The sequence below is a fragment of the Amycolatopsis granulosa genome, from assembly GCF_011758745.1.
GTDB lineage: Bacteria > Actinomycetota > Actinomycetes > Mycobacteriales > Pseudonocardiaceae > Amycolatopsis_E > Amycolatopsis_E granulosa.
In genome coordinates, this window is record NZ_JAANOV010000001.1 from 4889608 (window position 1) to 4944639 (window position 55032).

General features: G+C 72.7%; 60 protein-coding genes (2 of these 60 cut by a window edge). 35 read left to right on the forward strand and 25 right to left on the reverse strand.

The features are described 5' to 3' along the window. The 3 genes in view from FHX45_RS23995 to FHX45_RS24005 are tightly spaced (each overlapping or abutting the next) and all read left to right on the forward strand, a layout consistent with a single transcriptional unit that may run on beyond the window. A protein-coding gene (locus tag FHX45_RS23995) for a histidinol-phosphate transaminase (protein ID WP_167106222.1) crosses the window boundary here: on the forward strand, positions 1-274 show its 3' portion. The gene continues 824 nt to the left of window position 1, outside the view; 274 of the gene's 1098 nt are visible here — the last part of the coding sequence; its start codon lies beyond the left edge, outside the window; the stop codon is at positions 272-274. Further along, positions 271-870, forward strand: coding sequence for an imidazoleglycerol-phosphate dehydratase HisB (gene hisB, locus FHX45_RS24000; protein ID WP_094004366.1), 600 nt, complete (start codon positions 271-273; stop codon positions 868-870). Before FHX45_RS23995 ends, hisB begins: the two co-directional genes overlap by 4 nt. Continuing rightward, complete coding sequence (locus FHX45_RS24005) at positions 867-1025, forward strand: hypothetical protein (protein ID WP_167106226.1); 159 nt, start codon at positions 867-869, stop codon at positions 1023-1025. Before hisB ends, FHX45_RS24005 begins: the two co-directional genes overlap by 4 nt. Here the strand turns inward: FHX45_RS24005 and FHX45_RS24010 are convergent. Beyond that, positions 1022-3193 (reverse strand): MMPL family transporter, encoded by a 2172-nt coding sequence (locus tag FHX45_RS24010; RefSeq protein WP_167106229.1) that lies wholly within the window; start codon positions 3191-3193, stop codon positions 1022-1024. The genes FHX45_RS24005 and FHX45_RS24010 overlap by 4 nt on opposite strands. Before the next feature lie 192 nt (positions 3194-3385). Here FHX45_RS24010 and FHX45_RS24015 point away from each other — a divergent pair, with 192 nt between their 5' ends. Continuing rightward, positions 3386-3970 (forward strand): TetR/AcrR family transcriptional regulator, encoded by a 585-nt coding sequence (locus tag FHX45_RS24015; RefSeq protein ID WP_167106232.1) that lies wholly within the window; start codon positions 3386-3388, stop codon positions 3968-3970. A 21-nt stretch (positions 3971-3991) separates the two neighbouring features. Here the strand turns inward: FHX45_RS24015 and FHX45_RS28235 are convergent, their stop codons facing one another. Beyond that, positions 3992-4417, reverse strand: coding sequence for a GNAT family N-acetyltransferase (locus FHX45_RS28235; protein ID WP_167106235.1), 426 nt, complete (start codon positions 4415-4417; stop codon positions 3992-3994). A gap of 283 nt (positions 4418-4700) precedes the next feature. On the opposite strand from FHX45_RS28235, the gene FHX45_RS28765 reads away from it, so the two are divergent. Next, the gene (locus FHX45_RS28765) at positions 4701-5108 is read left to right on the forward strand and encodes a DUF2695 domain-containing protein (RefSeq protein WP_167106238.1); all 408 of its coding nucleotides are present in this window, start codon (positions 4701-4703) and stop codon (positions 5106-5108) included. Here FHX45_RS28765 and soxR read toward each other — a convergent pair. After that, positions 5080-5541, reverse strand: coding sequence for a redox-sensitive transcriptional activator SoxR (gene soxR / locus FHX45_RS24030; RefSeq protein ID WP_167106241.1), 462 nt, complete (start codon positions 5539-5541; stop codon positions 5080-5082). The two genes, FHX45_RS28765 and soxR, sit on opposite strands and share 29 nt — an antisense overlap. A 289-nt stretch (positions 5542-5830) precedes the next feature. Continuing rightward, the gene (locus FHX45_RS24035; RefSeq protein ID WP_208406079.1) at positions 5831-6175 is read right to left on the reverse strand and encodes a hypothetical protein; all 345 of its coding nucleotides are present in this window, start codon (positions 6173-6175) and stop codon (positions 5831-5833) included. Positions 6176-6285: 110 nt separating this feature from the next. Between FHX45_RS24035 and hisH the strand changes: the two genes are divergently transcribed. After that, a complete protein-coding gene (gene hisH / locus FHX45_RS24040; protein ID WP_167106247.1) occupies positions 6286-6915 on the forward strand; it encodes an imidazole glycerol phosphate synthase subunit HisH in 630 nt (209 codons plus the stop codon). 63 nt (positions 6916-6978) lie between these two features. Continuing rightward, positions 6979-7719, forward strand: a complete 741-nt coding sequence (gene priA, locus FHX45_RS24045; RefSeq protein ID WP_167106250.1) for a bifunctional 1-(5-phosphoribosyl)-5-((5-phosphoribosylamino)methylideneamino)imidazole-4-carboxamide isomerase/phosphoribosylanthranilate isomerase PriA — start codon at positions 6979-6981, stop codon at positions 7717-7719. Here the strand turns inward: priA and FHX45_RS24050 are convergent. From FHX45_RS24050 to FHX45_RS24065, 4 genes are read right to left on the reverse strand one after another with little or no spacing between them, the layout of a single operon-like run. Beyond that, positions 7703-8083, reverse strand: a complete 381-nt coding sequence (locus tag FHX45_RS24050; RefSeq protein WP_167106252.1) for a PPOX class F420-dependent oxidoreductase — start codon at positions 8081-8083, stop codon at positions 7703-7705. The genes priA and FHX45_RS24050 overlap by 17 nt on opposite strands. A 19-nt stretch (positions 8084-8102) precedes the next feature. After that, positions 8103-8834: an ABC transporter permease gene (locus FHX45_RS24055; RefSeq protein ID WP_208407938.1), complete on the reverse strand. Its 732-nt coding sequence runs from the start codon at positions 8832-8834 to the stop codon at positions 8103-8105. Further along, complete coding sequence (locus FHX45_RS24060; protein ID WP_341771595.1) at positions 8831-9556, reverse strand: ABC transporter ATP-binding protein; 726 nt, start codon at positions 9554-9556, stop codon at positions 8831-8833. The genes FHX45_RS24055 and FHX45_RS24060 overlap by 4 nt, the downstream gene beginning before the upstream one ends. A 40-nt stretch (positions 9557-9596) precedes the next feature. Next, positions 9597-10427 carry a DMT family protein gene (locus FHX45_RS24065; protein WP_167106258.1) on the reverse strand — a complete coding sequence of 277 codons (831 nt, stop codon included), beginning with the start codon at positions 10425-10427 and terminating at the stop codon, positions 9597-9599. Positions 10428-10470: 43 nt separating this feature from the next. On the opposite strand from FHX45_RS24065, the gene hisF reads away from it, so the two are divergent. Then, positions 10471-11244 carry an imidazole glycerol phosphate synthase subunit HisF gene (gene hisF / locus FHX45_RS24070; RefSeq protein ID WP_167106261.1) on the forward strand — a complete coding sequence of 258 codons (774 nt, stop codon included), beginning with the start codon at positions 10471-10473 and terminating at the stop codon, positions 11242-11244. Then, on the forward strand, positions 11241-11594 hold the full coding sequence (hisI, locus tag FHX45_RS24075) for a phosphoribosyl-AMP cyclohydrolase (RefSeq protein ID WP_167106264.1): 354 nt from the start codon (positions 11241-11243) through the stop codon (positions 11592-11594). The genes hisF and hisI overlap by 4 nt, the downstream gene beginning before the upstream one ends. 288 nt (positions 11595-11882) lie before the next feature. On the opposite strand, the gene FHX45_RS24080 is transcribed toward hisI, so the two are convergent. Both FHX45_RS24080 and FHX45_RS24085 read right to left on the reverse strand, forming a co-directional pair. Next, entirely contained in the window at positions 11883-12335 is a 453-nt protein-coding gene (locus FHX45_RS24080) for a Rossmann-fold NAD(P)-binding domain-containing protein (RefSeq protein ID WP_167106267.1), read from the reverse strand. A gap of 196 nt (positions 12336-12531) precedes the next feature. Beyond that, a complete protein-coding gene (locus FHX45_RS24085) occupies positions 12532-13146 on the reverse strand; it encodes a TetR/AcrR family transcriptional regulator (protein ID WP_167106270.1) in 615 nt (204 codons plus the stop codon). A 94-nt stretch (positions 13147-13240) separates the two neighbouring features. On the opposite strand from FHX45_RS24085, the gene FHX45_RS24090 reads away from it, so the two are divergent. From FHX45_RS24090 to lgt, 10 genes are all read left to right on the forward strand, one after another. Then, the gene (locus FHX45_RS24090) at positions 13241-14803 is read left to right on the forward strand and encodes an anthranilate synthase component I (RefSeq protein WP_167106273.1); all 1563 of its coding nucleotides are present in this window, start codon (positions 13241-13243) and stop codon (positions 14801-14803) included. Then, a complete protein-coding gene (locus FHX45_RS24095) occupies positions 14781-15332 on the forward strand; it encodes a Trp biosynthesis-associated membrane protein (RefSeq protein WP_167106276.1) in 552 nt (183 codons plus the stop codon). The genes FHX45_RS24090 and FHX45_RS24095 overlap by 23 nt, the downstream gene beginning before the upstream one ends. A 145-nt stretch (positions 15333-15477) precedes the next feature. Next, entirely contained in the window at positions 15478-16287 is an 810-nt protein-coding gene (trpC, locus tag FHX45_RS24100; protein ID WP_167106279.1) for an indole-3-glycerol phosphate synthase TrpC, read from the forward strand. Then, positions 16284-17498: a tryptophan synthase subunit beta gene (gene trpB / locus FHX45_RS24105; protein ID WP_424923821.1), complete on the forward strand. Its 1215-nt coding sequence runs from the start codon at positions 16284-16286 to the stop codon at positions 17496-17498. Before trpC ends, trpB begins: the two co-directional genes overlap by 4 nt. Next, a complete protein-coding gene (trpA, locus tag FHX45_RS24110) occupies positions 17495-18283 on the forward strand; it encodes a tryptophan synthase subunit alpha (RefSeq protein WP_341771596.1) in 789 nt (262 codons plus the stop codon). The genes trpB and trpA overlap by 4 nt, the downstream gene beginning before the upstream one ends. Before the next feature lie 51 nt (positions 18284-18334). After that, a complete protein-coding gene (locus FHX45_RS24115) occupies positions 18335-18496 on the forward strand; it encodes a hypothetical protein (RefSeq protein ID WP_167095805.1) in 162 nt (53 codons plus the stop codon). Further along, complete coding sequence (locus tag FHX45_RS24120) at positions 18493-19170, forward strand: MOSC domain-containing protein (protein WP_167106282.1); 678 nt, start codon at positions 18493-18495, stop codon at positions 19168-19170. The genes FHX45_RS24115 and FHX45_RS24120 overlap by 4 nt, the downstream gene beginning before the upstream one ends. A 118-nt stretch (positions 19171-19288) precedes the next feature. Further along, positions 19289-19477 carry a hypothetical protein gene (locus tag FHX45_RS24125; RefSeq protein WP_243870247.1) on the forward strand — a complete coding sequence of 63 codons (189 nt, stop codon included), beginning with the start codon at positions 19289-19291 and terminating at the stop codon, positions 19475-19477. A gap of 23 nt (positions 19478-19500) precedes the next feature. Beyond that, positions 19501-19668 carry a hypothetical protein gene (locus FHX45_RS24130; RefSeq protein ID WP_167106288.1) on the forward strand — a complete coding sequence of 56 codons (168 nt, stop codon included), beginning with the start codon at positions 19501-19503 and terminating at the stop codon, positions 19666-19668. A gap of 37 nt (positions 19669-19705) precedes the next feature. Continuing rightward, complete coding sequence (gene lgt / locus FHX45_RS24135; RefSeq protein WP_341771597.1) at positions 19706-20650, forward strand: prolipoprotein diacylglyceryl transferase; 945 nt, start codon at positions 19706-19708, stop codon at positions 20648-20650. Positions 20651-20691: 41 nt separating this feature from the next. On the opposite strand, the gene FHX45_RS24140 is transcribed toward lgt, so the two are convergent. From FHX45_RS24140 to FHX45_RS24150, 3 genes are read right to left on the reverse strand one after another with little or no spacing between them, the layout of a single operon-like run. Further along, positions 20692-21501, reverse strand: coding sequence for an ATP-binding cassette domain-containing protein (locus tag FHX45_RS24140; protein ID WP_167106291.1), 810 nt, complete (start codon positions 21499-21501; stop codon positions 20692-20694). Next, entirely contained in the window at positions 21498-22526 is a 1029-nt protein-coding gene (locus FHX45_RS24145; RefSeq protein ID WP_167106294.1) for an iron chelate uptake ABC transporter family permease subunit, read from the reverse strand. Before FHX45_RS24145 ends, FHX45_RS24140 begins: the two co-directional genes overlap by 4 nt. Beyond that, complete coding sequence (locus FHX45_RS24150; RefSeq protein ID WP_167106297.1) at positions 22519-23448, reverse strand: helical backbone metal receptor; 930 nt, start codon at positions 23446-23448, stop codon at positions 22519-22521. The genes FHX45_RS24145 and FHX45_RS24150 overlap by 8 nt, the downstream gene beginning before the upstream one ends. A 517-nt stretch (positions 23449-23965) precedes the next feature. Here FHX45_RS24150 and gltB point away from each other — a divergent pair. The 3 genes from gltB (at position 23966) to FHX45_RS24165 (ending at position 31772) form a co-directional block, all read left to right on the forward strand. Next, positions 23966-28552: a glutamate synthase large subunit gene (gltB, locus tag FHX45_RS24155; protein WP_167106300.1), complete on the forward strand. Its 4587-nt coding sequence runs from the start codon at positions 23966-23968 to the stop codon at positions 28550-28552. Continuing rightward, positions 28545-30053: a glutamate synthase subunit beta gene (locus FHX45_RS24160; RefSeq protein ID WP_167106303.1), complete on the forward strand. Its 1509-nt coding sequence runs from the start codon at positions 28545-28547 to the stop codon at positions 30051-30053. The genes gltB and FHX45_RS24160 overlap by 8 nt, the downstream gene beginning before the upstream one ends. 327 nt (positions 30054-30380) lie before the next feature. Then, positions 30381-31772 (forward strand): class II 3-deoxy-7-phosphoheptulonate synthase, encoded by a 1392-nt coding sequence (locus FHX45_RS24165; RefSeq protein WP_167106306.1) that lies wholly within the window; start codon positions 30381-30383, stop codon positions 31770-31772. A gap of 17 nt (positions 31773-31789) precedes the next feature. On the opposite strand, the gene FHX45_RS24170 is transcribed toward FHX45_RS24165, so the two are convergent. The 3 genes from FHX45_RS24170 to pknB form a co-directional block, all read right to left on the reverse strand. Beyond that, positions 31790-32368, reverse strand: coding sequence for a 2'-5' RNA ligase family protein (locus FHX45_RS24170; RefSeq protein ID WP_167106310.1), 579 nt, complete (start codon positions 32366-32368; stop codon positions 31790-31792). A 32-nt stretch (positions 32369-32400) separates the two neighbouring features. Further along, on the reverse strand, positions 32401-33744 hold the full coding sequence (locus FHX45_RS24175) for a wax ester/triacylglycerol synthase family O-acyltransferase (RefSeq protein WP_167106313.1): 1344 nt from the start codon (positions 33742-33744) through the stop codon (positions 32401-32403). Positions 33745-33917: 173 nt separating this feature from the next. Beyond that, positions 33918-35945, reverse strand: a complete 2028-nt coding sequence (pknB, locus tag FHX45_RS24180) for a Stk1 family PASTA domain-containing Ser/Thr kinase (protein ID WP_167106316.1) — start codon at positions 35943-35945, stop codon at positions 33918-33920. Positions 35946-36070: 125 nt separating this feature from the next. Between pknB and FHX45_RS24185 the strand changes: the two genes are divergently transcribed. Beyond that, positions 36071-36439, forward strand: coding sequence for an Rv2175c family DNA-binding protein (locus FHX45_RS24185; RefSeq protein WP_167106319.1), 369 nt, complete (start codon positions 36071-36073; stop codon positions 36437-36439). Between the two features lie 79 nt (positions 36440-36518). Here the strand turns inward: FHX45_RS24185 and FHX45_RS24190 are convergent, their stop codons facing one another. Together FHX45_RS24190 and FHX45_RS24195 are read right to left on the reverse strand one after the other, a co-directional pair. After that, complete coding sequence (locus tag FHX45_RS24190; RefSeq protein WP_167106323.1) at positions 36519-37304, reverse strand: LLM class F420-dependent oxidoreductase; 786 nt, start codon at positions 37302-37304, stop codon at positions 36519-36521. 108 nt (positions 37305-37412) lie between these two features. Continuing rightward, positions 37413-38483 carry a polyprenyl synthetase family protein gene (locus FHX45_RS24195; protein ID WP_167106326.1) on the reverse strand — a complete coding sequence of 357 codons (1071 nt, stop codon included), beginning with the start codon at positions 38481-38483 and terminating at the stop codon, positions 37413-37415. Positions 38484-38563: 80 nt separating this feature from the next. On the opposite strand from FHX45_RS24195, the gene FHX45_RS24200 reads away from it, so the two are divergent. Next, positions 38564-39358, forward strand: coding sequence for a PIG-L family deacetylase (locus FHX45_RS24200; protein WP_167106329.1), 795 nt, complete (start codon positions 38564-38566; stop codon positions 39356-39358). Here the strand turns inward: FHX45_RS24200 and FHX45_RS24205 are convergent. Further along, positions 39355-39795 carry a VOC family protein gene (locus FHX45_RS24205; RefSeq protein ID WP_167106332.1) on the reverse strand — a complete coding sequence of 147 codons (441 nt, stop codon included), beginning with the start codon at positions 39793-39795 and terminating at the stop codon, positions 39355-39357. The two genes, FHX45_RS24200 and FHX45_RS24205, sit on opposite strands and share 4 nt — an antisense overlap. Positions 39796-39805: 10 nt before the next feature. On the opposite strand from FHX45_RS24205, the gene FHX45_RS24210 reads away from it, so the two are divergent. After that, positions 39806-40561 (forward strand): helix-turn-helix domain-containing protein, encoded by a 756-nt coding sequence (locus FHX45_RS24210; protein ID WP_167106335.1) that lies wholly within the window; start codon positions 39806-39808, stop codon positions 40559-40561. On the opposite strand, the gene FHX45_RS24215 is transcribed toward FHX45_RS24210, so the two are convergent. Next, on the reverse strand, positions 40558-41115 hold the full coding sequence (locus FHX45_RS24215) for a helix-turn-helix domain-containing protein (RefSeq protein WP_167106338.1): 558 nt from the start codon (positions 41113-41115) through the stop codon (positions 40558-40560). The two genes, FHX45_RS24210 and FHX45_RS24215, sit on opposite strands and share 4 nt — an antisense overlap. 70 nt (positions 41116-41185) lie before the next feature. Here FHX45_RS24215 and FHX45_RS24220 point away from each other — a divergent pair, with 70 nt between their 5' ends. Together FHX45_RS24220 and FHX45_RS24225 are read left to right on the forward strand one after the other, a co-directional pair. Beyond that, the gene (locus FHX45_RS24220) at positions 41186-41848 is read left to right on the forward strand and encodes an AzlC family ABC transporter permease (RefSeq protein ID WP_167106340.1); all 663 of its coding nucleotides are present in this window, start codon (positions 41186-41188) and stop codon (positions 41846-41848) included. Beyond that, a complete protein-coding gene (locus FHX45_RS24225) occupies positions 41845-42156 on the forward strand; it encodes an AzlD domain-containing protein (protein ID WP_167106342.1) in 312 nt (103 codons plus the stop codon). Before FHX45_RS24220 ends, FHX45_RS24225 begins: the two co-directional genes overlap by 4 nt. A gap of 437 nt (positions 42157-42593) precedes the next feature. Here FHX45_RS24225 and FHX45_RS24230 read toward each other — a convergent pair whose 3' ends face one another. Then, the gene (locus FHX45_RS24230; RefSeq protein WP_167106344.1) at positions 42594-43442 is read right to left on the reverse strand and encodes a LysR substrate-binding domain-containing protein; all 849 of its coding nucleotides are present in this window, start codon (positions 43440-43442) and stop codon (positions 42594-42596) included. A gap of 74 nt (positions 43443-43516) precedes the next feature. On the opposite strand from FHX45_RS24230, the gene FHX45_RS24235 reads away from it, so the two are divergent. From FHX45_RS24235 to FHX45_RS24250, 4 genes are all read left to right on the forward strand, one after another. Next, entirely contained in the window at positions 43517-44533 is a 1017-nt protein-coding gene (locus tag FHX45_RS24235) for a bile acid:sodium symporter family protein (protein ID WP_208406085.1), read from the forward strand. Between the two features lie 59 nt (positions 44534-44592). Beyond that, positions 44593-45477 carry a methylenetetrahydrofolate reductase gene (locus FHX45_RS24240; protein WP_167106347.1) on the forward strand — a complete coding sequence of 295 codons (885 nt, stop codon included), beginning with the start codon at positions 44593-44595 and terminating at the stop codon, positions 45475-45477. A 30-nt stretch (positions 45478-45507) separates the two neighbouring features. Continuing rightward, positions 45508-47169, forward strand: a complete 1662-nt coding sequence (locus FHX45_RS24245) for a DUF885 domain-containing protein (protein ID WP_167106349.1) — start codon at positions 45508-45510, stop codon at positions 47167-47169. A 351-nt stretch (positions 47170-47520) separates the two neighbouring features. Next, positions 47521-48414, forward strand: coding sequence for a DMT family transporter (locus tag FHX45_RS24250; RefSeq protein ID WP_167106351.1), 894 nt, complete (start codon positions 47521-47523; stop codon positions 48412-48414). Here the strand turns inward: FHX45_RS24250 and FHX45_RS24255 are convergent. Together FHX45_RS24255 and FHX45_RS24260 are read right to left on the reverse strand one after the other, a co-directional pair. Next, entirely contained in the window at positions 48399-48968 is a 570-nt protein-coding gene (locus tag FHX45_RS24255; protein ID WP_167106354.1) for a GNAT family N-acetyltransferase, read from the reverse strand. The two genes, FHX45_RS24250 and FHX45_RS24255, sit on opposite strands and share 16 nt — an antisense overlap. Beyond that, on the reverse strand, positions 48965-49465 hold the full coding sequence (locus FHX45_RS24260; RefSeq protein WP_167106357.1) for a YbaK/EbsC family protein: 501 nt from the start codon (positions 49463-49465) through the stop codon (positions 48965-48967). Before FHX45_RS24260 ends, FHX45_RS24255 begins: the two co-directional genes overlap by 4 nt. A gap of 471 nt (positions 49466-49936) precedes the next feature. Between FHX45_RS24260 and FHX45_RS24265 the strand changes: the two genes are divergently transcribed. From FHX45_RS24265 to FHX45_RS24280, 4 genes are all read left to right on the forward strand, one after another. Next, positions 49937-50446, forward strand: coding sequence for an SAV_6107 family HEPN domain-containing protein (locus FHX45_RS24265; RefSeq protein WP_167106360.1), 510 nt, complete (start codon positions 49937-49939; stop codon positions 50444-50446). Beyond that, positions 50446-51210: a maleylpyruvate isomerase N-terminal domain-containing protein gene (locus tag FHX45_RS24270; protein ID WP_167106363.1), complete on the forward strand. Its 765-nt coding sequence runs from the start codon at positions 50446-50448 to the stop codon at positions 51208-51210. The genes FHX45_RS24265 and FHX45_RS24270 overlap by 1 nt, the downstream gene beginning before the upstream one ends. Positions 51211-51252: 42 nt before the next feature. After that, complete coding sequence (locus FHX45_RS24275) at positions 51253-51981, forward strand: VOC family protein (RefSeq protein ID WP_167106366.1); 729 nt, start codon at positions 51253-51255, stop codon at positions 51979-51981. Between the two features lie 139 nt (positions 51982-52120). After that, on the forward strand, positions 52121-53185 hold the full coding sequence (locus FHX45_RS24280; protein WP_167106369.1) for a GNAT family N-acetyltransferase: 1065 nt from the start codon (positions 52121-52123) through the stop codon (positions 53183-53185). A 131-nt stretch (positions 53186-53316) separates the two neighbouring features. Here FHX45_RS24280 and def read toward each other — a convergent pair whose 3' ends face one another. Together def and FHX45_RS24290 are read right to left on the reverse strand one after the other, a co-directional pair. After that, on the reverse strand, positions 53317-53817 hold the full coding sequence (gene def, locus FHX45_RS24285) for a peptide deformylase (protein WP_167106372.1): 501 nt from the start codon (positions 53815-53817) through the stop codon (positions 53317-53319). An 80-nt stretch (positions 53818-53897) separates the two neighbouring features. After that, positions 53898-55032, reverse strand: the final stretch of a protein-coding gene (locus FHX45_RS24290) for an ATP-dependent helicase (protein WP_167106374.1). It continues 3497 nt past the right edge of the window; the window shows 1135 of its 4632 coding nt (coding positions 3498-4632); its start codon lies beyond the right edge, outside the window — the gene reads right to left on this strand; it ends in the stop codon at positions 53898-53900.

A 55032-nucleotide genomic window follows, 5' to 3' on the forward strand; every position in this document is an offset into this window, starting at 1 on the left:
CGCGGACGCGACGCTGGCCACGGTCGCCAAGCTCGCCGCCGAGCGTGAGCGGGTCGCCGAGAGCCTGCTGGGCCTGGGCTTTTCCCCGGTGCCCAGCGACGCCAACTTCATCCTGTTCGGCCGCTTCGCCGACGCGCGGGCGAGCTGGCAGAGCTACGTGGACAACGGGGTGCTGATCCGCGACGTCGGCATCGCGGGTCACCTGCGGGTGACCATCGGCACCCCGGAGGAGAACGACGCCTTCCTGGCGGCGAGCAAGGAGGTTCCGCGGTGAGCCGCGTCGGCAAGGTTTCCCGGACCACCAAGGAGTCCTCGATCACCGTGGTGGTCGACCTGGACGGCACCGGGCAGGTGGAGGTGTCCACCGGGGTGCCGTTCTACGACCACATGCTCAACTCGTTCGGCGTGCACGGGTCGCTCGACCTGAAGATCGACGCGACGGGTGACATCGAGATCGACGCGCACCACACGGTCGAGGACACCGCGATCGTGCTCGGCCAGGCGATCCGCCAGGCGCTGGGCGACAAGTCGGGCATCCGCCGCTTCGGCGACGCGTGGATCCCGATGGACGAGACGCTGGCCCACGCCGCGATCGACGTGTCCGGGCGCCCGTACTGCGTGCACGTGGGCGAGCCCGAGCAGTTCAACACCTTCACCATCGGCGGGAACTACCCGTTCGTGCTGACCCGGCACGTGTTCGACTCGCTGTCGTTCCACGCGCAGATCGCGCTGCACGTGCGGGTCATCCACGGCCGGGACCCGCACCACATCGCGGAGGCCCAGTACAAGGCGGTCGCCCGTGCGCTGCGGGCGGCGACCGAACCCGACCCGCGTGCGGGCGGCATCCCCTCGACGAAGGGTGTGCTGTGAGCAAGGAGGTCGTCGCCGTCCTCCTGCTGGCGCTGGGCGGTTTCCTGGTCGGCGGCGTGTACAGCACGTGGAAGACGGCCAAGGTGCTCGCGGCCGCGTTGCTGGTCGCGGCACTCCTGGCCGTCGGCGGCGCGATCGCCTGGCTGGTGTCCTAGCCCCGCGCCCGTGCCGGCGCACGGTGCTCGTCGAGGTGCCTGGCGAGGCTCTCACCTTCCACGTCGACGTTCGGCAGCACGCGCCGCAGCCACCCGGGCAGCCACCACGCGTGCCTGCCGAGCAGGGACATCACCGCGGGCACGATCGTCATGCGCACCACGAACGCGTCCACCAGCACGCCGAACGCGAGCGCGAAGCCGATCGACTGGATCAGTGACAGCTCCGCCGCGACGAACCCGGCGAACACGCTGATCATGATGAGCGCGGCCGCGACCACCACGCGGGCACCGTGCCGGAACCCGCTCACCACCGCCTCGCGCGCGTCGGCGCCGTGCACGAAGTCCTCGCGCATCCGGGTCACCAGGAACACCTGGTAGTCCATCGCGAGGCCGAACAGCACGCCGATCAGCAGGATCGGCAGCATGCTCATGATCGGCCCGGTCGACTTCACGCCGAGCAGGCCGGTGAGCCAGCCCCACTGGAACACCGCGACCACCGCGCCGAACGTCGCCGCCACCGAGCCGAGGAAGCCCAGGGTCGCCTTCAGCGGCACCACGAGCGACCGGAAGACCAGCATCAGCAGCAGGAACGCGAGCCCGACGATCAGGCCGAGGTAGGGCAGCATCGCGCCGGCCAGCTTCTCCGACACATCGATCTGCAGCGCCGTCTGTCCGGTCACCGACAGCTTCGCCCCCGTGACGCCGGAGAGGCGATGGGACTGCTCTCGGATGTTCGCGACGAGCTGTTCGGTCTCCGTGCTGCCCGGCCCGCTCTTCGGGATCACCGTGACCAGCGCCGTGTCGCCGCCGGCGTTGAACTGCGGCTGGGTCACCCGCGCGACGTCCGGCAGCCGGGAGATCGAGTCGGTGGCTCCGGCCGCGGCCAGGCGCGGGTCGCGGGCGCCGGCGGAGTCGATCACGACGATCAGCGGGCCGTTGGTGCCCTCCCCGAACCCCTTGCTGATCAGGTCGTAGGCCTTGCGCTGGGTCGAGTCGGGCGCGGCGGTGCTGTCGTTGGGCAGCCCGAGTTGCATGCTCAGCGCCGGGATCGCGACGACGAGCAGGCCGAGCACGGCCGTGACCAGCACCGGGACCGGGTGCCGTCCGACGTGCCGGGCCCAGCGCTCGCCCAGGGCGGGCTTGCCGCCCCGCCTCGGGCGGGACCGCTTGCCGAGCACCTTGCGCCCGGCGAAACCGAGCAGCGCGGGCAGCAGGGTGAGCGCGATGAGGACCGCGACGGCCACGGTCGCGGCGGCGGCGATGCCCATCTGCCCGAGGATCGGGATGCCCACGACGGTCAGGCCGACCAGCGCGATGATCACCGTCAGGCCGGCGAACACCACCGCCGAGCCCGCGGTGCCCACCGCCCGCCCGGCGGCCAGTTCCGGCTCGTGCCCCCCGGCCAGTTCGTGCCGGTAGCGGGAGACGATGAACAACGCGTAGTCGATCCCGACGGCGAGGCCGAGCATCAGCGCCAGGATCGGGGTGTTGGAGTTCAGCTCGGCGAAGCCGGACACGGTCAGCACGCCCGCCATGCCCACCCCGACGCCGATCAACGCGGTCAGCAGCGGCAGCCCGGCGGCGACGATCGAGCCGAACGTGATCGCCAGCACGATGGCCGCGACGATGACACCGACGCCTTCGGTGGCCTGGGTCGCGGGCACGCCCTGGATCGCGTCGCCGCCGAACTCGACGGTGAACCCGGCGTGCTCGGCCGGCCCGGCCGCCGAGGTGAGGGCTTCCCGGTCGCTGTCGGTGACGTCCGTGGGTGGGACGCGGTAGCTCATCTGGGCCATCGCCACCCGTTCGGTGACGGTTCCGGCCTGGTAGGGGTCGGCGACCGCGGCGACGCCGGGCGCGGCCTTGAGCCGGCCGACGAGGTCCTCGACCGCCGCGCGCACGTCCGGTTGGGCCAGCGTGCGGCCCGCCGGGGCCTCGATCGCCACGCGTGCCGTCGCGGTACCGGCCGCGGCCTGCGGGAACTTGTCCTTGAGGTGGTCGATGGCCTGCTGGGCCTCGGTGCCCGGGATGGTCACCGAGTTCGACATCTGCCCGGACAGGGTGAGCGCGCCGCCGCCGAGGACGAGCAGGACCGCCGCCCAGACGCTCGCGACGAGCCAGCGCCGGCGGAAGGAGAACCGGGCGAGACGGTAGAGCAGGGTGGCCACGGGCCAGCTCCAATTCAGTCGAGTGACATCCGATCCGGTGGTTCGAAGCTAGCCGATCGGCAAGTCCGCTACAAGCCGATCGGCTAGTGTGTGACTAGCCGCACGGCTAGTGCCCTACGTGTTTGCCGTGTTTGCCGGACCTGTCGCCGGTCGCGTACCCTTCGGTCGCCGAGGAGGAGGTTCACCAGTTCGATGGCAGCCGTGGCCGGACACGAGGACACCCGCACGCGTTTGCTCGCCACGGCGTTGAAGCTGTTCACCGAGCACGGCGTGGAGGGCACGTCGTTGCAGATGATCGCCGACGAGCTCGGCGTCACGAAGGCGGCGGTGTACTACCACTTCAAGACGAAGGACGAGATCACCGAGGCCGTGGTCGAGCCGGGGCTGCGCGAGCTGGAGTCGATCGTGCAGGCCGCGGCGCGCGAGCGCAGGCCGGGCGCGCGGATCGACCACCTGCTGGCCGGGTTCGTCGACGTGGTGGTGCGGCACCGGGCGCTGGTGGCGTTGTTCTCGGGTGATCCGGGGGTGGCGCGGGCGCTGGAGAAGCACTTCTTCGGCAAGGAGAGCTTCATGACCGGCATGATGACGATCCTGAACGGTCCCGAGCCCGACGCGGCGCGCGTGGTGGCCGTGCACGCCGCGCTGGGCGGTATCGCCCTGGCCGGCGGCGCGCCGGAACTGGCCCGCTTCAGCGATGACGTCCTGCGCGAGTCGCTGCTCGACGTGGGACGCAAACTGCTGGGCCGTCCCCGGCGCCGTCCCGCGGTGCCGTCCTGAGCGCGGGGCCTCGCGTCCACCTCAGGTCAGCGGCAGTGTCAGGCAGGCGGCGCTCGTGATGAAGCCGCGCCGCTCGTAGTAGCCGCGGGCGGCCCGCACCGCGACGCTCACCTCCACGGCGCCGGCCGTGCGTGCCCGCTGGATCACCGCGTCCACCAGGAGCCCGCCGATCCCCTGTCCGCGGTGCGCGGTGTCCACCACGAGTTCCAGCAGCTGGCTGACCGGCCCACCGGAATGCAGCGACAGCGCGCGAGCGGCCAGGACGTAGCCGACCACCTCGCCGTCCCGGTCGGCCACCAGGAAGTCCGTGTCGTCGTACGTCGCCGCCGCGATCAGCTGTTCGTAGTTGCGCTCGAAGACCGGCCGGTCGGCACCGCCCTCCGCGGCCTGACCGAGCAGGGTGAAGACGGCGTCGGCATCGGTGACATCGGCTGGCCGGATCCGCACCCGCTCATTGTCGTCAGTCGGGGACGGCGCAGGTACTCCGGAGGCACCGCCCGAGTGAGCCGGACACCGTGCGCGCTCACCTGGAAGGGGTACAGCATCCCCGTCCGGTCGAACGCGAACGGGCGGTTGTCGTGGCCCACCACCGCTGCGCCGGGTTCCGTCCGGGTGAGTGACAGACCGCGCCGGGCCAGAGCTGCGCGCCGGTGCCGAGTTTTTGTCGGCGGGTTTTTCGTCGGCCCTGGCTGGTAGGCAGGACCCACGCACCCGAAGGAGGACGAGGTCCATGCCCGCCGACGCCGCCCTGCTCGACCTGTGGACCGAGCCACAGGAGCGCGAATGCCTGCTCTGCTACGTGACGCGGATGCGCGCCGATTTCGGCTGTGACGGGACGTTGCGCTGGACACGGCGGTGGCGGACCGGCCGCGCCCCGGCGGTCACCTCGCTCGACCGGATCTTCCGGCGGCACCGCACCACGTGCGATTGCGGGGTGCCGTCCGCGTTCGGGGCCGGCCCGGTGCGCCACGGCGACGCCGGCGCGACGCTGCCGCCGCCTTGCTCCGGAGTTCGCCGTGGCTCGGCACGGCCCTGCCCGGCGTGGCAGCGGCCGCCGCCGCGCCACGCGCCGGACGGGAAACGGGCATCCGCCACGGGCTCCGGGCCGGCTACGCCCCGCCCTCGGCGGCGGGCTTGAGCCCGCGTGCCCCGGGGCCGTACTGCGCCATCCGGTCGTCGGTGTTGTAGAGGCCGCACACGCGCAGCGACAGGCACCCGCAGCCGACGCACCCCGTCAGCCGGTCACGCAGCCGCTGGAGGGCGTCGATGCGGGCGTCGAGTTCGTCCTGCCACCCGCGGGACAGCCGGGCCCAGTCGGCCTTCGTCGGCGCGTGGTCGCGGGGCAGGGTCAACAGCGCGTCGTGGATCTCCTCGAGGCTGAGGCCCACCCGCTGCGCGGCGCGGATGAACGCGATGCGGCGCAGCACCGACCGCGGATAGCGGCGCTGGTTCCCCGCCGAGCGCTCGGAGGAGATCAGGCCCCGGTCCTCGTAGAATCGCAGGGCGGTGTGCGGCACGCCGCTGCGCTCGGCGACCTGGCCGATGGTCAGGTGGTCGGCAAGCTTGGTCACCCGGTCAGCCTATCCCCGACTTCGACCTAAGTCGAGGTTGTCCGTGGTGGCCTGGGCGACACGACCGGGATCCGACCGGCGTCCCGGGAGATGCCCGGGTGCGGCGGGTCCACTGTAGATGCGCGGGGGATGCGCCGGACCGGGGGTACCGGACGCCCGCCGGACGCTCGGGCAGTGGCCGGCCGGCGGCGGGACTGCCGGCGGCGACGGGGTGGACGTGGGCCGTGCGGTGCGGGAACCCGGCGAGCGGCTCCCGGCCGGCGCGCCCGGGGCGCCGGCGTGGGGAGCCTCACTTCTTCCGGCGTGGCGCGTGCTCCGGCAGCAGGCGGCACAGCGCGTCGACGGTGACCTGGAGGTCCTCGGAGGCCGCGGCGGCCTGTTCGAGTTTGCTGTGGATCGTCTGGAACGTCAGCAGCTCCAGGTCGTGCTCCCGCTCGCGCAGCACCGGGCATTCCCGCAGCTCGTCGAGCACGCCGGTGACGGAGGCGGCCAGCCTGTCCAGGCCGTCGAGCAGGTCCCGCACCTCCTGCGCGCCCAGCGCGGCGCTGACCAGCTCGTCCAGCCGCTTGGCCAGCCGGGCGGCCTGCTCGCCGGCCAGCGTCCCGGGCCCCTGAGCTTCGCTCTGCGACGACATGGTCACTCCCTACCGCGGGCGCCCTCCTGGTGCCTTCCCCCTTCTGGCGCACTCAAACGTCGCGGCGCCACCCGGAGCAACCGCGGGCCCGGAACCCCTAGACTGGTCAGGTGGCTCGCGTCGTGATTCTGGACTACGGATCGGGGAACCTGCGCTCCGCCGAGCGCGCCGTGCGGCGCGTCGGTGCCGAGGTCGAGGTGACCGCCGACCCGCATGCGGCGCTCGAAGCCGACGGCCTCGTCGTCCCGGGCGTGGGCGCCTTCGCGGCCTGCATGGCCGGCCTGCTGTCCGTGGGCGGCGAGAAGATCATCGGCAGCCGCCTCGCCGGCGGCCGGCCCGTGCTCGGCATCTGCGTCGGCATGCAGATCCTCTTCGAGCGGGGCGTCGAGCACGGCGTGGAGACCGCGGGCACCGGTGAGTGGCCCGGCACCGTGGAACGCCTGCACGCCGACATCGTCCCCCACATGGGCTGGAACACCGTCCGCGCGCCGGCGGACTCGCAGTTGTTCGCCGGCCTGGACGCCGGCACGCGGTTCTACTTCGTGCACTCCTACGCCGCCCGGCGCTGGGAGCTCGACTCCGGCCTGCCCGGGCAGCAGCCGAAGGTGACGTGGTCGCACCACGGTGCGGACTTCGTCGCGGCCGCCGAGAACGGACCGCTGTGGGCGACGCAGTTCCACCCCGAGAAGTCCGGCGACGCGGGCGCCCACCTGCTGGAGAACTGGCTGCGCACCCTGTGAGGCGGGTCCCCCCGGCCCGTACCCTCCGGCCAGCGCAACCCCGTTGCTCCTTATAGTGGCCGCGTGACGTTCACCCTGCTTCCCGCTGTCGATGTGGCCGATGGCCAGGCCGTGCGTCTCGTCCAGGGCGAGGCCGGCACGGAGACCTCCTACGGCAGCCCGCTGGAGGCGGCCCTGGCCTGGCAGCGCGACGGCGCCGAGTGGATCCACCTGGTCGACCTCGACGCCGCGTTCGGCAAGGGTGACAACAAGGACCTGATCTCCCGCGTGGTCGGCGAGCTGGACGTCCAGGTCGAGCTCTCGGGCGGGATCCGCGACGACGCCTCCCTGGAGGCCGCGCTCGCCACCGGCGCCCGGCGCGTCAACCTGGGCACCGCCGTGCTCGAAGATCCGGAGTGGACCGCCAAGGTGGTCGCCACCTACGGCGACCGCGTCGCGATCGGGCTCGACGTGCGCATCACCGAGCAGGGGCACCGGCTCAAGGGCCGCGGCTGGACCAGTGACGGCGGTGACCTGTGGGAGGTCCTGGAACGCCTGGACCGCGACGGCGCCGCCCGCTACGTGGTCACCGACGTCAGCAAGGACGGCACTCTCCAGGGCCCCAACCTCGACCTGCTCGCCGAGGTCGCCGCCCGCACCGACGCACCGGTGATCGCCTCCGGCGGGGTGTCCAGTGTGGACGACCTGCGAGCGCTGGCCGGCCTGGCGCCCGACGGGGTCGAGGGCGCCATCATCGGCAAGGCCCTCTACGCCGGGGCGTTCACCCTGCCGGAAGCCCTCGCCGCGGTCAGCCCGCGAGCTTGATCGCCAGTCCCACCGTCCGGCGGCGGCCCCGCAGCCTGCTGAAGAACATCGTCACCTGACCGACGATCCCGTACTTGCGGGCGATCACCGTCCGCACCCGTTCGGTGGCCTCGTCGTCCAGGATCCGCGCGCGGCCCCGCACCACCGGGCCGTGTGCCTCGTTCCCGCGGAGGTCGCAGCCCTGCACCGTGACCTCCGGGTTGTTGCGGATCCGCTTGACCTTGCCCGCCGTGCGCTCGCTCCAGATCACGATCTCCCCGGCGTCCCCGGCCGCCCAGACCGGGGTCGGCACCGGGGCGCCGGACTTGCGGAACGTGGTCAGCAGGAGGAACTTCTCGGCGGCGATCCGCTCGAATTCCGACATGCCGCCACGGTAGCGCGGTTCACGGGGTGCGGCGCCGGAGCGTGACCGCGCCGAGCACGAGGGCGAGCAGCACGCAACCGGCCACCACCAGCACGTCCCGCACCGTCGTGGCGTCCAGTGTGGAGGATGTGGTGACGCGGCCCAGCGCCTCGACCGCGTACGACAGCGGCATCACGTGCGAGAGCCAGTTCAGTATCCAGCCCATCTCGTCGCGCGCCGCGAACAGCCCGCACAGCAGGAACTGCGGCAGCACGAACACCGGCATGAACTGGATCGCCTGGAACTCGGTGCGGGCGAACGCGCTGACGAACAGGCCCAGCGCCACGCCCAGCAGCGCGTCGAGCAGTGCGATCAGCAGCAGCACCCACAGCGAGCCCGCGATGACGAGCCCGAGACCCACGCTCACCGCGCACGCGACCCCCACCTGCGCCACCGCGAGCAGCCCGAAGGCCAGTGCGTAGCCGAACAGCAGGTCCAGTTTGCCCAGCGGCGTGGTCATCAGCCGCTCCAGCGTGGTGCTCGTGCGTTCCCGCAGCGTGGCGACCGAGGTGATGAGGAACATCGTCAGGAACGGGAAGACGCCCAGCAGCGCCGGTGCGATCCGGTCGAACTGCGCCGCCGAGTTGAACACGTACCGCAGCAGCAGCATCAGCACCGCGGGAACCGCGACGAGCATGACGACGGTGCGCGGATCGTGCCGCAGCTGGGTCAGCACCCGGCGGGCGGTCGCGCGGGTGATGGCCGGGTTCACGGGATCGCCCCCTCGTGGTGGCGGATGAGGCGCAGGAACGCCTGCTCCAGGTCGGCCGCGCCGGTGCGGGCGCGCAGCGCGGCGGGGGTGCCGTCGGCGAGCAGCGTGCCCTCGCGCATCAGCAGCAGCCGGTCGCATCGTGCGGCCTCGTCCATGACGTGGCTGGACACCAGCAGCGTGGTGCCCCGCCCGGCCAGCCGGCCGAACATCTCCCACAGGCTGTCCCGCAGCACCGGGTCCAGCCCGACCGTCGGCTCGTCCAGCACGAGCAGCTCGGGCTCGCCGAGCAGCGCGACCGCCAGGTTGGCCCGGCTGTGCTCCCCGCCGGAGAGGGTGCCGATGAGCTCGTGCGCGTGCTCGGTCAGGCCCACCTCGGCGATGACCCGGGCCACGTCGGCGTTGGCCACCCGCAGGATCGAGGCGAAGTACCGCAGCGCCTCGGTGACGGTGAGGTCGGTGTAGACGGCCGGGTTCTGCGTCGCGTACCCGATCGTGCGCCGCAGCGCCGGGCTGCCGGCCGGGTGGCCGAGCACCGTGACGGTGCCACCGGCCACGATCTGCACGCCGACGATCGCCCGCATCAGGGTCGTCTTGCCGCAGCCGCTCGGCCCGAGCAACCCGGTGACGGTGCCGCGCGGTACCGCGAACGTCACCCCGCGGACCACCTCGCGGCCGCCGCGAACGACCCGGAGGCCGTCCACGCCGACGGCGTAATTGGTCACGTGTTGAATTCTGCGCCGGCGACGAAGGCCCGGTCAAGCGTCAGGTCGTCGTCTCCGGTGCACTCTCCAGCTCGCCGAACCGGGCCAGCGCGAGCGCCGCCGCGACCGCCAGCACGAAACCGGCCACCGCGGCCGTCCCGAACCCGGCCCGCGTCGAATCGCCCAGCACGAGCACGCCGATCACCGACGGCACCACGGTCTCCCCGACGACCATCAGCGCGGTCGCCGTCGTCACGCTGCCCCGCTGCAGGGCCGAGGCGAAGAACAACATCGCGAGCACCCCCGCGGCGGCCAGGGCGTACGCGGCCGGGTCGGTCAGCACGCTCCCCACGCCGGTCACGGTCAGCACCCGGCCGGCCAGCGCCACGGTGCCGAAGCACAACCCGGAGATCAGCCCTAGTGCCGGTGTGCGGATCCGCTCCGGCGCGTGCCCGGCGCCCCAGCCGGCCACGGCCAGCACCGCGACCACCACGAGCAGGCCCGCGTGGAACGCGGTGCCGACCGGCGCCGAGCCCTCGCTCTGCGCGGAGGCACCGAGCAGCGCCAGCCCGGCGCACACCACGGCGATCGCGGTCCACTCCCGGCGCGCCAGCCGCGCACCGACCGCGAGCGCGGCCACGGCCGTCACGGCGAGGCTCGCGGCCAGCGCGGCCTGCACCACGAACAAGGGCAGCACCCGCAACGCGACCAGCTGTGCCACGAACCCCAGCGCGTCCAGGCCGAGGCCGAGGACGTACCGCCACTGCCGCAGCACGCGCACCAGCAGGCGGGGGTCCACACCGGACCCCCCGTCGTCGACCGCTCGCGCCGCGACGGCCTGGAACACCGAGGCCACGCCGTAGGCCACCGCGCAGAGCAACCCCCACCACACGGCGACCACTCTAGGCCGGTGCGCGGTCATCTACCCTGGTGGCATGGGTGTAGCGGTCAGGGTGATCCCGTGTCTGGACGTCGACGCGGGCCGGGTGGTGAAGGGCGTCAACTTCGCCGACCTCCGGGATGCCGGTGATCCGGTGGAGCTGGCGCGGGCCTACGACGCGGAGGGCGCCGACGAGCTCACCTTCCTCGACGTGACCGCCTCCTCCGGCGACCGAGAGACGACCTTCGACGTGGTCCGCCGCACCGCCGAGCAGGTGTTCATCCCGCTGACCGTCGGCGGCGGGGTGCGGGCCTGCGACGACGTCAACCGCCTGCTGCGCGCCGGTGCGGACAAGGTGAGCATCAACACGGCCGCGATCGCCCGACCCGAGCTGCTGCGCGAGGCGTCCCGCCGGTTCGGTGCCCAGTGCATCGTGCTGTCGGTCGACGCCCGGCGGGTCCCCGAGGGCGCCGAGCCCACGCCGTCCGGCTTCGAGGTCACCACCCACGGTGGTCGCCGCGGCACCGGCATCGACGCGGTCGAGTGGGCCCAGCGCGGCGAGGAGCTCGGGGTGGGGGAGATCCTGCTCAACTCGATGGACGCCGACGGCACCAGAACCGGGTTCGACCTGGAGCTGATCGAGAAGACGCGCAAGGTGGTCACCGTGCCGGTGATCGCCAGTGGTGGCGCGGGCGCGGTCGAGCACTTCCTGCCGGCCGTGCGGGCCGGGGCGGACGCGGTGCTCGCCGCCAGCGTGTTCCACTTCGGACAGTTGAAGATCGGTGCGGTCAAGGACGCCCTGCGCGCCGGCGGGGTGGAGGTCCGGTGAGCCTGGCACCCGAACTCGCCGGGCGCCTCAAGCGCAACGCCGACGGGCTGGTCTGCGCGGTCGTGGTCGACCACGCGACGTCCGACGTGCTGATGGTGGCGTGGATGAACGACGAGGCGCTGGAGCGCACGCTGACCACCCGGCGGGGCACGTACTACTCGCGCAGCAGGCAGGAGCTGTGGGTCAAGGGCGAGACGTCCGGGCACGTGCAGCACGTGCGCGAGGTCCGCCTGGACTGCGACGCCGACACGCTGCTGGTGCGCGTGGACCAGACCGGGCCTGCCTGTCACACCGGCAGCCGGACCTGCTTCGACGGCGAGGAGCGCTTGCTGCTCGCCGACGAGGGCTAGCGCCTGTCTCGAAGCCTGTTCCGCCGCAAGCAGCCGGCCGGTCGGTGGCAGCAGATCCTCAGGCCCGAGCCGGGCACCTTGATGGCGGCGATGACCGTGGGGAACTGCGGCGCGTCCGGCTGCGCGGGTACCCGGACCGAGGTGGTCCGGGCCGGCAAGGCGTACTCCTCCCGCGCGATCCGGCAGCACCTGCGCACCCGCAAGATCCGGTGCGCATCGTTCAGGCTCCACCGCGAAGCGGCAGATGAGACGGCGTCAGGAGTCGCGTGGGGGCAGGAACGAGAACGCTCATGCCACGGCGGTGGCGATCACGTCCAGCGCGGACTGCGGGGCCCGGCCGAGCAGAGCGGCCAGGTCGCCGGCGGTTTCGGCCATGAAACCGGCCGCGATGACGGAGTAGGTGGAGACCACGATCGGGATCTGCCAGCCCGGGACACCGGCGGTGGTGAGCGCCTCGCGGAGCTGGGCCAGTGTGCCGGGCTCGTAGACGACGTCCTGTCCGGTTGCCTCGGCCACCGCGCGGGCGATGTCGGCGCCACTGATGGCGTGCTCGCCGACCAGTTCGTAGATCTTGCCACGGTGGCCGGCGGGCTCGGCCACGATCTTGGCGGTGACCTCCGCCAGGTCCGCACGGGCCACCGCGGCCAACCGTCCCTCCCCCAGCGGGCCCGTGAACCTGCCGGTGGCCGCGGCCTCGGCCGCACCCGGGATGCTCATCTCGGCGTAGATGCCGTTGCGCAAGATCGTCCAGTCCGTACGGCCGGCCAGCGGAGCACCGCCACACCGTGATCGAGTCCCGCGCCCGCTGGGACAGCGGGACCGGAGCGCCTGGTCCCGATGTGGAGAGGCTGGCCGGGTCCGCCGCGCCGGCGCCCGGCGGAGTGGCCGGCGGAGTGGCCGGGGTTCGCTCCAGCAGCGACCTGCCGGCACGGTCTGACTAGTCGATCTCGCCGGTGAGGTAGCGCTGCAGCGTCGGCCCCACGGCCGCCGCCAGCGTGTCGATGCCGGTGGCCGGGAACGGCTCGAACTTCGCCACGTACCGGGCCATGCCCATGCCCACCATCTGCGACGCGCACAGCGCCGCGCGCAGTTCCGGCCGGTCCGGCGACACGTGCCGGACCACGTTCTCCAGGACGTGCCTGATCAGGAAGTCCTTGAGGCTCAGGGCCGCCTGCTCGTGGCCCGCGATGCTGCGGACCAGTGCGGGGAAGGCGCCGCCCTCGGTCGAGTCCCAGGCGGTGAGGAACCGCCGCACGATGCGGTCGCCGAGCTCCTCCACCGGCCCGTCCATCAGATCGGACAGGAGCTGCACCGGGTCGAACGGCAGCTTCAGCACGGCCTGCGCGAACAGGGCCTCCTTGCCGCCGAACCAGTGGTTCACCATGGCCGCGTCGACGCTGGCCCGTGCCGCGATCGCGCGGACGGTGGCACCTTCGTAGCCGCTTTCGCCGAAGACCTCGCGCGCGGCCTCCAGCAGGGCCGCCCGGGTGTCCTGTCCGCCGGGCCGCCGGCCGCGCCGCCGGGCGGGCGTAGGCTGTTCCGCGGTGCTCACCCCGCCATCATGACGCGAACACGGGCAAAATTCAACGTTGCGTGAATTAGCGCCCGGTGCGAAGAGTGTCGGACCCGGGCGGCACAATGGCTGCATGGTCAGTGCGAATCCCACCGACGGCGGCCTCGGTTCGGTGAGCCCCGCACGCGACGAGTTCCGCGCCCTCGCCGAGGGCCGTCGCGTGATCCCGGTGGTCCGGCGCCTGCTCGCCGACGGTGAGACACCCGTCGGGGTCTACCGCAAGCTCGCGGCCGATCGTCCGGGCACGTTCCTGTTCGAGTCGGCCGAGAACGGGCAGTCGTGGTCGCGCTGGTCGTTCATCGGCGTGCGCAGCCCCGCCGCCCTGACCGTGCGCGACGGTCAGGCCGTGTGGGAGGGCACGCCGCCGGTGGGCCTGCCCTCCGGCGGTGACCCGCTGACCGTGCTGCGCGAGACGGTCGCGGCCCTGCACACCGAGCCGCTGCCCGGCATGCCGCCGCTGACCGGCGGGATGGTCGGCTACCTCGGCTACGACGCGGTGCGCTGGCTGGAGAAGCTGCCGGAGCTGGCCGAGAAGGACCTCGACATCCCCGAGCTGACCATGCTGCTGGCCACCGACCTGGCCGCGGTGGACCACCACGAGGGCACGGTCACGCTGATCGCGAACGCGGTCAACTGGGACGACAGCCCGGAGCGGGTCGACGCGGCCTACGACGACGCGCTGCGCCGTCTGGAGGAGATGACCGAGCGGCTGGGCGCCGCCGCACCGGCCACCGCCGCCGTCTTCGAGCGCCCGGTGCCGGAGTTCGAGCGCCGCCGCACCCAGGCCGACTACTACGCGGCGGTGGAGAAGGCGGTCGAGGCGATCAAGGCCGGCGAAGCGTTCCAGGTCGTGCCGTCGCAACGCTTCGAGATCCCCACCCGGGCGGACGCGCTGGACATCTACCGTGTGCTGCGCACCTCGAACCCGAGCCCGTACATGTACCTACTGCGGCTGGACGGGTTCGACATCGTCGGTTCCAGCCCGGAGTCGCTGGTCACCGTGCGCGACGGCCGGGCCACCACGCACCCGATCGCCGGCACCCGCTGGCGCGGCGCGGACCCGGAGGAGGACGCGCAGCTGGCCAAGGACCTGCTGGCCGACGAGAAGGAGCGAGCCGAGCACCTGATGCTGGTCGACCTCGGCCGCAACGACCTCGGCAAGGTGTGCAAGCCGGGCACCGTGCGGGTGGTCGACTTCTTCGCGATCGAGCGTTACAGCCACGTCATGCACATCGTCTCCACGGTCACCGGTGAGCTGGCCGAGGACAAGACCGCGTTCGACGCGGTCGCGGCGTGCTTCCCGGCCGGCACGCTCTCCGGCGCGCCGAAGGTGCGCGCGATGGAGCTGATCGAGGAGCTGGAACCGACGCGCCGCGGCCTTTACGGCGGGGTGGTCGGCTACCTCGACTTCGCCGGTGACGCCGACACCGCGATCGCGATCCGCACCGCCCTGATCCGCGAAGGCGTCGCCTACGTGCAGGCGGGCGGCGGCGTGGTCGCCGACTCGGTGCCCGAGTACGAGGACAACGAATGCCTGAACAAGGCGCGCACGGTGCTCTCCGCGGTCGCGGCCGCGCAGACCATGGCGCCGCCGCGGAAGCTGGACCCCGCCGATGACGTCGCCAGCATCCAGTAGACGTCCACTGTGGATCGTCGCGGTCGCGCTCCTGCTGGCCGCGGCGGCGCTGTGGGGCTCCTCGCGGCTGGTGTGGTCCGCCGAGCTGCGCGACGCCGGCGTGCGTGGGACGGTACTGGACGAGCACACCGGCGCACAGGTCTCCGGCGCGCTGGTCCCGCTCGCCGTGCTCGCGCTGGCCGGGGTCGCCGGGCTGGTCGCCGCGGGCGGCTGGCTGCGGCGCATCCTGGGCGTGGTGGTCGCGCTGGCCGGCGTCGCCGCCGGCTGGATCGCCCTCGACGGCTGGCGTTTCGGCGGTTTCCCCCCGGGCGCGCCCGCGGGGCAGATCTTCGCCGGGCGCGGACTGGCCCTGCTGGCGGGAATTCTGATGCTCGCCGCGGGGTTGATCGCTGGCAAGGGCGCCGGCCGCATGGCGAAGCTGGGTGCCCGTTACCAGGCCCCGGCCGGCCGCAAGAAGGCCGCGAAGGATCCGGACACGGAGCTCTGGGAGGCGCTCTCCGAAGGAGAAGATCCGACGACCGAACGGTAGACCACCGTTTTCGCTACCGGACAAGGCAAGTCCGACCCGGAACCGGTCCGCACAAGTGGGCGGGTTAGCATCTTTTCTGCGGGAAGGGGAAGGTGTTTGTGAGCCAGCTTTCGAGTGAATGTGCGACAACCGGTGAGGTTGCGCCGTGACCGTTCTCGAAGACATCGTCGCCGGCGTCCGGGAAGATCTGGCTGAACGGGAGAGGTCGCTTCCGTTCGAGGAGCTGAAGCGGCTCGCCGCGCAGGCGCCGCCACCGCGGGACGCGCTGTCCGCGTTGCGTGACTCGTCGATCGGCGTCATCGCCGAGGTCAAACGCCGCAGCCCGTCGAAGGGCTCGCTGGCCGACATCCCCGATCCCGCCGCGCTCGCCAAGGACTACGAGGCCGCCGGTGCCCGGGTCATCAGCGTGCTCACCGAGCGGCGCCGGTTCGGCGGTTCGCTGGCCGACCTGGACGCGGTCCGGGCCGCGGTCGACGTGCCGATCCTGCGCAAGGACTTCATCGTCAGCCCCTACCAGGTGCACGAGGCCCGTGCGCACGGCGCCGACCTGGTGCTGCTGATCGTCGCCGCGCTCGAGCAGAACGCGCTGGCGGCCCTGCTCGACCGCGTCGAGTCGCTGGGCATGACCGCCCTGGTCGAGGTGCACAACGCCGAGGAGGCCGACCGTGCGCTCGAGGCCGGGGCCAAGGTCATCGGCATCAACGCCCGCAACCTGCACACCCTCGAGGTCGACCGGGACGTCTTCGGCCGTCTCGCGCCGGGCCTGCCGTTCGAGACGGTGAAGGTCGCCGAGTCCGGCGTCCGCGGCCCCGGTGACCTGATGGCCTACGCCGGTCACGGGGCCGACGCCGTCCTGGTCGGTGAGGGCCTGGTGGCCTCCGGCGACCCGAAGGGCGCCCTGATGAAGCTGGTCACCGCCGGATCCCATCCCGCCTGCCCGAGGCCGAGCCGATGAGCGACGAGCACGACGAGCACGACCCCGACGAGCGTGGGTACTGGGGTCCCTACGGGGGCCGGTTCATGCCCGAGGCCCTGATCGGGGTCGTCGACGAGGTGTCCGCCGAGTACGACAAGGCACGCGTCGACCCGGACTTCCAGGCCCAGCTCAAGCGCCTGCTGCGGGACTACGCCGGACGGCCGTCGCTGCTCACCGAGGCCGAGCGGTTCGCCGAGCACGCCGGCGGGGCACGCATCTTCCTCAAGCGGGAGGACCTCAACCACACCGGCTCGCACAAGATCAACAACGTGCTGGGCCAGGCGCTGCTCACCAAGCGGATGGGCAAGAAGCGGGTCATCGCCGAGACCGGCGCGGGCCAGCACGGCGTGGCCACCGCCACCGCGTGCGCCCTGATGGGCCTGGAGTGCGTGGTCTACATGGGCGAGGTCGACACCGAGCGGCAGGCGCTGAACGTGGCGCGCATGCGCCTGCTCGGTGCCGAGGTCGTCCCGGTGAAGACCGGGTCACGCACGCTCAAGGACGCGATCAACGAGGCGCTGCGTGACTGGGTCGCCAACGCCGACACCACGCACTACCTGTTCGGCACCGCCGCCGGGCCGTACCCGTTCCCGATGATGGTGCGCAACTTCCACAAGGTCATCGGCGAGGAGGCACGTGCGCAGATCCTCGAGCAGACCGGGCGGCTGCCGGACGCGGTCGCGGCCTGCGTCGGCGGCGGCTCCAACGCGATCGGCATCTTCCACGGCTTCATCGACGACCCGGACGTCCGGCTGGTCGGCCTGGAGCCCGGCGGCGAGGGCATCGACGGCGACCGCCACGGCGCGACCCTGACCAAGGGCTCGCCGGGCAACCTGCACGGCGCGATGTCGTACCTGCTGCAGGACGAGGACGGCCAGACGATCGAGTCGCACTCGATCTCGGCCGGTCTGGACTATCCGGGCGTCGGCCCCGAGCACGCGTGGCTCAAGGACAGCGGCCGCGCCGAGTACCGGCCGATCACCGACGCCGAGGCGATGGAGGCGTTCGCCCTGCTCTCGCGCACCGAGGGCATCATCCCGGCGATCGAGTCGGCCCACGCGCTGGCCGGTGCGATCCAGCTCGGCCGTGAGCTCGGCCGGAACGGTCTGGTCGTGGTCAACCTGTCGGGCCGCGGCGACAAGGACATGGACACGGCCGCGCAGTACTTCGGATTGGTGGACCAGTCGTGAGCCTGGCGGAACTGTTCGCCCAGACCCGCGGCGACGGCCGGGCGGCCCTGGTCGGCTACCTGCCCGCCGGCTACCCGACCGTGCCCGGTTCGAAGGATCTGTTCGCGGCCCTGCTCGACGGCGGCGCGGACCTCGTCGAAATCGGCGTGCCGTACTCCGATCCGGTGATGGACGGGCCGACGATCCAGCTCGCCGCGGATGCGGCGCTGAAGAACGGTTTCCGGCTGCGCCACCTGTTCGAGGTGGTCGAGTCGGTGTCGGCTCGTGGTGGCCGCGCGGTCGTGATGACCTACTGGAACCCGGTGCGCCGGTACGGGGTCGAGAAGTTCGCGCGTGACCTCGCCGCCGCGGGTGGCCTCGGGCTCATCACGCCGGACCTGATCCCGGAGGAGGCCGGCGAGTGGACGGCGGCGTCCACGCGGCACGGTCTGGACCGCATCTTCCTGGTCGCGCCGTCGTCGTCGGAGGAGCGGATCGACCTGACGGTCAAGGCGTGCTCCGGGTTCGTCTACGCCGCGGCGGTCATGGGCGTCACGGGTGCCCGCGACCAGGTGAGCAGCGACGGTGCCGAGCTGGTCCGCCGCACCCGGGCGCACACCGATCTGCCGATCGGCGTGGGGCTGGGTGTCCGGTCCCGGGAGCAGGCCGCCGCGATCGCCGGGTACGCCGATGCGGTGATCGTGGGATCGGCGCTGGTGTCGGCCGCGGCCGGCGGCACCGAACCGGTGCACGCGCTGGCCGGTGAGCTCGCCGAGGGTGTGCGGCAGGCCGTCGCTCCGGCGTGAGCCGGCGCCGGACCCGTAGCCGTGGCGCGCGATGATCGGCAGACTGTCGGCATGGCGTACGAACTCGCGCGGGTGAACATCGGGCGGCCGGCTGCCCCGTTCACCTCGCCCCAGCTCACCTCGCCCCAGCGCACGGACGTCGTGGACGGGACGATCCCGCCCGGTGGTGCCGTCGCCGGGCCCGGGCAGGCCGACTGGTTGTGCCGGGCATGACCCTGGGGACGGTGCTGTCGGTCAACCTCGGCTCGAAGCGGGAGCTGCGCGAAGCCGACCTCGGCGTCACCGGGATCGACAAGCGGCCCGTCGCCGGTCCCGTCGCGGTGGCCGCGCCGGGACCGCGCGGCGTCGGTGCCAGCGGGGTCGCCGGCGACGTGGTGTGCGACCTGCGCCACCACGGCGGCGACGACCAGGCGGTGTACGTGTACGCGCGGGAAGACCTGGACGTCTGGGCCGGGGAGCTGGGCCGCGATCTGGCCCCGGGCGTGTTCGGCGAGAACCTGACCACGACGGGACTCGACGTGACCGGTGCGCTGATCGGGGAGCGGTGGCGGGTCGGGGAGTCGCTGCTGCTGGAGGTGACCTCGCCGCGGATTCCGTGCCGGACGTTCGCCGCCTGGCTGGGCGAGCGCGGGTGGGTGAAGACCTTCACCCGGCGGGCGGTGCCGGGGGCCTACTTCCGGGTGCTGGAGCCCGGGTCCGTGCGGCCCGGGGACGTGGTGCGGGTGCTGTCGCGGCCGGACCACGGCGTGACGATCGGCATGACGTTCCGGGCGTTCACCACGGAACCTTCGCTGCTGCCGCGGCTGGCCGGCGTGGACGCCCTCCCGGAATACGACAGGCGCAAGGTCCGCCGCGCAGTGGAGCGGCAGGAAGCGTCCGCGGGCTAGGACCGTCGTGTCCGGGCGGGAGAGTGCCCTCGCGTTTCGAGCGGACCGGGGGACGGCATGCCGCACTGGCCGGTGGGATCCGGGCTACCTGGTGCCCGAGCACGACGATCCATGGACCGTGCAGGACGTTCTCGGGCTGCCCGGCGACCACGGCAGCCGCATCGAGCTGGTCGATGGCGGCCGGTTCGTGAGCCCGGCCGTCCTGTGCGAGCGGGCCGAGGGCGAGTACCGGGAAAGCGCGCGGGACGAGGGTGGTGAGGTCACGTTCGACCGGCCCTTCGCGGCGACCCTCGGCCGCACCCGCTGAGCCCGGCGTGGCAGGCTGGGGGCATGGCCCGGCCTTCTCCGCTCCAGGTGCGCAACCTCGTCGTCGCCGTGCTGGCGGCCCTCGTGGCGATCTGGAACGTCACCCACGGCGGGCAGTGGTGGATCACGGCCCTGTTCGGCGCCGGGTGCGTGCTCGCGCTCGGGTCGGCCGCCCTCAACCGCGCGGGCTGACCCGCACCCCGTCGGCCGGGCACGTTACGGTGACGACGTGAATTCCGCCTCGGCTGTGTTCCTCGCAACGATCCCGAGCCCGGACCGCGGCGTCTGGCACCTGGGGCCGATCCCGATCCGCGCCTACGCCCTCTGCATCATCGCGGGCATCGTCCTCGCCATCTGGTGGGGCGACCGCCGCTGGGTGCAGCGCGGTGGCACGAAGGGCACGGTCGTGGACATCGCCGTGTGGGCCGTGCCGTTCGGGCTGGTCGGCGGCCGTCTCTACCACGTCATCACCGACTCGTGGCGGTACTTCGGCGCGGGCAAGGACCCGATCAAGGCGCTCTACATCTGGGACGGCGGTCTCGGTATCTGGGGCGCGATCGCCCTCGGCGCGGTCGGCGCGTGGATCGGCTGCCGCCGCAAGGGCGTGCCCCTGCCGGCCATGGCGGACGCGATCGCCCCGGGCATCGTCGCCGCGCAGGCCGTCGGGCGGCTCGGCAACTACTTCAACCAGGAACTCTACGGCGGGCACACGACGCTGCCCTGGGGCCTGGAGATCTACCAGCGCTTCGACCCGGCCAACCCCGCCATCCCGGACCAGGGTCCGGGCGGCATCGCGTTCGGGCACATCCCGCTCGCCGACAGCCCGGTGCACCCGACGTTCCTGTACGAGCTGATCTGGAACCTGCTCGTCGCGGCACTGGTCGTGTACGCCGACCGGCGGCTGCGCCTGGGCCACGGCCGCGCGTTCGCCCTGTACGTCGCGGGGTACACGCTGGGCCGCTTCTGGATCGAGCTGATGCGCACCGACGACGCCAGCCACATCCTCGGGCTGCGGGTCAACACCTGGACGTCGATCCTGGTCTTCGCCGGCGCGCTGGTCTACTTCTTCGCCGCCCGGCGCCGTGGGCCGCGTGAGGAGCCGGAGACCTTGCGCAGCAAGGGTGACGAACCGGCCGAGCCGGTGGCGAGCAGCGAGGCCACCGACCGCGAGTAGGGCCGGGCCCGTTCCCGCAGTGGCGTCATCCCGTGCGCCGTCTAGCTGGGCCCGGGCTGGACGAACGGGTCCTCCGGCACGGGCACGGGACGGATCGGCAGCACGGCCAGCCCGCCCCGGCCGGTGGTGTGCACCTCGGCGGACGCGCCGTAGTACTCCGCCAGCGCTTCGGCCGTGAGCACCTGCGCCGGGGATCCGGCGGCGACCGCCCGGCCGCGGTCGAGCAGCAGCAGCTGATCGGCGTACTGGGCGGCGAAGGTCAGGTCGTGCAGCGTCGAGACCACCGTGATGCCGTCCTCACGCCGGAGCCGGTCGATCAGCTCCAGCAGCGCCTGCGCGTGCCCGAGATCCAGGCCGGTGGTGGGCTCGTCGAGCAGCAGCAGGCTCGCCCGCTGCGCCAGCACCCGCGCCAGCACCGCGCGCTGCCGCTCGCCGCCGGAGAGCCTGTCCATCCGGCGGCCGGCCAGCCCGGCCAGGTCCAGGCGCGTCAGCACCTCCTCCACAATGGACAGGTCGGCCCGGCTTTCCCTGGCCAGCAGGCCGAGATGGGGTGTGCGGCCGAGCAGCACGTAGTCGGTGACCGTCAGTCCCGCGGGCACAGCCGGATCCTGCGGCGCATAGCCGACGATCCGGGCGAGTTCCTTGCGCGGCACCGCGTCCCGGCCGCCGATGCGCACTTCCCCTTGTGCCGGAAGGAGCCCGGCGACGGTTTTGAGCACAGTGGACTTCCCGGCGCCGTTCGGGCCGACGATCGCCAGCCATCCGCCCTCCGGCACGTCGACCGAAACGGCGTCCAGCACCGGGCAGCCGCCGTACCCGGACCGCATTCCCCGCAACGACAGTGCGGTCACGACAACCCCCTCCGTGACGAGCGCAGGATCCAGGCGAAGAACGGCGCCCCGGTGAACGCGGTGACCACACCCAGCGGCAGTTCGCCGGGCATGATGGTGCGCGCCAGCTGGTCGGCCAGCACCAGGAACGCCGCCCCGCCGATCAGCGACAGCGGGATCACCACGCGGTAGCTCGCTCCGGCGAGCAGGCGCACCACGTGTGGCACCACGATCCCGACGAACCCGATGAGCCCGCTCACCGACACCGCGGCCGCGGTCGCCAGCGACGCCGCCGCGAGCACGACCAGCCGGATGCGTCCCGGCCGCAGCCCCAGCGAGGCGGCCTCGGCGTCGCCGAGGGCGAGCACGTCGAGCAGCCGCGCCGACAGGCACAGCACGACCGCCGCGACCGCCACGTACGGCACCGCGATCGCGACCTCGCGCCAGCCACTCACCGTGAGCCCGCCGAGCATCCACGTGTAGACCTGCCGGATCGTGTCCGTGTTCAACTGCTGCGCGAACGTCTGCACCGCGGTGAGGAACGACGCGACCGCGACCCCGGCCAGCAGCAGCGTGCTCGTGCCGCGGCCCGCGGACCGGCCGACCAGCCAGCTCAGCCCGACCCCGCCGAGCGCACCGGCGAACGCCGCCAGCGGCAGCGGACCCACCACCCAGCCGGTGACCGCGGGGGCGAGCACGACGACCAGCGTGGCCGCCATGCCCGCCCCGGCCGCGGCGCCGAGCAGGTAGGGATCGGCGAGCGGATTGCGGAACACGCCCTGGAACGTGGCGCCGGAGACCGCGAGCGCGGCGCCGACGATCCCGGCGAGCAGCACCCGCGGCACGCGCAGCTGCCACACGATCGCCGCTTCCCGTGCCGACAGCGGCGACCGGCCGCCGATGACCTGTGCCCAGAGCTCGGCGAGCACGCGCTGCCAGCCCAGGTCGCTCGCGCCCGCGAGGACCGCGCCGATCAGCGCGGCCGCGAGCACCAGCAGACCGGTGAGCAGCACCGCTGCGCGCAGCCGCGTCCGGGTGTCAGGCACCGGCCTTCGCCACCGCGTCCGCCACGGTCCGGACGAGTTCGACGATGCGCGGGCTCCACCGGGAGGCGATGTCGTCGTCGAGCGCGATCACCTGGTTGCGCTGCACGGCGGTCAGGGTGTTCCAGCCCGGCCGCGCGGCGACCGTCTGCGCGCTCTGCCCGCAGCACTTGCTGTCGGCGAGGAAGACGAGATCCGGGTTGGCCTGCAGGATGCGCTCGGCCGACAGTTGCGGGTAGCCGCCGTTCGCCTTCGGGTCGGTCCCGTCGGCGATGTCGGTCAGCCCGAACCGGGTGAGCACCTGGCCGATGAAGGTGGCCGAGGTCGCGCTGTAGTACGTCGGGTCCAGCTCCCAGTAGTACGACAGCGGCCGCGCCGGCTTGCGGGTGTCCGCGACGACCTTGTCGATGTCGTCCCGCGTCTGCCGCGCCAGGCTTTCGCCCTCGGCCTGGTGCCCGGTCGCCTTGCCCAGCGCCTGGAACTGCGCGTAGGCGTCGTCGAGGGTCTTGGCGTCCGGCATCACCAGCGTCTTCGTGCCGATCTTCGCCAGGGCGTCGGCCAGCCCGGTGGGGTCGGCGTAGACGACGACCAGGTCGGGGTGGTAGGCGGCGATCGCCTCGGGATCGGGGTTCAGCCCGGACAGCTGGGTGTGCGGGGCCTGCGCGGGGTAGTCGGACGCCGAGTCGACGGCGACCACCTGGGGCCCGGCGCCGAGCGCGAACAACGTCTCGGTGGCCGACGGGGACAGCGACACGATGCGCTGCGGCTGCCGGTCCAGCGTCACGGCCGGGGCGCCGGGGGCGGCGACGGTGACGGGGAAGGCACCCTCGGTGTCCGGCGGTGCGGCGGAAGTCTCCGGCGGCCGGGTGGCGCACCCGGTCAGGACGAGCAGCAGCGCGAGGAGCGGTGCGAAACGACGGAACACAAGAAATCCTCAGGTTTCCGGCCGGCGTCACGGGGCCCCGTCCCGCACCCAGGCGTTACGGACGCCGCACCCCTGCGCCGGGGGCGTTCTGGCGTCGGCGCGGCGGCAGGCGACCTGGCTCGACCGGGTGTGCACCCAGCGCACCCGAGTCATCACAGTTGCGGCACAGCACCGGGTTCACACCGGTTTCGCGGCCGCCGCGTCACTGGTCGGCAAGCCGCTGACCAGCGTGAGGAACGCTACCACCGCTGATTCTGGTCAATCGCGGCGAGACTCGCGTAATCTTCACGGGATCGCGCGCGGCGTAGAGTCGGGGACAGCACCGGCCGCAGCCCATCAAGAACGATGTCGTTCCTCGCAGCCAGATCGTTACCATCGGATGAGAAATTCCACAGGCGAGATGGTGCCGTCCTGTTTCCTGGGTGTTAAGGTCGCGCTAATCCAAGGGCCATCGTCGTCCCACAGCAGTACCGGGGGAACTTTCCGAACTGATTGAGACGACGAAGGAGGTCCCCGCATGATCTTCTCCGCCAACCCGGGCAAGCAGGGCCTGTACGACCCTGCCCTGGAGCAGGATTCGTGCGGCGTGGCGATGGTGGCCGACATCCAGGGCCGCCGCACGCACGCCATCGTCACCGACGGGCTGACGGCGCTGATCAACCTGGACCACCGGGGCGCCGCGGGTGCCGAGCCGACCTCCGGCGACGGCGCCGGGATCCTCGTGCAGCTGCCCGACCAGCTGCTCCGTGCGGAGGCGGGGGTCACGCTGCCCGAGCCCGACGCGCGGGGCCACCACCGCTACGCCGCCGGCATCGCGTTCCTGCCCGCCGAGGAGGAGGCGCGGAACAAGGCCGTGGCGCTGATCGAGCGCCTGGCCGGCGAGGAGAGCCTCGAGGTGCTGGGCTGGCGCGAGGTGCCGGTCGACCCGGACGGCGCCGGCCTCGGTCCCACCGCGCGGTCGGTGATGCCGCACTTCGCGATGCTGTTCGTGGCCGGCATGCCGGACGCCGACGGCGCGCGCCCGTCCGGTCTGGAGCTGGACCGGCTCACGTTCTGCCTGCGCAAGCGCGCCGAACACGAGAGCCGCAACATCGCGGGCGCCGGGTCCGATGGCGTCTACTTCCCGTCGCTGTCCTCGCGCACCCTGGTCTACAAGGGAATGCTCACCCCCGAGCAGCTCCCGGCGTTCTTCGGCGACCTCCGCGACGCACGGCTCACCAGCGCCATCGCCCTGGTGCACAGCCGGTTCTCCACCAACACGTTCCCGTCCTGGCCGCTGGCGCACCCGTTCCGGTTCGTCGCGCACAACGGCGAGATCAACACGATCCGCGGCAACCGCAACCGCATGCGCGCCCGCGAGGCGCTGCTCGAGGCGGGCGCGCTCCCGGGCGATCTGACCCGGCTGTACCCGATCTGCTCACCGGAGGCGTCGGACTCGGCGTCCTTCGACGAGGTGCTCGAGCTGCTGCACCTGGGTGGCCGCAGCCTGCCGCACGCCGTGCTGATGATGATCCCGGAGGCGTGGGAGAACCACACCACGATGGACGCGCACCGGCGCGCGTTCTACCAGTACCACGCCAGCCTGATGGAACCGTGGGACGGCCCGGCCTGCGTGACCTTCACCGACGGCAGCCTGGTCGGCGCGGTGCTGGACCGCAACGGCCTGCGCCCCTGCCGCTGGTGGCGCACCGCCGACGACCGCGTCGTGCTGGCCAGCGAGGCCGGCGTGCTGGACGTACCGCCGGAGAAGGTGGTCGCCAAGGGCAGGCTCAAGCCGGGCCGCATGTTCCTGGTGGACACCGAGGCCGGCCGCATCGTCGCGGACGACGAGATCAAGTCGCAGCTGGCACAGCAGCACCCGTACGAGGAGTGGCTGCACGCCGGTCTGCTGCAGCTGGCCGACCTGCCCGACCGCGACCACGTCACGCAGAGCCACGACTCGGTGCTGCGCCGTCAGCTCGCCTTCGGCTACTCCGAAGAGGAACTGAAGATCCTGCTCGCGCCGATGGCGGAGAAGGGTGCCGAGCCGCTCGGCTCGATGGGCACCGACACCCCGCCCGCGGTGCTGTCCCAGCGGTCGCGCCAGCTCTACGACTACTTCAAGCAGAACTTCGCGCAGGTGACCAACCCGCCGCTGGACGCGATCCGCGAGGAGCTGGTCACCTCGATGAGCCGGATCATGGGTCCCGAGCGCAACCTGCTCGACCCGGGCCCGGCCTCCTGCCGGCACATCCAGCTGCCCTACCCGGTCATCGACAACGACGAGCTGGCCAAGCTCATCCACATCAACGACGACGGCGACCTGCCCGGCTTCGCCTGCACCGTCCTGTCCGGACTGTTCGAAGTGGACGGCGGAGGCAAGGCACTGGCGGAGGCGATCGAGCGGGTGCGCCGCGAGGCGTCCGAGGCGATCGCGGCCGGCGCCCGCACGCTGGTGCTGTCCGACCGGGACTCCGACCACCGGATGGCACCGATCCCGTCGCTGCTTCTGGTCTCCGCGGTGCACCACCACCTGGTGCGCACCAAGGAACGGCTGCGCGTGGCGCTCGTCGTGGAAAGCGGGGACGCCCGCGAGGTGCACCACATCGCGCTGCTGCTCGGCTACGGCGCCGCGGCGGTGAACCCGTACCTGGCGTTCGAGACGATCGAGGACATGATCGCCCAGGGCGCGATCAGCGGCATCGAGCCGCGCAAGGCCGTGCGCAACTACGTCAACGCGCTCGTCAAGGGCGTCCTGAAGATCATGTCCAAGATGGGCATCTCGACCGTGGGCGCCTACACCGCGGCGCAGGTGTTCGAGTCGCTGGGGCTGTCGCAGGAAGTGCTCGACGAGTACTTCACGGGCACGGTGTCCAAGCTCGGCGGCGTCGGCCTGGACGTGCTCGCCGAGGAGGTCGCGGTCCGGCACCGCCGGGCCTACCCGGACAACCCCACCGACCGCGTGCACCGCCGGCTCGACAGCGGCGGCGAGTACGCCTACCGGCGCGAGGGCGAGCTGCACCTGTTCACCCCGGAGACGGTGTTCCTGCTGCAGCACGCCAGCAAGACCCGCCGCGACGAGGTGTACCGCCGCTACGCCGAGGAGGTGCACCGCCTCTCCCGCGAGGGCGGCGCGCTGCGCGGCTTGTTCAAGTTCCGCACGCAGGGCCGCACCCCGGTGCCCATCGACGAGGTCGAGTCGGTCGAGTCGATCTGCCGGCGCTTCAACACCGGCGCGATGTCCTACGGCTCGATCTCCGCCGAGGCGCACCAGACCCTCGCGATCGCGATGAACCGCATCGGCGGCCGGTCCAACACGGGTGAGGGTGGCGAGGACCCGGAGCGGCTCTACGACCCGGAGCGGCGCAGCGCGATCAAGCAGGTCGCCAGCGGCCGGTTCGGGGTGACCAGCGAGTACCTGGTCAACGCCGACGACATCCAGATCAAGATGGCGCAGGGCGCCAAGCCCGGCGAGGGCGGCCAGCTGCCGCCGAACAAGGTGTACCCGTGGATCGCGCGCACCCGGCACTCCACGCCGGGGGTCGGCCTCATCTCGCCGCCGCCGCACCACGACATCTACTCGATCGAGGACCTGGCGCAGCTGATCCACGACCTGAAGAACGCCAACGAGCAGGCCCGCATCCACGTGAAGCTCGTCAGCTCGCTCGGCGTCGGCACCGTCGCCGCGGGTGTGTCCAAGGCGCACGCGGACGTGGTGCTGATCTCCGGTCACGACGGCGGTACCGGCGCCTCGCCGCTGAATTCGCTCAAGCACGCGGGCACGCCGTGGGAGATCGGCCTGGCCGAGACCCAGCAGACCCTGATGCTCAACGGCCTGCGCGACCGCATCACCGTGCAGGTCGATGGTGCCATGAAGACCGGCCGGGACGTCGTGGTCGCGGCGCTGCTCGGCGCCGAGGAGTACGGCTTCGCGACCGCGCCGCTCATCGTCGCGGGCTGCATCATGATGCGGGTCTGCCACCTGGACACCTGCCCGGTGGGCGTGGCGACGCAGAACCCGGACCTGCGCAAGCGGTACACCGGGCAGGCCGAGCACGTGGTGAACTACTTCCGGTTCGTCGCGCAGGAGGTCCGCGAGCTGCTGGCCGAACTGGGCTTCCGCACCCTGGACGAGGCGATCGGCCGGGCCGACGTGCTGGACACCGACGAGGCCGTGCACCACTGGAAGGCTTCCGGGCTGGACCTGACGCCGATCTTCGAGATGCCTGCCGACACCCCGTACGGCGGGGCACGGCGCAAGATCCGCGAGCAGGACCACGGCCTCGAGCACGCGCTGGACCGTACGCTGATCCAGCTGTCCGAGGCGGCGCTGGAGGACGCCCACCCGGTCCGGCTCGAACTGCCGGTGCGCAACGTCAACCGCACGGTCGGCACGCTGCTGGGCTCGGAGATCACCCGTCGCTACGGCGGGGAGGGCCTGCCCGACGGCACCATCCACATCCGGCTCACCGGATCGGCGGGACAGTCCCTGGGCGCGTTCCTGCCCCGGGGTGTCACGCTGGAGATGGTCGGGGACGCCAACGACTACGTGGGCAAGGGCCTGTCCGGCGGGCGCATCATCGTGCGCCCCGACCCGGACGCGACGTTCGCCGCCGAACGTCAGGTCATCGCCGGCAACACGCTGGCCTACGGTGCGACCGCGGGGGAGATGTTCCTGCGCGGCCAGGTGGGCGAGCGGTTCTGCGTACGCAACTCGGGCGCCACCGTCGTCGCCGAGGGCGTGGGCGACCACGCCTTCGAATACATGACCGGCGGCCGCGCGGTGGTGCTCGGCCCGACCGGACGCAACCTCGCCGCGGGCATGTCCGGCGGCATCGGCTACGTCCTCGACCTCGACCAGGGCAACGTCAACGGCGAGATGGTCGAGCTGCTCCCGCTGGAGCCCGAGGATCTGAACTGGTTGAAGGACATCGTGACCCGTCACCACGAACTCACCCGCTCGGCGGTCGCCGCGTCGCTGCTCGGCGACTGGCCGCGCCGCTCGGCGAGCTTCACCAAGGTGATGCCGCGCGACTACAAGCGCGTGCTGGAGGCGACCAAGGCCGCCAAGGCCGCGGGGCGGGACGTCGACGAGGCGATCATGGAGGTGGCGTCCCGTGGCTGACCCGAAGGGCTTCCTGAAGTACGAGCGGGTCGAGCCGCCCAAGCGCCCCAAGGCGCACCGCGCCGAGGACTGGCGGGAGGTCTACGCCGACCTCGAACCGGCCGAGCGCGACCAGCAGGTGCGCACACAGGCGACCCGCTGCATGGACTGCGGCATCCCGTTCTGCCACTCCGCGGGTTCCGGCTGCCCCCTGGGCAACCTGATCCCGGAGTGGAACGACCTGGTGCGCCGCGGCGACTGGGCCGCGGCGAGCGACCGGCTGCACGCGACCAACAACTTCCCGGAGTTCACCGGGAAGCTGTGCCCGGCGCCCTGCGAGGCCGGCTGCACCCTGTCCATCTCGCCGCTGTCCGGCGGTCCGGTCGCGATCAAGCGCGTCGAGGCGACGATCGCGGAGAAGTCGTGGGAGCTGGGCCTGGCCCAGCCGCAGGTCGCCGAGGTGGCCAGCGGTCAGCGGGTGGCCGTGGTCGGGTCCGGCCCGGCCGGGCTGGCCGCCGCCCAGCAGCTCACCCGCGCCGGGCACGACGTGACGGTGTTCGAGCGGGACGACCGGCTGGGCGGGCTGCTGCGCTACGGCATTCCCGAGTTCAAGATGGAGAAGAAGCACCTCGACCAGCGCCTGGCCCAGCTCAAGAAGGAGGGCACGCAGTTCGTCACCGGCTGCGAGGTCGGTGTCGACATCACCGTCGAGGAGCTGCGGGCGCGCTACGACGCGGTCGTGCTCGCGGTCGGCGCGCTGCGCGGCCGGGACGACACCACCACGGCGGGACGGGAGCTCGCGGGCATCCACCTGGCGATGGAGCACCTGGTGCCGGCCAACAAGCAGTGCGAGGGCGACGGGCCGTCGCCGGTCCACGCGCACGGCAAGCACGTCGTGATCATCGGCGGTGGGGACACCGGTGCCGACTCCTACGGCACCGCGATCCGTCAGGGCGCGGCGTCGGTCACCCAGCTGGACCAGTACCCGATGCCCCCGTCGACCCGCGACGACGACCGGTCGCCGTGGCCGACCTGGCCGTACGTGCTGCGCACCTACCCCGCGCACGAGGAGGGCGGCGAGCGGAAGTTCGGCGTCGCCGTGCGGCGCTTCGTGGGCGACGAGAACGGGCACGTCCGCGCGATCGAGCTGCAGCAGGTCAAGGTCGTGAAGGACCCGGAGACCGGGCGTCGCGAGGTGGTGCCGGTCTCCGACGAGATCGAGGAGATCCCGGCCGACCTGGTGCTGTTCGCGATCGGGTTCGAGGGCGTGGAGCACATGCGGCTGCTCGACGACCTGGGCATCTCGCTGACCCGCCGGGGCACCATCTCGTGTGGTCCGGACTGGCAGACGGAGGCCCCCGGCGTGTTCGTCTGCGGCGACGCGCACCGCGGCGCGTCCCTGGTGGTGTGGGCGATCGCGGAGGGCCGCTCGGTGGCCCACGCCGTGGACGCCTACCTGACGGGCGCGTCCGACCTGCCGGCACCGGTCCACCCGACCGCGCTGCCCCTCGCAGTGGTCTGAACCGCCCGGCCGCCCCAGAGCGGCGAACACGCCGCCCGGGCCGGTGAACACGCCGCCCGGAGCGGTGAACACGCCCGCGGCGCCGTGTTCACCGCTTGAGGCGCCGTGTTCGCCGCTGGGGTCGTCGTGTTCACCGCTTGAGGCGCCGTGTTCGCCGCTGGGGTCGTCGTGTCGGCTGCTTTGGGGCGCCGTGTTGGCTGCTGGGGGCGGGCGGGCCCGGACGCCCGGGGGCGGGCGGAGTGGGTGCAGCCGCCGCTGCGCGCCGCGGGAGGGTGACCGGCTCGGGGCGGGGGCCGATCTCCGCGGTCCACCCCATATCCTGGGGTGGTGAACTGGACCGTGGACGTGCCCGTCGACACCCTTCCCGCGCTGCCGCCCCTGCCGCCGGAACTGCGTGCCAGCCTGGACGACGCCCTGTCCCGCCCGGCGGCGCAGCAGCCGGAGTGGCCGGACGCCGACGCGGTCTCCCGGGTCCGGCACCTGCTCGAGGCCGTGCCGCCGATCACGGTGCCCGCCGAGATCGACCGGCTGCAGAGCCGCCTGGCGATGGTGGCGCGCGGCGAGGCGTTCCTGCTCCAGGGCGGCGACTGCGCCGAGACGTTCGAGTCCAACACCGAACCGCACATCCGCGCCAACCTGCGCACCCTGCTGCAGATGGCCGTGGTCCTGACCTACGGCGCCAGCCTGCCCGTGGTCAAGGTCGGCCGCATCGCCGGGCAGTACGCCAAGCCCCGCTCCAACGCCACCGACGCGCTCGGCCTGCCGGTCTACCGCGGCGACATCGTCAACTCGCTCGTCGCCAAGCCCGAGCTGCGCGTGCCCGACCCGGGCCGGATGATCCGCGCCTACGCCAACTCCGGTGCGGCCATGAACCTGGTCCGCGCCCTGACCGGCGCCGGCATGGCCGACCTGGCGCAGGTGCACGACTGGAACAAGGACTTCGTGCGCACCTCGCCCGCCGGCGAGCGCTACGAGGCACTGGCCGGGGAGATCGATCGCGGCCTGCGGTTCATGTCGGCGTGCGGCGTCACCGACACCTCGCTGCACTCCACCGAGATCTTCGCCAGCCACGAGGCCCTGCTGCTCGACTACGAGCGCGCCATGCTGCGCATGGACAACGCCAACGCGGCCAACCCGAAGCTGTACAACCTGTCGTCGCACTTCCTGTGGATCGGCGAGCGCACCCGCCAGCTCGACGGCGCTCACATCGCGCTGGCGGAGCTGCTGGCCAACCCGATCGGCGTCAAGATCGGCCCGACCACCACCCCGGAGCAGGCCGTCGAGTACGTCGAACGGCTCGACCCGCGCAACGAGCCGGGCCGCGTCACCCTGATCTCCCGCATGGGCAACGGCAAGGTCCGCGAGGTGCTGCCGCACATCGTGGAGAAGGTCGAGGCCACCGGGCACAAGGTGATCTGGCAGTGCGACCCGATGCACGGCAACACCCACGAGTCGTCCACCGGCTACAAGACGCGCCACTTCGACCGCATCATCGACGAGGTCCAGGGCTTTTTCGAGGTGCACCACAAACTGGGCAGCTACCCCGGTGGCATCCACGTCGAGCTGACCGGCGAGGACGTCACCGAGTGCCTGGGCGGGGCGCAGGAGATCTCCGACTCCGACCTCGCCGGGCGGTACGAGACCGCCTGCGATCCGCGGCTGAACACGCAGCAGTCGCTGGAGCTGGCCTTCCTGGTCGCGGAGATGCTGCGGGGCTGACCCGGTCAGCGGCCGGGTCAGACGGCGAAGGTGTCCGCCGCCGCTTCCCGTGGGCTGTCCGCGGGTGCGGGCAGCGCGAACTCGGTGACCGTGCGCCACGGGCCGTGCTCGTCGTCGCCCGCGACCAGCCGTACCCGGTCGATCCGCGCGTGGATCGGGAGGACCGCCGCGGCGTCCTCGGCCGCCCGGCGGCGGGTGTGCGCGTCGCCCGTGCGGTGGTCCGCCACGGTCAGGTGGGGCACCGTGTCCGGGTGCCGGCCGTCGTAGGGCCGGTGGCCCGGGAACCGCTCGCACACCGCCCTGGTCAGCGCCCGGAAGTGCGCATCCGGTTCCGGCGCCAGCCACACCACCTCCGACCCGAACCAGCCGACCTGCGAAAACGCGCAGTCGAACGCCTCGATCCCGATCAACGCGGCCTCCAGGTCGGCCACCGTCCGCGCGTCGATGTCCTGGGGCGGCACGAACGGGTAGAGCACCGTCACGTGCGCGGGCACGCTGCGCCGGTGCCGGGTGACCAGGTGGTCGGTCTCGGGCACGGGGACGACGATGGCACTCTGCGTGGCACGGCGGAGCCACTGCGCGTCGGGGACCGGCATGGCTTCATCATGACTGACGGCCCCGGCGATCGTCAGATCGACCGCTCGTACAGCGCAGCGGCGGACTTCAGCACCGCGTCCTGGAGCGACCCCGCGTCCGGCACCGCGTCGGCGTTCATCTGGAGTCCGATGTGGACGTGATCGCCGTACGTGGCCGCCGCGATGCCGACCGCGTGCCGCGGCGCCAGCGGCACGAACGGGTAGACCTCGCACAACGGCGCACCGTCCAGGGACAGGTCCAGTTTCGGCAGCGGCACGTTCGTGATCACGGTGTCGAACAGGACGCCCGCCGCCCGGCCGGCCATCTTCGCCGTCAACCGGTGCAGCCCGGGCGGCAGCCGGTCGGCCAGCACCGGCAGCGCGCCGGCTCCGCGCTGGGGCCCCGCGGCCTTGTTCCGGTTCATCGACCGGCGGATCTCGCGCAGCCGCCGCACCGGGTCGTCCAGGCGGACCGGCAGGTCGCACAGGTAGCCGGACAGCTGGTTCGCGCCCCAGCCGCCGTCCCGGCCCCGCATGCTGACCGGGATCAGCGCCCGCAGCGGGCACGCGTCCGGGCGCTGCCCGCGGTTGATCATCCACTCGCGCAGCGCACCCGTCAGCACCGCCAGGACCACGTCGTTGGGGGTGCCGCCGTGGGCGGCGCGGATGGCGCGGACGTCGGCGACCGGCAACCGGACGAACCCGAGCCGCCGTCCGGCCGAGCCGGGCGCGCTCAGCGGCGACAACGGGTACGGCCGCGCGGCGCGCAGGACCGCGGACGCGATCGCCGCGTTCTCACCGGCCTGCGTGATCGCGGCGGTCACCCCGTCGCGCAGCGCCTCCAGCGGCGGGCGCGGCCCGGCCCGGCGGGTGTCGGCGCTGTGGGTGGCTGCGTTGTGGGTGTCGGCGAACATCCGGGTGATCGGCAGCTCGTCCAGCAGCCCGGCGGCCACGGCGAACGCTCCGGCCCCGTCGGTGAACGCGTGGTGGAGCTTGAGCAGCAACGCGTACCGGTCGTCGCCGAGTCCGGTGACGACTTCCAGGTCCCACAGTGGCCGGTCCATGGGCAGTGGCTGTTCGATCCACTCGGCGGCGTGCGCCGCCAGCGGGTCGTCGGCGCAGAACCCGGCGAGCCGGTGCACTCGGATGTGCCGGTGCGGGTCGAAGTCCGGGTCGTCGGCCCAAGTGGCGCCGCCCGGCGGGAACAGCGTCGGGCGGACGCGCTGCCGCAGCCGGGGGATGCGCCGCGCGCGGGCGGCGAGCAACCCGGCCACGGCCTGCGGGTCGATCGGTGCGCCCGGCCGGAAGATCACCGCCGCCCCCATGTGCATGGGGGTGGATTCCCCTTCCAGGCAAAGGAAAGCCACGTCCAGCCCACTGAGCTGACGGCGCGCCATGGACGACCCCTCTACGTCGGTGACAACGGAATTTGCCTGCTACTCGAGCAAACGGACGTGTCGAAACGGTAGTCCATTTGTTTCGGCAGCGCTAACTGTTCCGATTTCTCACTCGAACGGGGTATTGGTCCTTTGTGGACGCGGACGTGAAAAGGATCTGATCCGCTATTCGATCACGGAAATACTTCCAGTTTCACCTTCTTGCCGCGTTCGACCCGGTCGCCGGGTTCGGGATCCTGCCCGACGACGATCGAGAAATTGCGGGTGCGGCCTTCGACGTCGGCCTGCAACCCGGCGTCGCCGAGCAGCCGGATCGCGTCCGGCACCGGGCGTCCGACCACGGACGGGACCTCCACCGCGGTCGAGACGTAGACCCCGACCCGCTTGCTGCCCTGGGCGTCGACGGCGGTGCCGGCCGCCGGAGTGGTGCGGGTGACGCTGCCGCCCGGCACGTTCTCGGAGAACTCACCGCCGGCGTCGTAGGGCTCGAACCCGGCGTTGCGCAGCCGCTGGAACGCGTCGTCGCGGCTCATTCCGGCGACCGCGGGTACCGGGGTGGGCGGCGCGCCCTTGGACACGCCGATCTTCACCGTCGTGCCGATCGGCAGTGGCGTGCCGGGGCCCGGGTTGATCGCGAGCACCTTCCCGGCCGGCACCGACGAGCTGTAGGCGTCGGAGCCCGGCTCACGCTGTGGCGTCAGTCCCGCGTCCCGGATGGCCGCCTCCGCCTGCGCCAGATCGATTCCGGGGCGGACGTCGGGCACGGTCGGGCGGCCCGAGGACAGCTGCACGACGACCGTCGTGCCCTTCTTCGCCGACGCGCCGGCCGCCGGATCGCTGCCGATCGCCTTGCCGGCCGGGACGGTGTCGTGCCGCTGCCGCACCACGGTGACCGACAGCCCGGCGTCCTGCATGGTCTTCTCCGCCGCGGCCTGGTCCAGCCCGGCCACCGACGGGACCGCGACCGTCGCGGCCGCGTCCTGACCGACGGTGAACCACCAGATCCCGCCGCCTGCCAGCGCCAACACCAGTGCGGCGAGCACGGCCCACAGCACGACCGGACGGCGCCGGACCACCGCGGGCCGCTCCTCCTCCGGCAGCGGTGGCGGTGGTGACACTGGTGACAGTGGTGGCGGTGGTGCAGACGGGGGCCCGGGTGTGCTCTGCGGCCGGACCATGGCGCGGGTGCCGCGCGGGCCGGCGACCGGGTTCGCGGTGGTCACCGGGGAGAACGCCGGAACGGTCCGGTCCGGGTCGGGGTTCGGGCCGGGATTCGGGGCCGGGGCGGGCACCGGTTTGGGCGGCAGCACCGGGATCGGCGCCGGGGCGAGGCCCAGGGCGGCCCGCACGTGCCGCAGCTCCTGCAGGAACGCGGCGGCGTCCGCGGGACGGGCCCCGGGATCGCGGCGCGTCGCGCGCAGCACCAGGTCGTCGAGCGCGGCGGGGATGCCGGGCTGCACCGTGCTGGGCGCCGGCACGTCGTCGTTCACGTGCCGGTAGGCGACCGAGATGGCCGTATCACCGGTGTAGGGGGCCTGCCCGGTCAGCATCTCGTAGAGCACGATGCCGGCCGAGTAGACGTCGCCGCGCTCACCGGCCGCGCCGGTGGTGACCTGCTCGGGCGCCAGGTAGGCGACGGTGCCGAGGATGATGCTGGAGCTGGTGGTACCCGCGCTCGCCACGGCGCGCACGAGCCCGAAATCGGCGACCTTGACCACCCCGCTCGGGGGATGCCCGGTCTGCCCGATGAGCACGTTCTCCGGCTTCACGTCCCGGTGCACGAGCCCGGCCTGGTGCGCCGCGGCCAGCGCGGACAGCATCTGCTCGGCGACGCTCAGCGCCAGCGGCACGTCCAGCGTGCCCCGCTGGTCCAGCAGGTCGCGCAGCGTGCCGCCGTCGACCAGCTCCATCACGAGGAACACGTGCGACCGGTCGCCCGCGATGTCCACGCCCTGGTCGTGCACGGTGACCACGTTCGGGTGGTGCAGCTTCGCGGCGAGCCGCGCCTCGCGCTCGAACCGCTCGACGAACGACCGGTCGTCGGCGAAGCGCGGATCCATGATCTTGATGGCGACCGGGCGGTCCAGCCTCGTGTCCGACCCACGGTAAACCGCCGACATGCCGCCGCGGGCGAGGAGGCCGTCGACCCGGTAGCGCCGCTCCAGGAGCGTTCCGGCCAGGCTGGTGTCCGTGCTCGTCACGGTTGCCGATCGTACGGACACCGGCGGAGCCGCCGGACCCGCCCCGGACCGCCGGAGTTGAGGTTTCGTTACGCCGTTCGCGCTACATTGCGGACAACCAGGCCAGATGTGGCACCCTGTCTTGCGTGAGTGCGATCCCAGTCGCTGATGACGTTCTCGACGCCGACGTGGCCGTGCTGCCGCTGGCGGAAGTGGCCCAGGAAATCGGGCTGTCGGTCAACAAGGTCCGGCAGCTGCTGCGGGACGGTCAGCTGCTCGCGGTGCGCCGCGGCGGCGACCTGGTCGTCCCGGCCGACTTCCTCGTCGGCGGTCAGACCGTGAAGGGCCTGACCGGCCTGCTGACGGTGCTGGCCGACGCCGGGTTCAGCCGGACCGAGATGCTGCGGTGGCTCTACACCTCGGACGAGACCCTGCCCGGCAGCACCCCGATCAACGCCCTGCGCACCAACCACGGCACGGAGGTGAAGCGCCGGGCCCAGGCAATGGCGTTCTAGCGGCGTTCTAGCAGCGTCCGGGGGAGTTCCGGTGGGATGCGGGGCGGGCGGGTGCCGCCCCGCCCCGCACACCGGTGACTCAGCCGTTCTGCTCGTCGCGCCAGGCGATCCACTTCTTCAGCAGGTCCAGGTCGTAGTCCGGGCCGCTCGCCGCGACGGTGAACAGGCTGACGCCCAGCTCCCGCAGCTTCGGGCCCAGCTCGTCCGGCTCGCTGTGCACCGCGGTGGAGATCTCGATCTCCGCCGCGTCGCGGCCCACGTCCGCGCAGTGCTGGCGGAGGATGCCGGTCTTGCGCTCGATGGTCTCCAGGTCGCCGAAGCTGTGCCAGATATCGGCGTGCTTCGCGACCAGCCGGAGGGTCTTCTTCTCCCCGCCGCCGCCGATGAGCACCGGGATGTCCCGGGTGGGCGCCGGGTTCAGCTTGCCCAGGCGGGACTCGATGCGCGGCAGCGACTCCGCGAGGTTGTCCAGCCGTCCGCCGGCGGTGCCGAACTCGTAGCCGTACTCGTCGTAGTCCTTCTCGAACCAGCCGGAGCCGATGCCGAGGATCAGCCGGCCGTCGCTGATGTGGTCGACCGTGCGGGCCATGTCGGCGAGCAGCTCGGGGTTGCGGTAGCTGTTGCAGGTGACCAGCGCGCCGATCTCCACCCGGGAGGTCTGCTCCGCCCAGGCGGCGAGCATGGTCCAGCACTCGAAGTGCAGGCCGTCGGGGTCGCCGGTCAAGGGGAAGAAGTGATCCCAGTTGAACAGCACGTCCGCGCCGAGGTCCTCGGCGGCGGAGGCGGTGTCGCGGATGGTCGGGTAGTCGGCGTGCTGCGGCTGGAGCTGCAGCCCGATCCGGATCGGCTTGGTGGTGTCGCTCATGCCGTCAGCCTAGCCACCGGTGCGCGGGCCTCGCAGCAGGCCGGAACTGGTTGCCCGCCATGGCTCGCACCTGGATCACACTCCAGGTGGATGTCCACTGTGTACCACTCAGGACACTCGCTGCGTGGCGGTCTCGGCCAGCGCCGCCAGCCGCGCGGCGGCGGGTTCGGCCAGGCGGGCGCGTTCCAGGGCGGTCAGCGCCGTGGAGGTGAGCGCCGTGATCCGCGCCTCCACCGCCTCGACCGCGCCGACCTCGGTCAGGGTGCGGCGCACGGTGTCCACCTCGTCCTCGGCGAGATCGGCGCCGATCGCGTCGGCGATGAGCTTGCGCTGCTCCGGGTCCCCCGCCATCTGCAGGCCCAGCGCGACGAGCAGGGTGCGCTTGCCCTCGCGCAGGTCGTCACCCGCGGGTTTCCCGGTGACCGAGGGATCGCCGAAAACCCCCAGCAGGTCGTCGCGCAGCTGGAAGGCGACACCCAGGTCGCCGCCGAACCCGTGCAGAGCCGCGATCCGCGCCTCGTCCGCGCCGGCGAGCGCGGCGCCCAGGTGCAACGGGCGCTGCACCGTGTAGGCGGCCGTCTTGAGGCGGCACACGCGCAGCGCCGCCTCCGGCGTGGTGTCGCCGACGGCTTGCGTGCGCACGTCCAGGTACTGGCCGGCCAGTACCTCGGTGCGCATCGCGCGCCACGCCGGGTGGGCGGCCGCCAGCGTCGCGGGCGGCAGCGGGGCGCCGGTGTACATGTCGTCGGCCCAGGCCAGCGCCAGGTCACCGAGGAGGACGGCGGCGGCCATGCCGAACGCTTCCGGCGCGCCGAGCCAGCCGTGGGCCCGGTGCTCGCGGGCGTGCGAGACGTGCACGGTCGGCCGGCCGCGGCGGGAGTCGGAGGAGTCGATCAGGTCGTCGTGGATCAGCGCGCACGCCTGCACCAGCTCCAGGCTGGCCACGGCCCGCAGCACGCCCTCGGTGTCCGGGCCGTCCGGGTCGCCGCCCGCGCCGCGCCAGGCCCACCACGCGAACGTGGGACGCAGCCGCTTGCCGCCGCCGAGCACGAAGCGGGTGAGGGCGTCGACGCCGGAGCCGAACGCGGGCTCCCCGGCCCGGATGTCCGCGCCCGCCTCGGTCAGGAACGCGGACAGGTGGCGTTCCAGGTGCTGGGGCAGGTTGGCGTCGAAGTCCATGAGCCTATCGTCGGGGACGGCCGCCGGGCGCGCTCGCCAGGGGTGCACGCGATGTGACCGGTGCCCGTAGGCTCGCCGGCGTGGCCACCCTGGTGACGTTTCACGCCCATCCGGACGACGAGTGCATCGCGTGCGGCGGGATCATGCGCAAGGCCGCCGACGACGGCCACCGCGTGGTGCTCGTCGTCGCGACCCGCGGCGAACACGGCGAGGTCCCGCCCGGGTTCCTCGCCGACGGTGAACCGCTGTGGCAGCGCCGGGTCGAGGAGACCCGCGCCGCGGCCGGGATCCTCGGCGTGCAACGGCTGGAATTCCTCGGGTACGGCGATTCCGGGATGATGGGTACGCCGGAGAACGACCTGCCCGGCTCCTTCTGGCGGGCGCCGGTCGAGGAGGCGGCGGCGAAGCTCGCGGCGATCCTGCGCGAGGAGGACGCCGACGTGCTGACCGTCTACGACGACTACGGCACGTACGGGCATCCCGACCACATCCAGGTGCACCGCGCCGGGATGCGCGCGGCCGAGCTCGCCGGGACGCCGCGGGTGTACCAGAGCACGGGCAACCGCGACTACATGCGTGCCGGGCTCGAGCTGTTCGCGGCGCAGGCCGCCGGGACCGGGGTGCGGATCCCCGGTATCGACGGCCTCGCCGAACTGGGCAAGCCGGCCGCGGAGATCACCGCCGCCGTCGACGTGCGGCCGTGGCTTCACGCCAAGCGCGCGGCGATGCGCGCGCACGCCAGCCAGATCAGCGAGCAGTCGCTGTTCCTGGCGATGCCGGCGGACGCCTTCGCCTACACCTTCGGCACCGAGTGGTTCATCCGCGCGGGACAGGGACCGGGCATCACCGAGACCGACCTGATGGCCGGGCTTTAGCCTTCCTCGATCAGCCCGATCCGCACCTGGCCGTCCGGCTCCACCGACCAGCCGGAGTTGTGCGCGATCTCCCAGATCAGCCCGTTCGGGTCGCGGAAGTGGCCGTGGTAGCCGCCGAACGCGGCCCGCTGCCCGGGTTTCACGATCTCCGCGCCGGCCGCGGCGGCGTCGGCGAGGCACTGGTCGACCTCCGCGGGGCTGTCCCGGTTGTAGGACAACGTCAGCCCGGCCGGACCGGTCACGGCCGCGCCGCCGAGATCCTCGGCGAACTTCACCGCGTCGAACAGGCCGAGCGCGACGCCGGGTGCCACCTGGAAGAACAGGATCTCGCCGGGGACATCCAGCAGCGGTTTCCAGCCCAGCCCGGTCACGTAGAACTCGCGGGCCACGTCGGTGTCCCGGGTGGCCACGGTGATGATCTGCACGCTCTGTTCCATACTCGGCAGCATGCCAGGGGAGCCCGGCGCGGGCTTGAACGAAACGGACGCCTACCGGGAATGGCCGGCCTCCGGGGTGGTGCGCTGCTGGTGGGCGCAGCGGACCGCCGGTGAGCACCTGCAGCGGGTCGTGCCGGACGGTGCGGCGGACCTGATCGTGGCGTCCACCGGGGCGGCGTACCTGGTGGGGCCGACGCTGTCGCCCGCCGTGCACCGGCTGCCGGCCGGCGCGGAGCTGCGCGGGCTGCGGGTGCGGCCGGAGGCGATCGCGGCGGTGCTGGGCCTGCCCGGGCACGAGGTGCGGGATGCCGTGGTGCCGTTGACCGCGGTGCTGCCCGACGCCGTGGCCCGCGTGGTCGCGGATTCGGTGTGGCGCGGCCAGTTCCCCGCCGCGCTGACGCCCCGGCCCGGCGATGCACGCGTGCGGCACGCGGTGCGCCGGATCTGGCGCGGTGACCCGCTCGACTCGGTCGCCGCCGGCGCGGGTGTGACGGGACGCCAGCTGCGCCGCCTGTTCACCGAGCAGGCCGGGCTCGGCCCGAAGGCGCTGCAGCGCGTCGCGCGGTTCCAGCGGTTCCTGCGCCACGCGGACTCAGGCGGTGCACTGGCCGTTGCCGCCGCGGCCGCCGGGTACGCCGACCAGGCCCACCTGACGCGCGAGACGCGCGAGCTGGCCGGGGTGACGCCCGCGGTGCTGACGCGGGAACGGCACGGGCGGGCCACGCCGGACGGCCCGGGTGCAGCGTCGGTGTTCCGGGTGTTCTAGTTGTGCTCGGAGACGAGCACCGCCCTGGTGCCCGGCTCCAGGGCCTGGAAGATGTGCGCGACGTCACCGGGGTAGACGATGTAGTCGCCGGGGCCGAGTTCGACCGGGTCGTCGGTCACACCGACCAGCGCGCGGCCCGCGCAGAGCACCACGTGCTCGACCACGCCGAGCGCGTGCGGGTCGGCGCGGCGCGGCGGGCCCGGTTCGGCGCAGACCCGGAAGAGGTCCCGGCGGGCGTGCGGCGGGCAGGACGACACCAGCGTCGCCACGTAGTCCGAGCGTTCCGAGCGGAACGCGGGCCCCTCGTCGGCCCGGAGGACCCGCACCTGGGGCCGCACCGGCTGCACCAGGCGCGCGAACGGAACGTCGAGCACGAGGCTGAGCGCCCACAGCGTCTCCACGCTCGGGTTGCCGCTGCCCGCCTCCAGCTGGGACAAGGTCGACTTGGCGATACCCGCCCGCTTGGCGACCTCGCTCAGCGACAGGCCGGTGCGAGCGCGCTCGCGCCGCAGCGAAGCGGCGATGACGTCGAGTGGTGCACTTCGATCAGCCATCCGTGTTCGCTCCAGAAGTCCAGTCGTTCGCCTTGACGAACGCTTGCCTGCTTGTTCAGTATAAGAGGCGATGCGTGCGATTTACCGAACACTCGACCGTCGCCTGATGCGCGACGTGGCGCTGGTGGCGCTGGCGGACGGCGTCGTCGGCGTGTCCTACGGCGCCATCAGCACCGGATCCGGGTTCGGCGCGTGGCTCCCGGTGGTGATGTCGTTGCTGGTGTTCGCCGGGGCCGCCCAGTTCCTGTTCGTCGGGCTGGTGGCCGCCGGGGGCAGCCCGTTCGCGGCGGCGGTCGCCGGTCTGCTGGTCAACAGCAGGCTCCTGCCGTTCGGCATGGCGGTCAGCGATGTGCTCCGCGGCCGGGGACGCGTGCTCGGCAGCCACCTCCTGACCGACGAGGACGTCGCCTTCGCCCTCGCCCAGGAGGATCCGGGGCGCCGCCGCACGGCGTACTGGGCGTGCGGTGTCTGCATCTTCGTGTGCTGGAACCTCGGCGTGGTGGTCGGCGCCTTCGCGGGCACCGTCATCGGTGACACCGACGCGTTCGGCCTGGACGCCGCGTTCCCCGCCGTGCTGCTCGCACTGGTGCTGCCGTCGCTGCGAGACAGCCGGACCCGGCGGGCCGCGCTGGCCGGAGCGGTGGTCGCGCTCGCCGTGACGCCGTTCCTGCCCGCGGGTCTGCCGGTGCTGCTCGCGCTCACCGGGGTGCTCGTGCTGGTGGTGCGCCGATGACCATCCTGATCGGGATCGCGGTGCTCGCGGTCGGCACCTTCGCGTTCCGGATCGCCGGGCCGGCATTGCAGGCCCGGATCCAGATCCCGCCCAAGGTGCAGAACCTGATGGCGATCGCGGCGGCCGTCCTGCTGGTCGCCGTCGTGGCGACGCAGGCACTGACCCAGGGCCACTCGTTCGCCGGGTTCGCCCGTCCGGCCGGTGTCGCGGTCGGCGGCGTCCTGGCCTGGCGGAAGGCGCCGTTCCTGGTGGTGGTCGTCGTCGCCGCCGCGGTCACCGCGCTGCTGCGCCTGGCCGGCGTGCCCTGACCCGCCTCGCGGGTGGCCCCAGCCGCAACGTGCGCTCTGGCTCGTCCGCGACAGGTGCCGGGAAGACAGGTGCCGGGAAAACGCCACCGCGCAGCGGTGCTCCGCAACGGCGGCGCCGCGGTACGCCAACACGTGGCCCGGAGGGGCAAACACACCGCCCGGACGGGCGAACACGAAGATGCGGCGTGTTTGCTGCTGCGGGTGGCGTGTTTGCCGTCGCGGGCGGTGAGAGGGCTGATGCCACAGCCGAGGTGCGGTGCGGCAGGTGGCACTGGCGTCCGGCCGGGCCGGCGCGTCGGCCGCCGCGCACCGTGCGGCATACCCCGGTGGCATATCCCGGCGCGACGTGTTCCGCGCGCGCCCGCCAAACAGCCGTGTCCGCAGCGCACCGGCGGCGGCCCGGGGCGCAGCACCGCGGCGGCGGTGCCCGAGTCCGCCTAGCCGTGCAGGCGGCCGGCCTCGGCGCGGATCGCCTCGGACAGCGCGGCCGTCGGACCGGTCGCCGTGCGCGTGCTCAGCTGGAACTGCACCTCGCCCGGATCGGGCAGTCCGTGGCCGGGCGGCAGCTCCGCCAGCCCGGCCGGCACCAGGCTGCGGGCGAACACCGCGACCCCCAGCCCGGCCAGCGCCGCCGCGCGCAGACCGTTCAGGCTGCCGCTCGTGCACACGATCCGCCACGGCTTCCCGTTGCCGCGCAACGCCTCCAGTGCCCTCGCGCGGGTGATGCTGGGCGGTGGGTAGGCGATCAGCGGCACCGGCCGGCCCGGCTCCGGGGTGAAGCCCTCGCGGCCGACCCACACCAGCGGGTCGGTCCACAACGGACTGCCCGTCTCGTCGCCCGCGCGTTTCTTGCCCAGCACCAGGTCCAGCTCGCCCGCGCGCAGTTTCTCGTACAGCACACCGGACAGGTCCACGGTCAGCTCGAGGTCCACCAGCGGGTGCAGCCGCCGGAACTCGCGCAGGATCTCGGGCAGCGGCCCGACCACGAAGTCCTCCGACGCGCCGAACCGCACCCGGCCGCGTAGTTCCGGCCCGGTGAAGTAGGCCAGCGCCCGCTCGATGTCCGCCAGGATCGTCCCGGCGAACCCGATCATCGCCTCGCCGTCCGGGGTGAGCTCGACCGAGTGGGTGTCGCGCAGCAGGAGCTGCTGCGCGGTCGCGTCCTCGAGCTTGCGCACGTGCTGGCTCACCGTCGACTGCCGCAGCCCCAGTCGCTGGGCGGCGCGCGTGAAGCTGCGGGTCTCGGCCACGGTGAGGAACGTCCGCAGCCACACGGGATCCAGCACGCCACCTCCATCGCGTTTCGCGATAGCAGTTATGCCGCTCATCATACTTCACAATCGGCCTGGCCGGGCGGACCATGGGAAGCGTGATGAGTCCCGCCGCGCTCCTGGCCAAGCTCCGGATCGACCCGTTCATCCTGGGCATCCTCGCCACGGTCGGGATCGCCTGCCTGGTTCCGGCGCGCGGGCAGGGCGCGGAGGTCGCGTCCTGGGTCACCTCGATCGGCGTCGGCCTGTTGTTCTTCCTCTACGGCGCGAGGCTGTCCACCGCCGAGGCTGTCGCCGGATTCCGGCACTGGCGGCTGCACCTGGTGATCCTGGCTACCACGTTCGGGCTGTTCCCGCTGCTCGGCCTGGCCACCAAACTCCTCGTGCCGGGTGTGCTGACCCCCGCGCTCGCCGCCGGGATCGTCTTCCTGTGCACGCTGCCCTCGACGGTGAACTCCTCGATCGCGTTCACCTCGATCGCCAAGGGCAACGTCGCCGCCGCGATCTGCGCCGCGTCGTTCTCCAGCCTGCTGGGCATCGTCCTCACCCCGCTGCTGGCCGCGCTGCTGCTGGAGAGCTCCGGCCACGGTTTCTCGCTCGACGCCGTCACCTCGATCGTGCTGCAGCTGCTCGTGCCGTTCGTCGCCGGGCAGATCGCGCGGCGCTGGATCGGCGGGTTCATCACCCGGCACAAGAAGGTCCTCGGCCGCGCCGACCGCACGGTGATCCTGCTCGTGGTCTACGCCGCCTTCAGCGAGGGCGTCGTCGCCGGCATCTGGCACCAGCTGACCCCGCTCGCGCTCGGTGGCCTCCTCGTCGTCAACCTCGCGCTGTTCTACACCGTGTTCTGGATCCTCAAGCTGCTCACGCCGAGGCTCGGCTTCGACCGCGCGGACCGCATCGCGATCATCTTCGCCGGGTCGAAGAAGAGCCTGGCCAGCGGCCTGCCGATGGCCGCGGTGCTGTTCCCGGCGCAGACGGTCGGCCTGATCGTGCTGCCGCTGATGCTGTTCCACCAGGCCCAGCTCATGATCTGCGCGGTGCTCGCGCGGCGGTGGGGCGCGCAGGCCGAGGCGGGGCAACCGGCCGCCGCCCGGGCCGGTTAGCCGTTCCCAGGACGCGGACCACACTTCCCACTCTGCGGACACCGGTTACGATGGCCGGCATGACGTCGGTGATCGAGCGCCTCCGCGGGGACTCCCCGGCGTTCTCCATTGAGTTCTTCCCGCCGCGCGACCCGGCCGACGAGGCCGTGCTGTGGCGGTCGGTGCGTGAGCTGGAGCCGCTGGATCCCGCCTACCTGTCGATCACCTACGGCGCGGGCGGGTCCAGCCGGGACGGCACCATCCGCAGCATCGCGCGGGTGGCGACCGAGACCACGCTGGTGCCGATGGCGCACCTGACCGCGGTGGACCACACCGTCGCGGAGCTGCGCAACGTCATCGGCTGGTACGCGGCGGTCGGGGTGCGCAACATCCTCGCGCTGCGCGGCGACCCGCCGGGCGACCCGTACGGCGACTGGGTGCCGCACCCGCAGGGCCTCTGCTACGCCGAGGAACTGGTGTCGCTGGTGCGGTCGCTGGGCGACTTCTGCGTCGGCGTGTCCGCGTTCCCGTACGGGCACCCGCGCTCGCCGGACCTGGACACCGACACGAAGTACCTGGTGCGCAAGTTCCGGGCCGGCGCCGACTTCGGCATCGCCCAGCTGTTCTTCGAGGCTGAGGACTTCCTGCGGCTGCGGGACCGGGTCGCCGCCGCGGGTTGCGACGCCTTGCTCATCCCCGGCGTGATGCCGCTGACCACGCCGCGCACCCTGCACACCACCATCCGCCTGTCCGGTGCGCCCGCGCCGCGGCGGCTGCTCGACCGGCTCGAGCCGCTGGCCGGCGACCCGAAGGCGTTCCGCGCCGAGGGGCTTGATGTGGTCACCGAGCTGTGCGAGCGGCTCATCGCCGAGGGCGTGCCGGATCTGCACTTCTACACGTTCAACCGCGCCAAGGCCACGCGCGAGGTGGTCCGCAGGCTCGGCCTGGTGCCCGCGCGCGCGTAATGCGGTTGCCGCATTCGGTAGGTTGCGTGCATGGGCGTGCACCAGATCTGTGACCAGTTCGTCGAGGACTTCGCCGCCGCGCACCCGGTCGCGGCGACCGAGCTGGGCATCCCCGGCTACGACGACCAGCTGACCGACTACTCGCCGGAAGGTCACGCCGCCCGCGCCGCCCTGGCCCGGCGGGCCCTGGCCGCGGTCTCGGCCGCGGATCCGGCCGACGCCGGTGAGCGCGCCGCGAAGGCGGTCTTCACCGAGCGGGTCGGGCTGGACCTGGAGATCCACGAGGCCGGCCTGGACATCGCGTCGCTCAACGTCATCGCCAGCCCGGTGCAGGACCTGCGCATGGTGTTCGACCTCATGCCCGCCGACACGCCCGGGCAGTGGTCGGTGATCGCGCAGCGCCTGGCGAAGGTGCCGCAGGCGGTGGACGGCATCCGAGCCTCCCTGCTCGCCGCCGTCGAGGCGGGCAACCCGCCCGCGCTGCGCCAGGTCACCAAGGTGGCCGAGCAGGCCGAGACCTGGGCCGGGCTGTCCGGGGAAACCGGGTTCTTCGCCAACCTCGTCGCCGGGGCGCCGCAGGGCACCGTGCGCGCCGATCTCGACCGCGGGGCCCGGGCCGCCCAGGAGGCGTACGCCGAACTGGCCGGGTTCCTCCGCGCCGAGCTCGCGCCGAAGGCCCGTGTGAAGGACGCCGTCGGCGAGGACGCCTACCGGTTGTGGTCGCGGTACTTCATCGGTGCGCGGCTCGACCCGCGCGAGTCCTACGAATGGGGCTGGGCGGAGTTCCTGCGGCTGGAAGCCGAGATGAAGGCCGTCGCCGAGCGCATCGCCCCGGGCGGCACGCTCGCCGGCTCCGCCGCCGCGCTGGACGCGAACCCGCGCTACCAGGTGCAGGGCCGTGACGCCTTCGCGCGGTGGATGCAGGAGCTGTCCGACACCGCGCTCGCCGAGCTGCGCGGCAAGCACTTCGACATCCCGGACCCGCTGATGGCGCTGGAGTGCCGGATCGCCCCGCCGGGCGGGGGCGCCGGCGCGTACTACACCGGCCCGAGCGAGGACTTCACCCGTCCCGGCCGGATGTGGTGGTCGCTGCCGCCGGGCCGCGACGAGTTCACCACCTGGCGGGAGGTCAGCACCGTTTACCACGAGGGCGTGCCCGGGCACCACCTGCAGATCGCGACCGCCGTGCACGAGCGGTCGCTGAACCGGTTCCAGCGGCTGATGGCCTTCACCTCCGGCCACGCCGAGGGCTGGGCCCTCTACGCCGAGCGGTTGATGCAGGACCTCGGGTACCTCGCGGACGACGGCGACCTGCTCGGCATGCTCTCCGAGCAGCTGTTCCGCGCCGCGCGGGTGATCGTCGACTTCGGGATGCACCTCGAACTGGAGATCCCGGCGGGCACCGGGTTCCACGAGGGCGAGCAGTGGACGCCCGAGCTGGGCCTGGAATTCATGCTCACCCGCACGATCACCGACGAGCCGCTGGTGCGCGACGAGATCAACCGCTACCTCGGATGGCCCGGGCAGGCTCCGGCGTACAAGCTGGGGGAGCGGCTGTGGATCGAGGCACGCGAGGACGCCCGCAAGCGCCAGGGTGACCGCTTCGACCTGAAGGACTTCCACACGAAGGCACTCCGCCTCGGCGGCATGGGCCTGGACACGCTGCGCGAGCAGCTGGCCGAACTGGACTGATCCCCGCCCACGAGGAAGGACAGCGCGATGCACCGGGTCTTCCTGGTCACCCCGCCGCCGCCGGCGTAGCGGGGCGACCCACACCGCACACACCCGCCGCCGGCCGGCCGGCACAGCCGCTCCCGGCCGGCGTGTTCGCCACTCCGGGCAGCGTGTTCGCCGTTCCGGTCGGCGTGTTGGCCATTCCGGTCGGCGTGCTGGCCCGTCCGGCGCCGCGCTCGCCCGGGCAGCACGCGACGGCACCAGCCTGCCTGCGGTAGTGCGGTAGCAACTCCCATCGCGCCGTTCCCGGCGCACGCGTCGCCCCGCGTCGACGGTCATCATCCGTTTCCGATGCTGGAGCGACTTTTCATGTCTGTTTCCCTCGACGCGCGCGCGCGTACCCGATCGACTCTCACGCTTCTGCTCGCCGGTCTCCTGTGGGGCACCGGCGGCCTTTCCGGGTCGCTGCTCGCCGCCCGCGCCGGGCTGCACCCGATTTCCGTTGCCACATACCGGTTGCTGGTCGGCGGTGCGGTGGTCGTGCTGTTCCTCGCGCTGACCGGCGGCCTCCGCGGAACGGTCTGGACCAGGGCGGTCGTCCGCCGGATCGCGGTCGCCGGCGGGCTGCTCGGCTCGTTCCAGGCGACCTACTTCGCCGCGGTCGGGCTGTCCTCGGTCGGCACCGCGACCATGGTGACCATCGGCAGTGTGCCGGTGTTCGTCACGGTCGCCCTGGCGATCCGGTCCCGCCACCTGCCGCGGCCGGCGACCCTGTTGTCGGTCGCCCTCGCGCTGGCCGGACTGGTGCTCCTGTCCGCCGGTCCCGGCCACTCCGGCTGGCGGCTGGCCGCCGGCGTCGCGTTCGCCCTGCTCGCGGGGGCCGGGTTCGCCACACTGACGTTGGTCCTGCGCCGCCCGGTCGTGGGCCTGGACCACCAGCGCACCACGGCGTTCGGCTTGCTGGCCGGTGGCGTCCTGCTCCTGCCCGCGGCGCTGGTCCTCGGCATGGCGCTGCCGTTGCGGATCGACGTCCTCGCCGTCGCGCTCTACTTCGGCGTCGTGCCGACCGGGCTGGGCTACGCGGCCTACTTCCGGGTCCTCGGCGCCGCGCACCCGGTCGTCGCGGCGCTCGCGACGCTACTGGAACCGCTGACCGCCGCGATCCTGTCCGCGGTCGTGCTGCACGAGGACCTCGGCGTCCAGGGCTGGTGCGGCGCCGCGCTGCTGGCGACCGGCCTGCTGGTGGGCTACCTGCGGTCCTGAGGCTCCAGCGGCAGGGTGCGGCCGAGGATGGCGAACGGGCGTGGATCACCGGCGAAGTGGTAGTCGCGCAGCGCGTCGGCGAACCCCAGGCGCCGGTACAGCTTCCACGCCCGGCTCGGCCCTTCCGGCGTCGACAGCAGGACCTGCCGGTTGGGCACCCCGTCGAGCAGGCGGCGCAACAGGTCCTCGCCGATCCCGCGGGCCTGGCTCGCCGGTCGGACGTGGATCTCGGTCAGTTCGAAGTAGTCGGACAGCCACCGCTGCGCGAGCTCCTCGCCGCCGGAGGACGCCAGCCCGCGCCGCACCTGCTCGTGCCACCACTGACCGGGCGCGCCCTGGTATCCGTACGCGAGGCCGAGCATGGTGCCCTCGGCGTCCAGTGCGGCGACGCAGCGCCAGCCGTCACGCAACGCGTGCGTCAGCCACATCGGGGCACGCTGTTCGGCCGTGCCGGGCGGGTAGCGCATCGCCTCGACGTAGATGTCCAGCGCTTCCCGCAGCCGGGTGCGGAAGTCGTCCGCGGACAGCCGGGCGTAGGACAGGGAAGTGGTCATGACGCCACGTCCGCGGGCCGTCCGCCGGTAACGGCGACCAGGTCGTCGAAGGTGGTCGGGAACACCGACTTGGCGTGCCCGGCCGCCGCCCACACCGTGTCGTAGTTGCGCAACGCGGTGTCGACGAGCGTGCGGACCGGCGCCGGGTGCCCGACCGGGGCGACGCCGCCGATGACCTGACCGGTGTGCTCCCGCACGAACGCCGGATCGGCCTTTTCGACCGACTCCGCCCCGATCAGGGCGGCGAGCGTGCCGGTGTCGGCCCGGTGGGCGCCGGAGGTCAGCGACAGCAGCGGCTCGGTCCGGTCGGCGAACACCGCGCGGAAGACGAGGCTGTTGGCGATCGCGCCCACCTCGACCCCGAGGGCCTCGGCGGCCTGCGCCGCGGTACGCACCTCGGCCGGCAGGATGCGGATGCCGGCAGCGGCGTCGTGCCTGCCCGCCTCGGCGAGCGCGGCAGCGACCTTGGCCACCGCCGGATGGTCCAGGCTGCTCATACCGATATGAGATCACGTGCCACGACGGCCTGCGACGCGTATCCCCGGTGTGCTGCCCGTGGTGCCCTGACGGCAGCTGTTCGCACGGCACCCGGCGAAGCCGGTCTCCTTGCGTGGCAACGAGATCTCCGGCGGCCCGGGCGGGGCGGGACCGTTCCGTCTCCGGCGGGGGTCGTGACACCGGGCAGGTGGGCGGAGGGCGGACCGGCCCGGCGTGACGTGGTGGAGGTCGCTGAGCCGCCGGAACGGGTTCCCGGCACGTTTCGTTCTGACCTGATCGGGTGATCACGTGCGGCACACCACGTCATTCGAGGACTTGAACGAACACGTGTTCGAAGCTACTCTGGAACTCGATCGAACAAGAGTTCGACATCCGGTGAGCGCTCGCCGGTCAGGTCGCCCGGTGCCGGGACGGGGGAAGCGTTTCGGCACCGGGCGCCGCCATCGCACGTTGTCCGCAAGGGAGGGGCAATGTCCATTGCCGTCGCATCCCACGCCGCGCAGAGGCAGCCGGCGCTGCCGCTACCGGTCCGTCCGCCGGCGGCACCCGCCGCCACGGCCCTGCTCGCCGACGCCCGGCGGGGCATCGGCGAAGCCCGCCACGCCGCCCAGCCCGCGCCGAAGTTCATCGCGGCGTATCTGGCCGCGCTCCGCGCGGGCGCCGCGGTGCTCGCCGCGCGCGGCCGGCCGCACCGGGGCCGCGCACGTCCGGCCAGCGTCTGGGTGCTCCTCGAGACGGCCGCGCCCGAGCTGAGCGACTGGACGGCGTACTTCGCCGCGCATTCGGCGGCCCGGGCCGCCGCGCAGGCGGGCAACACCCGCCGGATCACCGCCGAGCGCGCCGACGATCTGCTCCGCCAGGCGTCGCGGTTCGTCGAGCTGGCGCGGGATGTGGTGCACGGCCGGGCGACCGCGCCGGAGCCGGGCCGGGTACGGCAGTGCGACGCGCCGGCGGCCCTGGGAAAGGCGTCCCGGCGGTAATGGGCGGGCACGCACTCGTCGACCACGGCCGCCTGCTCGACGTGCTCGGCGTCGAGGTCGAGCTGCTTCTCGACACGGCCCGGGAATTCCCGGCGGAGACCCCGGTGCCGACCACGCCCGGCCTCACCATCGGTGAGGTGGTCCGGCACCTCGGCGGTGTCTACCGCGTCGCCACCGGCTGGATGACCAGCGGCACGCGGCCGGCGCAATGGCAGGACGACCCGGCGCCCGGCCAGACCGGGGAGGAGTACCTGCGGGACGGGCTGGCGGCGCTGCACCGCGAGCTCACCGCGCACGACCCGGGCGAGTACGCCGCCGGCTGGTGGCAGGCGGACCGCACCTACGGGTTCTGGTGCCGCCGGATGGCGCACGAGACGACCGTGCACCGCATCGACGTGCAGAACGCGGCGGACGTGATCGTCGCCGAGGTCGATGACGAGATCGCCCTCGACGGGGTGGACGAGATCCTCGCGCTGTGGTTCGGGCAGCGGCTGCCGATGCTCGGCTTGTCCGGCACCTTCGCCGGAACGGTCGCGATCCGCACCGGCGGCCACAACTGGATCGCCCGCGCGGGGCCCGGCGAGACGGTCGCCTGGCGCTGCTCCGGCGCCGAGGCCGAACGCGCCGACGGCACCGTTACCGGCTCACCGGCCGCGGTCTACCAGTGGTTGTGGGGCCGCCTGGGACACGCAGCGGTGACCTGGGAAGGCGACGACGATCCGATCGGGCAGTTCTGGGCGCTGCTGCGCCTGGCCACGAGGTGAAATCCGGGACGTGGGGAAGCGTTGCCGGATATCGTCGCGGGCATGGCGACGCGTGTGGACAGTCTGGTCATCGACGGGAACCGTCCCGGCGAGCTCGCCCGGTTCTGGGCGGAGTTGCTGGGCTGGACGATCACCCACGTCCAGGACGACGAGGTCGGGGTCGGCGCGCCGGGTGACGACGGCCTCGACCTCGTCTTCGGCACGGTGCCGGAGGTGAAGGACCCGGCCGTGAAGAACCGGGTGCACCTCGATCTGGCCAGCACCTCGCCGGAAGACCAGGCGGCCACCGTGGGCCGGGCGCTGGCCCTGGGGGCGCGCAAGCACGACATCGGGCAGGGCGCGGTCCCGTGGCAGGTGCTGGTGGACCCGGAGGGCAACGAGTTCTGCGTGCTCGAGCCCCGCCCCGGCTACACCACCACGGAAGCCCTCGCCGCGGTCGTGATCGACTCCCGGGACCCGCTCGCGCAGGCGTCGTTCTGGGCCGAGGCCGCTGGATGGCGGATCGCGAACCAGGAGCCGGGGATCGTCGGGTTGCGCGCGCCGACCGGGCGCGGGCCGTGGCTGGAATTCCTGCGCGTCGACGAGCCCAAGGCCGGCAAGAACCGACTGCACCTCGACGTAGCGCCGTTCGCGGACGGCGACACCGCCGCCGAGGCCGATCGGCTGTGCGGTCTCGGCGCCCGGCGTATTGACATCGGGCAGGGCGCGGTGCCGTGGGAGGTGCTGGTGGACCCGGAGGGCAACGAGTTCTGCGTGCTCTCGCCGCGCTGAGTGTTTCCGGCCGGTTGCCGGCGGCGGGCCCGGCCTGACACGGCCGAAACACCGGTGTCCACGACCGGCAACACGCGTGCGCGATCGTGGCCGGATGGAGAGCCGAACGCGAACAACGCGAACCCGGCCGTGGCCGGTGATGCCCGATCCCGGTGCGGTGTCACCGGTCGTCTGGCGGGTGCGCATCCGGATGGACGACGATCCCGGCACGCTCGCCCGCGTCGCCGTGCGGCTGGCCGGCCTGGGGTGCAACATCCTGGGATTGACCGTCCTCCCGGTACCGGGCGGTGTGCTCGACGAGGTAGCGGTCCGGCCCGCGACCGGGCTCAGCAAGGAGCGGCTGGTCGAGGCGATCCAGGCCGAGGGGTGCGAGTGCACGTGCCGCACCGATGCCGACGTCCGCGACCTGGTGGACGCCCCGGCCGCGGCGCTCGCCGCGGCCCGGCGGGCGGTCGACGACCCGGCGCGGCAGGCCGAGGTGCTGCGCGAGGTGCTCGCCGCGGACCTCGTCACGGCCGTCCCGCTCGCCGAGGCCAACCCCGCGCGCGTCGAGGGCGGTCACCGGGTGGTGTTCGCCGTGGACGGGCGGACCGCACTGGTGGCGCGACGGCGGTGGGCGCCGTTCGTGCAGCTGGAGGTAGCGCGCGCGGAGGCGCTACTGAACCTGCTGGACCGCGCGCAGCGCGCCGTGACCAGGCCGCTGGCCGTCACCTGCGCCGACGGTGCGGCAATCGTGCTGCGCGAGGGCAAGCCGGCGGACGCGGATGCGGTGTCCGCGCTGCACGGCCGGTGCTCGATGACGACGCTCTTCGAGCGGTACCACACCGGGATGCGCACCGTGCCGCGCCGCCGGCTGCACCGGCTGCTGATGCCGCCGCGCGGCCTGAGCCTGCTCGCGGTGTGCGGGCGCGACGTGATCGGGGTCGGGCAGCTGATCCCGGGCCCGGGGGAGATCGCCGAGGTGTCGCTGCTCGTCGAGGACATCTGGCAGCGCAACGGCGTGGGGACGGCACTGTTGAAGCGTCTGGCGGAGATCGCCGGTGCCCGCGGGTGCCGCCGCCTGGTGGCGATGTCCCTGCCCGGGCGGGACGCCATCCACCGGACCGCGGTGCGCGCCGGGCTGGCGCCGGAACCGCCGGAGGAGGAGGGGCTGCTGCGCATCGACCTCCGTCCGGCCGGACCGCATCTACTGAGCGACCTGTAGTGCGGAAAGATCTGGGCGGCGGTGTGAGCCCGCGGCGCACGACCTACTTCCGCACCTGGTCCGCCCGCCCGATCACTGTGCTGAGCGAGCCGTAACCCGGCCGGCCACGGTGCCGGGCGGGTCCGGGGTGGTCAGCGGCTCCAGAACCAGTCCTTGTCCCGGGCCTGTTTGAGTGCCTCCCGCTTGCGGTCCTTGTCCAGCCGGTCCAGGTACAGCGTGCCGTCGAGGTGGTCGACCTCGTGCTGCAGGCACTGCGCCAGCACGCCCTCGCCCTCGACGGTGACCGGCTCGTTGCGCAGGTCGACGCCGCGCACCACCGCGCGGGTGGCGCGCCGCGTGGGGAACCACAGCTCCGGCACCGACAGGCAGCCCTCGTTGATCTCGTGCGTCTCGTCGGACAGCTCCACGATCTCGGGGTTGATCACGTACCCGAACAGGTTGTCCACCTCGTAGCTGAACACCCGCAGGCTCACGCCGATCTGCGGCGCCGCCAGCCCCGCGCGTCCGTCCGGCCGCACAGTGTCCAGCAGGTCGGTCACCAGCTGCTCGAGCCCCTTGTCGAACCGCGTCACGGGATCGCAGACCGTCTTGAGCACCGGGTCGCCGAAGTACCGCAGCTCCCGTAACGCCATCAGGTCGTCCTCTCACTCGTTCAGGTCACGAAAAGTAAATCGTGTTCGCCGCGAGTGAGCCAACGCAGGGTGACGTGATCTCAAGCTCGTAGTCGCAGTCCCTTCGGCGTCGCCCGGAAACCCGCGTCCCGGAGCACGTCGGCCAGCGCGGACGTCAGCGCCTGCTCGCCGTCGGCACGCTGCACCGCCAGCTGTCCCAGCCAGCCCTCCCGGACGGCCCGGGACAGGGCGTGCGCGGCTGCCTTCAGCGTCGGCTCGTCCTCGGTGAACGACAGCAGTGAGCGGCCACCGCGCTCGACGTACAGCGCCGGCACCCCGTCGACCAGCACCACCAGGGCACCGGCCTTGCGCGCGGGACGGTGCTTGGTATCACCGGGCACCGCCGGCCACGCCAGCGCCGCGCCGTAGGGCTGCGCCGGATCCGTCGCCGCGAGCACCACCGCGCCGGCCGCCGCGTCGGGTCGCCGGGTGCCGCCCTGATCGGACATCGCACGCAACCGGTCCACCGCCCCGCGCGCGGCGAACTGCGCGGCGCCCAGGCCCTCCACGACGTAACCGCGGATCACCTGCCCCGAGTCCTCCATCGCGCGCAGCACCTTGTAGATCCCGGAGAACCCGCCGGTGACCCGCTCGGTCTCCAGCGCACCGCGCGTCAGCACGCCGTGCCGCTCCAGGAACGCCTCGGTGCGGGCGTGCGTGCGCCGCGTCGGGTCCGGCTCCCGCAGCGGCGTCAGCGCCCACCGCCCGGCCACCGTGGGCGGGCCGGTGCGCGAGGGCATGGCCGGACGGCCGGCACGCATCCGCCCGTACCGGCTGCGCGGCGCCGCCTGCCGGGGCTTGTGCGCCGCGCCCTTGCCCGACACCAGTGCCCGCAGCGGCGCCAGCGTGTCACCGGTGACGGTGCCCGCCCACACCAGGTCCCACAACGCGGCCACCACGTCCGCGTCGCCCGGGGCGCTGTCCAGCAGTGGCGTCACCCGGTCGACCAGCTGCCGGAAGAACAACGCGCCACCGTCGAGCGCGTTCCGGATCGCCTCGTGCAGCGGGCCGGCCGGCGGCTCCTCATCGGCCTCCGGCAGCAGCAGGTCGGCCACGTCCGCGGGCGCCAGCGACACCCAGCCGTCGCCACCGGCCAGTGCGCCGGCGCCGCACCAGACCACCTCGCCCGCGGTCATCAGTTCGTCCATCAACGCCGGGTAGTACCCGGGCAGGCGG

Bases quoted from the DNA above. Each gene is read 5' to 3' on its own strand.
- FHX45_RS24015 (WP_167106232.1), top strand. From the start codon at position 3,386: ATGGCAGCCGTGGCCGGACACGAGGACACCCGCACGCGTTTGCTCGCC.
- FHX45_RS28765 (WP_167106238.1), top strand. From the start codon at position 4,701: ATGCCCGCCGACGCCGCCCTGCTCGACCTGTGGACCGAGCCACAGGAG.
- FHX45_RS24035 (WP_208406079.1), bottom strand. From the start codon at position 6,175: ATGTCGTCGCAGAGCGAAGCTCAGGGGCCCGGGACGCTGGCCGGCGAG.
- FHX45_RS24050 (WP_167106252.1), bottom strand. From the start codon at position 8,083: ATGTCGGAATTCGAGCGGATCGCCGCCGAGAAGTTCCTCCTGCTGACC.
- hisF (WP_167106261.1), top strand. From the start codon at position 10,471: ATGGGTGTAGCGGTCAGGGTGATCCCGTGTCTGGACGTCGACGCGGGC.
- FHX45_RS24090 (WP_167106273.1), top strand. From the start codon at position 13,241: ATGGTCAGTGCGAATCCCACCGACGGCGGCCTCGGTTCGGTGAGCCCC.
- FHX45_RS24095 (WP_167106276.1), top strand. From the start codon at position 14,781: ATGACGTCGCCAGCATCCAGTAGACGTCCACTGTGGATCGTCGCGGTC.
- trpB (WP_424923821.1), top strand. From the start codon at position 16,284: ATGAGCGACGAGCACGACGAGCACGACCCCGACGAGCGTGGGTACTGG.
- FHX45_RS24115 (WP_167095805.1), top strand. From the start codon at position 18,335: ATGGCGTACGAACTCGCGCGGGTGAACATCGGGCGGCCGGCTGCCCCG.
- FHX45_RS24120 (WP_167106282.1), top strand. From the start codon at position 18,493: ATGACCCTGGGGACGGTGCTGTCGGTCAACCTCGGCTCGAAGCGGGAG.
- FHX45_RS24130 (WP_167106288.1), top strand. From the start codon at position 19,501: ATGGCCCGGCCTTCTCCGCTCCAGGTGCGCAACCTCGTCGTCGCCGTG.
- gltB (WP_167106300.1), top strand. From the start codon at position 23,966: ATGATCTTCTCCGCCAACCCGGGCAAGCAGGGCCTGTACGACCCTGCC.
- FHX45_RS24170 (WP_167106310.1), bottom strand. From the start codon at position 32,368: ATGCCGGTCCCCGACGCGCAGTGGCTCCGCCGTGCCACGCAGAGTGCC.
- FHX45_RS24175 (WP_167106313.1), bottom strand. From the start codon at position 33,744: ATGGCGCGCCGTCAGCTCAGTGGGCTGGACGTGGCTTTCCTTTGCCTG.
- FHX45_RS24190 (WP_167106323.1), bottom strand. From the start codon at position 37,304: ATGAGCGACACCACCAAGCCGATCCGGATCGGGCTGCAGCTCCAGCCG.
- FHX45_RS24195 (WP_167106326.1), bottom strand. From the start codon at position 38,483: ATGGACTTCGACGCCAACCTGCCCCAGCACCTGGAACGCCACCTGTCC.
- FHX45_RS24205 (WP_167106332.1), bottom strand. From the start codon at position 39,795: ATGGAACAGAGCGTGCAGATCATCACCGTGGCCACCCGGGACACCGAC.
- FHX45_RS24210 (WP_167106335.1), top strand. From the start codon at position 39,806: ATGCCAGGGGAGCCCGGCGCGGGCTTGAACGAAACGGACGCCTACCGG.
- FHX45_RS24215 (WP_167106338.1), bottom strand. From the start codon at position 41,115: ATGGCTGATCGAAGTGCACCACTCGACGTCATCGCCGCTTCGCTGCGG.
- FHX45_RS24220 (WP_167106340.1), top strand. From the start codon at position 41,186: ATGCGTGCGATTTACCGAACACTCGACCGTCGCCTGATGCGCGACGTG.
- FHX45_RS24225 (WP_167106342.1), top strand. From the start codon at position 41,845: ATGACCATCCTGATCGGGATCGCGGTGCTCGCGGTCGGCACCTTCGCG.
- FHX45_RS24235 (WP_208406085.1), top strand. From the start codon at position 43,517: ATGGGAAGCGTGATGAGTCCCGCCGCGCTCCTGGCCAAGCTCCGGATC.
- FHX45_RS24240 (WP_167106347.1), top strand. From the start codon at position 44,593: ATGACGTCGGTGATCGAGCGCCTCCGCGGGGACTCCCCGGCGTTCTCC.
- FHX45_RS24245 (WP_167106349.1), top strand. From the start codon at position 45,508: ATGGGCGTGCACCAGATCTGTGACCAGTTCGTCGAGGACTTCGCCGCC.
- FHX45_RS24250 (WP_167106351.1), top strand. From the start codon at position 47,521: ATGTCTGTTTCCCTCGACGCGCGCGCGCGTACCCGATCGACTCTCACG.
- FHX45_RS24255 (WP_167106354.1), bottom strand. From the start codon at position 48,968: ATGACCACTTCCCTGTCCTACGCCCGGCTGTCCGCGGACGACTTCCGC.
- FHX45_RS24260 (WP_167106357.1), bottom strand. From the start codon at position 49,465: ATGAGCAGCCTGGACCATCCGGCGGTGGCCAAGGTCGCTGCCGCGCTC.
- FHX45_RS24265 (WP_167106360.1), top strand. From the start codon at position 49,937: ATGTCCATTGCCGTCGCATCCCACGCCGCGCAGAGGCAGCCGGCGCTG.
- FHX45_RS24270 (WP_167106363.1), top strand. From the start codon at position 50,446: ATGGGCGGGCACGCACTCGTCGACCACGGCCGCCTGCTCGACGTGCTC.
- FHX45_RS24275 (WP_167106366.1), top strand. From the start codon at position 51,253: ATGGCGACGCGTGTGGACAGTCTGGTCATCGACGGGAACCGTCCCGGC.
- FHX45_RS24280 (WP_167106369.1), top strand. From the start codon at position 52,121: ATGCCCGATCCCGGTGCGGTGTCACCGGTCGTCTGGCGGGTGCGCATC.
- def (WP_167106372.1), bottom strand. From the start codon at position 53,817: ATGGCGTTACGGGAGCTGCGGTACTTCGGCGACCCGGTGCTCAAGACG.